We start from the raw sequence: 54,938 nt of genomic DNA, 5'->3' as shown, positions 1-54,938 counted from the left end.
GGTGGTGGAGCGCAGCGAAACCCCAGCGATGCGCGAAAGCGCTGGGGTTCGGCCTGTCGGCGCTCACCGCCAGCCTACGGCGGGCCGCCTGGCGGGCCGCCTTGCGGGCGGCGCGCGGCGCCGCGCTGCGGGTCGTAGCCCCAGAGCGCCAGCGCGAAGAAGACGACGGTGCAGCCGGCCACGACGGCCAGGCTCGTCCCCAGCGCCTGCCCGTACAGCGCGAACCGCATCGCCTCCACCGCATGCGTGAAGGGATTGAACTGCGCGATGCCGTGCACGATCCAGGCGCCGGACTCCTGCAGCTTCCACAGCGGATAGAGCGCGGTGCTGAGGAAGAACATCGGGAAGATGACGAAATTCATCGTGCCGGCGAAGTTCTCGAGCTGGCGCACGTACACCGACAGGACCAGGCCCAGCGCGCCGAGCATCAGCGCGGCCAGCAGGAACACCGGCAACGCGAGCGGCACGTAGCGCCATTCGAGGTCGATGCGGAACACCCATGCGGCCAGCAGGAAGGCGAGCATCTGCGCCATCGTCAAGGTGGCGCCTCCCAGCAGCTTGCAGGCCAGGATCCACCAGCGTGGCAGCGGCGCGGTGAGCAGCAGGCGCATCACGCCCATCTCGCGGTCGTACACCATCGCCAGCGAACTCTGCATGCCGTTGAACAGCGCCACCATCCCGAGCAGGCCCGGCGCCAGGTACACCCGGTACTCGATGTAGGTCTCGTAGGGCGGTGCGATGGCCACGCCGAACACGTTCTGGAAGCCGGCGGCGAACACCAGCAGCCACAGCAGCGGCCGCACCAGTGCCGACATCAGCCGGCCCGGCTGCCGCGCGAAGCTTTGCAGCTCGCGCCCGGCGACGGCGCGCAAGGCCCTGGCCGCGTGGACGGCGTTCATGAAGCCTTGCACCCGGTCTCGGGCGCGTCGTAGCCGAGCGTGTCGAGCGTGATGCGCGGATGCAGGAAGCCCTCCAGCGGCGCGACGTCGGCCACGCCGCCGCCGTACGCCAGCAGCAGCGGCTGCCGCAGCTGCCCGTCCCACGCGCGGAAGGTCAGGCGCTGGCCCTTGTAGCCGTCCACCGCCACGGCCCCCTGGCGCAGCGCCTGCACCTGCTGCGCGATGCCGGCCTTGATGTAGGCGCCCGCGACTTCGGCGGCACAACGTGCCGCCATCCACGTCGCCCAGTCGTAGCTGGTCATCCAGCGGTTGGCGCGGCGCAGGAAGCGGCGCGTGAGCTGCGGCCCGCCGTTGCGCTCGTGGAAGGGACTCCAGGCCTGCGCCACCAGGCCGTTGCTCCCCAGCACGGGCCGCGGCAGCACAGTGCGGTACGGGACGCCCTGGGCGAACTCGCCTTGCGCATCGAGCACCACCACGGCGTCGTAGTCGCGTTCGGAGGTGAGCAGGCGCACGTTGCCCAGCTCGCGCTCGCGCGGATCGTTGGAGAGCTTGAAGGAGCGCTCGGCGACGGGCCGCACGGCGAAGCGCTTTGCACTGCGCTGCCAGGCCGCCTGCAGCAGGCGGTCTCCGGGGGTCGGGCCGACCAGCACCAGGGGCTTGCTCCACTTGCGCGCGACCAGCAACTGCGCGATGGCATCCATCTGCATGGCGTGGCTCGGCAGGGTGTGCAGCAGGTTGGTCGCACACTGCGCGGCCCGCAGCGCGTCCTCGGGCGCGGCGGCGTTGAACAGCATCACGTCCTTGCCCCGCGCGGCGGCGGCGACGGCGGCGACACCGGGCGCGGGCAGCTCCAGCACGACATGCTGCACGCGTTGCTGCAGCAGTTGCTGCAGCGTCGCCGGCAGGTCCGCGGCGGCCGGCGCCTCCAGTGCCACGAGCTCCGCGCCGTTGCGCCCGGCCATCTGCAGGGTGACCAGGCTGTCGTTCAGCGCGATCTGCGCGGCCGGCTCCGAGCGGCCGCCCGGCGCATCGGGAAAGCCACGCAGCAATGTCTGCGGCGAGTAGCGTTCGTCGTCGCCCTGCGTCAGCAGCCCGAGCCGGAACGGCTGCTGCGGCTGCGCGCGCAAAGGCAGGGCGGCGGCAGCGCCGGCGAGCAGCAGCGCCCGCCGCGAGGCTTGGAAGGCGCGCCGCCCCTCAGTCATCGATCACCACGCCGTACGGCACCCGGCCGACCTTCAGCGTCTTGATCCCCTTCATCGCCTCCGTGTCGACGATGGTGAGATCGTCCGACAGGCCGTTGGCCACGTACATCCGCTTGCCGTCGCGCGACACGGCCAGCCCCCAGGCGCGCTTGCCGACCAGGACGTAGCCCTTGACCTTGCGCGTGGGGACGTCGACCACCGCGACGTGGTTGGCGCGGCCCAGCCCCACGTAGGCCGTCTTGCCGTCGGGCGAAAGCGCCATGCCGACCGGCGTGACGTCCTCGCGCCGCATGCCCTGGGGCAGGAACTCGATCTTCCCCTGCACGGTGTGGTCGCTGGTGCGGATCACGCTGACGCTGCCATCGAGCTCGCTGCTCACCCACAGTTCGCCGGCGGGCGTGAGCAGGAAGCGCCGCGGCCGCTTGCCCACCGGCACGTTCTTCACCACCTTGCGCGCGGCCGTGTCGACCACGTGCACGACGTTGGCGACCTCGGAGGTGACGTACACCAGCTTGCCATCCGCGCTGACCTTGACGCCCTCCGGTTCGCCGCCGACCTTCACCTCGAAGGTTTTCTTGCGGGTCGCGAGGTCGAAACCGGTGAGCGCCGAATCCTCCTCGTTGGAGACGTACATCATCTTGCCGTCGGGACTGAGGTCGAAGGCTTCCGGGTCCTCGCCGACGTCGAGTTTCGCGACCGCCTTGTTGCCGGCGATGTCCCAGACCACCACGCGGTGCTCGTCGCTGCAGGCGATGTACAGCTGCGTGCGATCCGGCGTGAGCTGCATGTGCCGCGGCCGCTTGCAGACCGCCGGCGAAGCGACGATCTCGCCCTTGGCCGCATCGATGATGGCGATGGCGTTGTCCTTCTCGGACGACACGAAGATGCGGTTGGTGTCCTTGGCGTGGGCGGCGGTTGCCCCGATGGCCGCGAGACAGGACAGCCGAACGCAGAAGCCGCAAAAGTTTCGCAGAAGCCGCAGAAGGACCTCCTTGCGGGATTTTTTTGCGGCTTCTGCGTACCTTTTGCGGCTTCTGCGTTCCGGCTGTTCGAAGACGACCCGTTCAGGCCACGACTTTCTCATTCTTCTCTCCTCCGGTCAGTTGCAGAAAGGCCGACTGCAGCGTCGGCGCGGCTTGGGATTCGCACAGGGCGGCGGCGGCGCCGTCGAAGCGCACCTTGCCCTTGTGCAGCACGATCACGCGCTGGGCGCGTTCGGCTTCGTCCACCAGGTGGGTGGCCCACAGCACGCCCAGGCCGTGTTCGGCGCGGGCCTGCAGGACTTCCTCGACCAGCTGCGCGCGCGACGCCGGGTCGAGCCCCACGGTGGCTTCGTCCATCAGCAGCAGGCGGGGTTCGTGCAGCAGCGCCCGCACCAGTTCCACCTTGCGCCGGTTGCCGCCCGAGAGTTCGCGGGCGGGCTTGGCGGCCACGGGCGTGAGGCCGAAGCGCTCCAGCAGGGCTTCGATGCGCGGCCGCGACTGCGCGCGCGGCAGGCCGTGCAGGTCGGCGTGGAAGCGCAGGCTCGCGCCCACGGAGAGGTTCAGGTCCAGCGCCGGCTGCTGGAACACGACGCCGAGCCGCGCCAGGGCGCGCACCGGGTCGCGCCGCATGTCCGCGCCCAGCACCTCCACGCTGCCGCTGTCGGCCACGAACAGGCCCGTGAGCAGCTGGAACAGCGTCGTCTTGCCGGCGCCGTTGGGCCCCAGCAGCGCCACCATCTCGCCGGCGCGCACCTGCAGCGAGACGGCGTCCAGCGCCTGCGTGCGGCCGTAGCGCTTGGAGACTTCGCGGCAGGCGAGGACGGGGGCGCCGGCGTCCACGTCACTCCGCATGCAAGGCGATGCCCAGGCGGGCGAGCAGCTCGCGCTCGTGCGCGGTCACCTGCTGCACGTAGCGCCCGTAATCCTCGGTGTTCAGGTACTCCGGCTCCTGGTCGTACTTCGCGATTTCCTGCAGGTGCACCGGATCGAACAGCGCGGCGCGGAAGGCATCGTGCAGCTTGCGGATGATGGCGCGGTCCACCGCCGCGGGCGCTCCGATGCCGTAGGGCGAGGTGTACACGGCCTGCGGATGGCCCAGCTCGCGCAAGGTCGGCACCTGCGGCCAGCGCTTGCTGCGCTGCGCGTTGAAGGTGGCCAGCAGGCGCAGCTTGCCGGTTTCCACGTACGGGGCGAAGCCGGTGGAGTTCACGCCTACCATCAGCGTCTTGGTCGCCACCGCCAGCATCTGGTCGGCGGTGCCCTTGTACGGCACGTGGATGTAGGTCACGCCTTCGCGCGAGAGCACGTCCTCCATCGCCAGGTGCGCCGTGCTGCCGATGCCGGTGGAGCCCACCGTGAGGCTGCCCGGATGCTCGCGCGCCCAGTGCACCATGTCGCCGAAGGTCTGGAAGCCGCTGTCCGCCGGCACCACGATGCCGAAAGTGACGCCCGAGATCTGGATCACCGGCGTGATGTCGCGCAGCGGATCCCAGGCCACCTTGCGCTGCAGCGGCGCGCGGTACAGCGTGAGCGGCAGCTGCCCGATCACGTAGCCGTCCGGCGCCGCGGCCCGCAGCGCGGGGCCCACCAGCGTGCCGGCGGCGCCCGGCTTGTTGTCGACGACGATGCTCTGTCCGAGCTGCCGGCTCGCCAAGTCCGCCAGGATCCGCATCGTGATGTCGGTCTGGCCACCCGCTGGCCAGGGAACGATCAGCGTGATCGGGCGGGCCGGCCAGGCCGCCGCTTGCGCCAGCGCCAGGGCCGGACAGGCGACGAGGCTGGCACAGGCGCCCAGCAGGCTGCGGCGACGCAGTGCATCGCGGCGGTGCGCATCGTCCATGATTCGCTCCCCTTCTCAGCGCGCCAGCAGCAGCAGTGCGACGAGCACCACTGCGCCGAACGCGATCCACACCCACATCGGCATGCGCCGGTCGCTGGCCGCCTCGCCGACCGGGGAGACCGGCAGCGGCGTGGCAGCGGGCTCGGCATACGCCTCCGGATAGCGGCGCTTCATCTCCTCGTCGAAGCGGCGGAAGAAATCGTCGGCCATGGAGCGGGCGACGCCGTCCACCAGCCTCTGGCCGACCTGGGCGATCCGGCCGCCGACCTGCGCCTGCGCGGTGTAGGCCAGCTCGCAGCCGGCGCCCTCGGCCGGCGGTGCCAGCTTCACCTGCGCGCTGCCCTTGCCGAAGCCGGCCGCGCCGCCGTTGCCCTCGAAAGCGAGGGTATAGCTGTTGGGCGCCATCACGTCCTGCAGCTGGATCTTGCCGTTGAAACGCGCGGACACGGGACCGACCTTCACGCCCATGCCGATCGCGTACTGGTTCTCGCCGGTGGGCTCCACCTTGTCGCAGCCGGGGATGCAGGCCTTGAGCACCTCCGGGTCGTTGAGCGCATCCCAGGCCTGCTGCTGCGTGACGGCGAGGTGGCGCGTGCCTTGCATTTCCATCGTTGTCGTTCTTCCTAGCGATCGAGCAGGCCGGCGAGGCTCGCGGCGAGCTCCTCCAGCTTGCTGAGGTTGTGGACCGCGAGCATGGCGTGCGCGTGCCGGTGCAGCACCGCCGCGCCGCGGGCGAGCGGAGCATAGCCCTCGAAGCGCAGCAGAGGGTTGAGCCAAAGGAGCCGGCGACAGCGGTGCGTCAGCCAATCGAGTTCGCGCGCCAGGTCTTCGGGCTCGCCGGTGTCGAGGCCGTCGCTGATGATCAGGACCAGGCTGCGGCGGCCGACCAGCCGGCGCGCGTGGCGCTGGCGCAGGGTGGCCAGCGATTCGCCCAGGCGGGTGCCGCCGGCGAAATCGTCGATGGCGGCGCTGGCGGCCGCGAGCATGGCGTCGGTGTCGGCGAGGCGAAAGGCCGGCGTGAGATCCGTGAGGTGCGTGCCGAAGGCGAACACGTCGCGCCGGCGATGCGCGCGCGTGGCCGCATGCAGGAACGCGAGCAGCAGCCGCGCGTAGCGCTCCATCGACCCGGAGATGTCCACCAAGACCAGCAGCGGCAGCGGTTCGCGGCTGCGCTGCATGCGCCGCAACACCATCAGCTCGCCGCCGGTGTGGGCGGCATGGCGCAGGGTGCGGGCCCAGTTCAATTGCTTGCCGCGCATGCCGGGGCGCATGCGGCGCATCTCGACCTCCGGCACCGGCAGCGCCACGTCGCGGGCGAGCCGCTCGACCAGGTGGAACTCGCTCGCCGACAGGGCGTTGAAGTCGGCGTGCTTCAGGCGCGCCAGGGTGCTGGCCGTCATCGCGGCATCGAATTCCACCTCCTGGTCCGGCTTGCGCTCGGCGCCGCCGAAGCGCTTCTGCGGCGCCAGGGCCTCGGCCACGCGCGGCCGCCGCTGCGGCTTGGGCGCGCTCTTCTGCGACGGCAGCATCTGCGCGAGCAGGCGGTGCGCAAGTTCTGGGTCGCGGAAGAAGGCGTCGAACAGCTCGCGGAACACGGCACGCTCCTGCTCGCGGCTGACCAGCACCGCCTCCATGGCCGCGCCGAGGTCGCCCTTGTCGTCCACGCCGACCAGTTGCGCGGCCTGCTGCGCCAGCGCAATGCGCGAACTGTCCACGCGCAGGCCGGCACGGCGCAGCGCGCGGCCGAAGCCCGCGATGTTGTCCGCGAGCTTGCCGGTGCGGGCGTCGCCGAGGGTGGTCATGGACGCAGGCCGGGCCTTCAGGCGGGCTCGGCCTCGGGCTTGAGCAGCTCCGTCGCGAGCTCGTGGGTGAGCGCCGCGACGTCCTCGCGCTGCTTGAACAGGATGCCGGCCGTGTCCGTCACCACTTCCGGGTCGAGCGTGAGCGTGTCCAGCGCCACCAGCGCCTTGGCCCATTCCACGCTTTCCGCGATGCCGGGCGCGCGCTGGAACGCGTTGGCGAACGGCTGGCTGCGCAGGCGGCCGACGAAGTGCGCCACCTGCCGCGACAGCGCATCGCTGGCTTCGGGCACGCGCGCGCGCACGATCGCCAGTTCGCGTTCGCGCTCGGGGTATTCCAGCCAGTGGTAGAGGCAGCGCCGCTTGACGGCGTCGTTCAGCTCGCGGGTGCGATTGCTGGTGAGGATCGTGACCGGCGTCGCGCGGGCGCGGATGGTGCCGATCTCGGGGATGCTGACCTGGTACTCGCCCAGGTATTCCAGCAGGAAGGCTTCGAAGGGTTCGTCCGCGCGGTCGACCTCGTCGATCAGCAGCACGGCGCCGGGCTCGGGCGCCTGCAGCGCCTGCAGCAGCGGCCGGCGGATCAGGTAGCGGTCCTGGTAGACCTCGCGCTCGATCTGTTCGGCGCTTTCGCGGCCTTCGGCGGCCCGCATGTGCAGCAGCTGCGCCGCGTAGTTCCACTCGTAGAGCGCCTCGCGCAGTTCCAGCCCGTCGTAGCACTGCAGGCGCAGCAGCGTGCGCTGCAGGGCCACGGCCAGCGACTTGGCCAGCTCGGTCTTGCCCACGCCCGGCTCGCCTTCGAGCAGCAGCGGCCGCTGCAGCCGCAGCGCGAGGAAGACGGCCGTGGCCAGACGCCGCTCGGCGTAGTAGCCGGCGGATTGGAGGGCGGCCTGGAGGGCGGGGATGGAGGGGAAGGGGGAATTCATGCCTCGTCGTCGCAAGGTTGTGGCTCCCTCTCCCGCTTGCGGGAGAGGGCTGGGGTGAGGGTCTGCGCCGGGCTCCCCTCACCCCAACCCTCTCCCCAAGGGGAGAGGGAGGAAAGCCCGAGGATCCGGCAACTAGCCGCCCATCTGCGCCACGGCCCGCTGCGCCAGCACCGACACCAGGTTCGCCCGGTACGCCGCGCTGCCATGCAGGTCGCTCGAGAGCGCGCCGGCATCGATCTTCACCGCCGCCGCCGCGGCCTGCGTGAAGCTCTTGCCCAGCGCCTGCTCCAGCCCCTGGTGGCGGAACACGCCGCTGCCGCCGCCCGTGACCGCGACGCGCACGCCGCTGTCGGTCTGCGCGACAAGCACGCCGACCAGCGCGAAGCGCGACGCCGGCTGGCGGAACTTCTCGTAGGCCGCGCGCTTCGGGATCGGGAAGCTCACCGAAGTGATCAGCTCGCCCTCGTTCAGCGCCGTGGTGAACAGGCCCTGGAAGAAGTCGTCGGCCGCGATCGTGCGCTGCGTCGTCTGCACCGTGGCGTCCAGGCCGAGCACCGCCGCCGGGTAGTCCGCCGCCGGGTCGTTGTTGGCCACCGAGCCGCCGAGGGTGCCCATCGCGCGCACCTGGCGGTCGCCGATCGTGCCGGCGAGCTCCGCCAGCGCGGGGATCGCCGACTTCACGTCGGCGCTGGCGGCGACGTCCGCGTGGCGCGTCATCGCGCCGATCACGAGCTTGTTGCCCTCGCGCCGGATGCCGGCGAGTTCGGCGATGCCGCCCAGGTCGACCAGTTGCTCGGGGCTCGCGAGCCGCAGCTTCATGGAAGCCAGCAGGGTCTGGCCGCCGGCCAGGACCTTGACGTTGCCGCCCTGCGCCGCGCGCTGGGCATCGGCCAGGGAGCTGGGGCGTTCGAAGGTGAATGCGTACATGTGAATGTCTCCTTCGTGTCGTTCAGGACTTGGCGGCCTGGATCGCTTCCCACACGCGGCTGGGCGTGGCGGGCATGTCGAGGTCCTTCACGCCGAGGTCGCGCAGCGCGTCGAGCACCGCGTTGATCACCGCCGGCGGCGAGCCGATCGCGCCCGCTTCGCCGCAGCCCTTGGTGCCCAGCGGGTTGTGCGTGCAAGGCGTGCAGACCGTGTCGAGCGTGAAGGCCGGGAAATCGTCCGCGCGCGGCATGGTGTAGTCCATGAACGAGCCGGTCATCAGCTGGCCGGTGTCCTTGTCGTACACGCACTGCTCCAGCAGCGCCTGGCCGATGCCCTGCACCAGCCCGCCGTGCACCTGGCCCTGGACGATCATGGGGTTGATGATGGTGCCGAAATCGTCGACCGCGGTGAAGCGGTCGACGCGCACCTTGCCGGTGGCCGGGTCGACCTCGACCTCGCAGATGTACGTGCCGGCCGGGAAGGTGAAGTTGGTCGGATCGTAGAACGCGGTCTCGTTGAGTCCCGGCTCCAGCTTGTCCAGCGGGTAGTTGTGCGGCACGTAGGCCGTCAGCGCCACCTGGCCGAAGGTGACCTTCTTGTCCGTGCCCTTGACGACGAACTCGCCGTTGCTGAATTCGACGTCGCCGTCGCCCGTCTCCATCAGGTGCGCCGCGATCTTCTTGGCCTTGGCCTCGATCTTGTCCAGCGCCTTCATGATGGCGGCGCCGCCCACCGAGATGGAGCGCGAGCCGTAGGTACCCATGCCGAACGGGACCCGCCCCGTGTCGCCGTGCACCACGTCGACGTTCTCGACCGGGATGCCCAGCCGCGCCGCGACGACCTGCGCGAAGGTGGTCTCGTGGCCCTGGCCGTGGCTGTGAGAGCCGGTGAACACGGTGACGCTGCCGGTCGGGTGGACGCGGATCTCGCCGCACTCGAACAGGCCGGCCCGGGCGCCGAGCGCCCCGGCGATGTTCGAAGGCGCGATGCCGCAGGCCTCGATGTAGCTGCTGTAGCCCAGGCCGCGGCGAAGACCCTTGGCCTCGCTTTCCTTGCGGCGCTGCTCGAAGCCCTTCACGTCGGCCAGCGCGTTGGCCTTGAACAGCGCGCCGTGGTAGTCGCCCACGTCGTACTGCAGCGCGACCGGCGTCTGGTACGGGAACTGGCTGATGAAGTTGCGCTCGCGGATCTCGTCCTGCGGCAGGCCCAGTTCCCAGGCCGCGCGCGTGGCCAGCCGCTCCAGCACGTAGGTGGCCTCGGGACGACCGGCGCCGCGGTAGGCATCGACCGGGGTGGTGTTGGTGAACCAGGCGTCCACCTCGACGTAGATCTGCGGCGTGGTGTACTGGCCGGCCAGCAGCGTCGCGTACAGGATGGTCGGCACCGCGCTGGCGAAGGTGGAGAGGTAGGCGCCCAGGTTGGCGTCGGTCTTCACGCGCAGCGCCAGGAACTTGCCCTGGCTGTCCAGCGCCAGTTCGGCGTGCGTGACGTGGTCGCGGCCGTGGGCGTCCGCCAGGAAGGCTTCGCTGCGGTCGCAGGTCCACTTGATCGCGCAATTGAGCTGCTTCGAAGCCCAGGTCAGCGCGACGTCCTCCGCGTACAGGTAGATCTTGGAGCCGAAGCCGCCACCGACGTCCGGCGCGATCACGCGCACCTTGTGTTCCGGCAGGCCCAGCACGAAGGCCGTCATCAGCAGCCGTTCGACGTGCGGGTTCTGGTTGGCGACGTACAAGGTGTATTCGTCGCTGGCGCGGTTGAACGCCGCCACCACGGCGCGCGGCTCCATCGGGTTGGCCACCAGCCGGTTGTTCGTCAGGTCGAGTTTGGTGACGTGCGCCGCCTTGGCGAACACCGCGTCGACCGCGTTCTTGTCGCCAATCGCCCATTTGTAGCAGCGGTTGTCGGGCGCGATGTCGTGCAGCGCCGTGGCCTGGGCGGCGTCACGCACGTCCACCACGGCGGGCAGCACTTCGTAATCGACCTCGATCGCCTCGGCGGCATTGCGGGCCTGCTCCGGCGTGTCGGCCACGACCATGGCGACGTGGTCGCCGACGTAGCGCACCCGGCCCTGCGCGAGCACGGGGTGCGGCGGCTCCTTCATGGGCGTGCCGTCGGTGCTGGTGATCAGCCACCCGCAGGGCAGCCCGTTCATCTTGCCGGCAATGTCCTGGCCGGTGAAGATCTTCGCGACGCCGGGCATCGTGGCGGCGCGCGAGCTGTCGATGCCCCGGATGTTGGCATGCGCATGCGGCGAACGCACGAACACGGCGTGGCGCTGGTTCGGCAGGTTGATGTCGTCGGTGTACTGGCCGTTGCCGCTCAGGAAGCGGTAGTCCTCCTTGCGGCGGACGGCCTCGCCGATGTGCGGCAGCTTGGCGAAATCGGATGCACCCATGTCGGTTCTCCGTTGAGGGTTGAGCGTTGAGCGAGAAAGGCCGTTGAACGCGGAACGCTCAACGCTGAACCGGCGTGGCCGCCGTGGCGGCCATGCCCTGCTGGACCGCCTTGACGATGTTCTGGTAGCCCGTGCAGCGGCACAGGTTGCCGTCGAGCTGCTCGCGGATCTGCTGTTCGCTGGCGTTCGGCGTGCGCTGGCACAGGTCCACCGCGCTCATCACCATGCCGGGCGTGCAGAAGCCGCACTGCAGGCCGTGGCACTCCTTGAAGGCCGCCTGCATCGGGTGCATGGTGCCGTCGGCCTGGGCCAGGCCCTCGATGGTGGTGATCTCGGCGCCGGGATGCTGCACCGCCAGCGTGTTGCACGACTTGATCGCGCGGCCGTCCACGAGGACGGTGCAGGCGCCGCACTGGGCCGTGTCGCAGCCAACGTGGGTGCCCGTCAGCCGCAGGTGTTCTCGGATCGCGGTGACCAGGAGGGTATTCGGCGCGACGTCGAGCGACGCGGCCTTCCCGTTGACCTTGAGTGATAACAGCATGTCGTATGTCTCCTGAGGAAGAACTCCGGGGAAGGGCATTGTTGAATTGACCATGGGGCCACTGGCTAGGCGAAACCCTAGGTTGGATGGACACTGCACCGAAATTCTCAAAATGGAACAGGTCGGACAGGCCGCCGTCAGGATGGGCCGGAACACTCTGTTCCAGGAGACAAGGAGCGGCCCCCATGAACGTTCCAGGAATGGCTGCGGCCCACGACCGGCTGCAGCAGATCGAGCGCGCGCGCCAGGCGGTGCTGGCCGAAGGCCGCTCGATGGCCGAGGTGCTCGTCCATGCGTGGTACGACAGCGCCTGGATCGAGCGGTCCTGGCGGCGCTGCCTGGACAACGGCCGACGCCCGGAGGAGCGCGTCGGCTTCGACATCGTCCGGCCCCAGCACGCGCGCCGGGTGGAGGAAGAGAACCACACGCTGGCGGCGGCGGCGCGTCCGGTGCTCGAGCAGCTCGGCCGTGCGATCGCCAGCACGCGCTATTTCGCGATCCTGACCAACAAGCACGGCGTGGTGGTGGACGCCCACGGGCCGATCGACGACAGCGACCCGCGGGCGCAGGCGATCGCGCGCATCGGCGTCGACCTGTCCGAAAGCGCCGTCGGCACCACCGCCATCGCCGCGGCGCTGACGGAACTGCAGCCGGTGTGGCTGCACCGGGGCGAGCACTTCTTCCACGACACCAGCTGCTACAGCTGCGCCGGCGCGCCCCTGTTCGGCCCCGACGGCCGCTGCGTGGGCATGCTGGACCTGACCGGGATCGACACCGCGGAGCGACCCGAGCTGAAGCACCTGGTGGCGCAATCGGCCCGCAGCATCGAGAACGCGCTGGCCCTGTCGCGCCCGCACAAGCTGGTGCTGCGGCTGAACTGGCCGGGCCGGTTGCTCGGCGACGACGACGACGGCATCGTCTGCCTCGACCGCGACGGCTGGGTCACGGGCAGCAACGGCGCGGCGCGGCAGATGCTGTCCGGGCTCGCCCACGTCGCACATGGCCCGGTCCATTGCAGCGAGCTGTTCGCCCAGCCCTGGGAGCCGCTGTACGACATCGCCAGGGCGAGCGAACACACGCCCATCGAAGTGCCGCTGTGGTCCGGCCTGCGACTGTGCTGCCTGGCGCAGCCCGCGGGCGATGCGCGGGCCGCCGGCAAGTCGCGGCTGCCGCTGCGCGACGTCGAGATCGCGCTGATCCGCAAGGCCGTGAACGACGCCCGCGGCAACGTGATGGAAGCGGCGCGCGCGCTCGGCATCAGCCGGGCGACGGTGTACCGCAAGCTGTCGCAAAAACCTGGCCGCGCCTAACCCAGGAGCCCGCGCCCGGATGTGGGGGAATGCGCGCGGTCGGGAAAGCGTTCATGGTCCCTATACTCACCGATCAGCTGGTCCATGTCACACCTCCACCGAGCCATCGCTTTCACCGCCACCCTGCTGGCGGCCGGCCTGCTCCAGGCGGGCCAGGTGCGCGTCGCGGTGGCCGCCAACATGGCCATCCCGATGCAGAGGATCGCGGTGGAGTTCGAGCGCGCCACGGGGCACGAGCTGATCCCCGCCCTCGGTTCCACGGGCCGCTTCTATTCGCAATTGCGCGGCGGCGCCCCGTTCGAGGTGCTGCTGGCCGCCGACGACGAGATCCCGGCGCGGCTCGAGCGCGAGGGCCTGGCGGTGCCGGGCAGCCGCTTCACCTACGCCGTCGGCCGGCTCGTGCTGTGGAGCCTCGATCCCCACGGGGTCGACCCGCAGGGCAACGTCCTCAAGCAGTTGCCGCGCGGCCGCCTGGCCATCGCCGATCCCCGCCTCTCGCCCTACGGCGCCGCCGCGATCAAGACCCTCGGCGGGCTCGGCGTGCTCGCGGCCTGGCAGCCGGCGTTCCTGCAAGGCGAAAGCGTTTCGCAGGCGTTCCAGTTCGTCGCCAGCGGCAACGCCTCCTACGGCTTCCTGGCCCTGTCGCAGGTGATGCGGGACGGCCGCATCCCCAGGGGCTCGGGCTGGATCGTCCCGTCGCAGTACCACCCGCCCCTGAACCAGGACGTGGTGCTGCTCAATGGCGGCCGCTCGAGCGCCGCCGCCCTCGCCTTCCTCGACTACCTGAAGAGCGAGCCGGCCCGGGCGACGCTGCGCGGCTTCGGCTACGAGGTCGTGAAGCACTGAGAACATCGCCGGATGCCGATCGCGCGCGAGGACCTGCAGGCGATCTGGCTGACGCTGAAGCTGGCGGCATCCACCACCGTGCTGCTGCTGCTGCTGGCCGCCCCGCTCGCGTGGTGGCTGGCCCGCACCGGCTCGCGCCTGCGCGCGCCGGTCGCGGCGCTGGTCGCCTTGCCGCTGGTGCTGCCACCCACCGTGCTCGGTTTCTACCTGCTGGTCGCCCTGGGCCCGCGCGGCTGGGGCGGGCAGTTCACGCAGGCGCTCGGCCTCGGGCTGCTCCCCTTCACCTTCGGCGGGCTGCTGCTCGGGTCCATCCTGTATTCGCTGCCCTTCGCCGTGCAGCCGCTGCAGGGCGCCTTCGAGGCGGTGGGGCGCCGGCCGCTGGAAGTCGCGGCGACGCTGCGCGCGCCGCCGCTGGACACCTTCCTGCACGTGGTGCTGCCGCTGGCGCGCGCCGGCGTCGTGCAGGCGGCCGTGCTCACCTTCGCGCACACCGTCGGTGAGTTCGGCGTCGTGCTGATGATCGGCGGCAACATCCCGCAGCAGACGCGCGTGGTCTCGACCCAGATCTACGGCCACGTCGAGGCCCTGGAATACGCGCAGGCGCACTGGCTTTCCGCGGGCATGGTGCTGTTCTCGTTCGCCGTGCTGCTGGCGCTGGCGCGGATGAACCGGCGCAGCACGCGGGTTGTTGGATGATCGAACCGATCGTCATCCGCACCGTGCTGGCACGGCGGGAGTTCACCCTCGATGTGGACCTCGCCCTGCCCCCGCGCGGCATCACGGCGGTGTACGGCCCCTCCGGCTCCGGCAAGACGACCCTCTTGCGCTGCCTGGCCGGCCTCGAGCGGCCGGCGCAGGCGCGCATCGTGGTGCAGGGGCAGCCCTGGCACGACAGCGCTCGCGGCATCTTCCTGCCGCCCTGGCAGCGGCCCCTGGGCTACGTGTTCCAGGAAGCGAGCCTGTTCGACCACCTGGACGTGCGCGGCAACCTGGCGTTCGCGCTGAAGCGCCGCGGCAGCGACGGCGGCTTCGACCTGGCGGCCCTGGCGGAGATGCTGGACATCGGCCACCTGCTGGCGCGCAGTCCGCACCAGCTTTCGGGCGGGGAGCGCCAGCGCGTCGCCATCGCCCGCGCGCTGGCCACGCAGCCGCGCGTCCTGCTGCTGGACGAGCCGCTGGCGGCGGTCGACGTGGCGCGGCGCCAGGAGATCCTGCCCTGGCTGGAGCGCCTGCGCGACGAGCTGCACGTGCCCATGCTGTACGTGACGCACGCTGCCGACGAGGTCGCGCGGCTGGCCAGCCACCTGGTGCTGATGGAGTCCGGCCGCTGCATCGCCAGCGGGCCGCTCGCCGAGACGCTGGCCCGCGTCGACCTGCCGCTGCTGGCCGGCGACGAGGCCGCCGCCCTGCTGGAAGGCGAGGTCGAGGAAGTCGATGCGCACTGGCACCTGGCGCAGGTCGTGTTTTCCGGCGGCCGCCTGTGGATCGCCGATTCGGGCCTGAGTGCCGGGCGCGCGGTGCGGGTGCGCGTGCTGGCGCGCGACGTGAGCATCGTGCGCGAGCCGCCGCACGGCAGCAGCATCCAGAACGTGCTGCCCTGCCGGGTGCGCGCCATCGCGGCGGCGGGGCATCCGTCGCAGGTGACGGTGCAGCTGGCCTGCGGTGCCTCGCTGCTGCTGGCGCGGGTCACCGCCCGGGCGGTCCACCAGCTGAAGATCGCCGTCGGCGACCCGGTGTGGGCGCAGGTGAAGTCGGCGGCCCTGGTCGGCTGATCAGGTTTCCCAACCGCCCGGATCGTCGCCGGCATCGTCCCAGCCGGGGTCGCCGAAGTCGGCCAGATCCCGCGGGTCGGAGGCCGGATCCAGCGCGCCGATGCCGGCGTCCCTGGCGAGTTGCGAATGGCTCTGGTCGATGTGCGGCGCGGGCGTCTCCGGCGGATGGCCCGGCTGCCCGTCGTGGCCCTGCTCGAAGGCACGGCGCCCGAATTCCTGCGCGAGTGCGGCGCCGGCCCCGACCGCCAGGCCGGTGGCCACGCCGCGCGCGATCGACCCGCCCAGGCCTTCCTGCGGGGGCGGCATGCCGGCGCCCCAGGCCGGGTCCGGCCGGCCGAAGGCGTCGTCGCGCGCATAGGGCGAAGGCGGCACGGGGTGGTGCTCCGGCCGCGGGCGGCGCAGCCACAGCACGGCGGCGATCACCAGCAGCAGCAGGATCAGGAGCGGGGCCATTCAGGAGCTTTCAGGAGGTGGATGCTGCGCATTGTGGGACCGGCCGGCCCAAGTTCAAGAGGCTGCGCTTCACGGGCGTTGCCTTTGCGCCGATACTGCGGCGACTTTCATGGCCGCCGCCCGCCTGCTCTCCGCGTTCCTGCTCGCCCTGGCGGGCCTCGTCGCATCGGCCCACGCGGCCGATCCCGTGGTGGTCGGCTCCAAGCGCTTCACCGAAAGCTACATCCTCGGCGAGATCGTGCGGCAGACGCTCGTGGCCGGCGGCGTGCCGGCGACGCACAAGCAGGGCCTGGGCAATACGGCGGTGATGGAGCAGGCGCTGGCCACGCGCGGGATCGACCTCTACCCCGAGTACACCGGCACCATCGTGCGCGAGCTGCTCAAGCAGGAGGGCTCGCCCTCGCTCGCGCAGTTGAATGCGGCGCTCGCGCCGCGGGGCCTGAAGGTCGGCGTGCCGCTCGGGTTCAACAACAGCTACGCGCTGGCGATGCGCGAGGACGAGGCACAGCGCCTGGGCATCGCCTCGATCTCGGACCTGGCCCGCGTGCAGGCGCCGCTGCGCCTGGGGCTGTCGCACGAATTCCTGCAGCGCGCCGACGGCTGGAGCGCGCTGCAGCGCGCCTACGGCCTGCCCCAGGTCCCCGGCAGCGGCCTCGACCACGGCCTGGCCTACCAGGCGCTCGCGGCCAGGCAGGTCGACGTGGTCGACGCGTACACCACCGATGCACAGATCGCGCGCCTGCAGCTGCGCGTGCTGCGCGACGACCGCAACTTCTTCCCGCGCTACGACGCGGTGCTGCTGATGCGCGCCTCGCTCGACGAGCGCCCGCTCGCCGCGCTGGCCGGCCGCATCAACGACGAAGCCATGCGCGCCATGAACGGCGCGGTCGAGATCGACGGCAAGTCGTTCGAGGCCGCGGCACGCGAATTCCTGGCCGGCGGCCATGTTGACGCCGATGCGCCGGCGTCGGCGCCGCGCGGCCAGGGCTTCCTGCAGCGCCTGTTCGCGCCCGACCTGCCGCGCCTGCTGCGCGAACACCTGGTGCTGGTGTTCGCCTCGCTGGCGGTGGCCGTCGCCGTCGGCGTGCCGCTGGGGGTGCTGGCGCATCGCCATCCGCGCTGGTCCGGCGCGGTGATGGGCCTGGTCGGCGTGGTGCAGACCGTGCCTTCGCTGGCGCTGCTGGCGTTCCTGATCGCGATCGTGGGCACCATCGGCTTCGTGCCCGCGCTGCTGGCGCTGTTCGTCTATGCGCTGCTGCCGATCGTGCGCAACACGCACGCGGGCCTCGCCTCGGTGCCGACGGGCATGCGGCAGGCGGCACTGGGGCTCGGGCTGCGCGACGCGCAGGTGCTGCGCAGCATCGAGCTGCCGCTCGCAGCGCCGACGATCTTCGCCGGCATCAAGACCGCGGCAGTGCTGAACGTCGGCCTGGCGACGGTGGCCACCTTCATCGGCGCCGGCGGACTGGGGGAGCGCATCGTGGCCGGCCTGGCCGTGAACGACACGATGTTCATGCTCGCCGGCGCGGTGCCCGCTGCGGTGCTGGCGCTGTTGACGCAGCTGGTGTTCGACCTGCTGGAGCGGTGGCTGCGGCGGGCGCGCGTGGGGCGGGCGTAGCATGGGGCCTTCCGCCCGGAGGCCCCATGCCGGACACGCTCCAACCCCTGATCGACGACCTGCTGGAATGGGTCGCGAAACCGCGTCCCTATGCCGAGGTGATGGACGCCTGGCGCACCTCCTGCCCGCGCCTGCCCGTGTGGGAGGAAGCGAACCGGCTGGCACTGGTGCAGTGCCGCCGTGACGCCGCGGGCGTCGAGCAGGTTGCGCTGACCGAGCGCGGCCGCCAGCGGCTGGAGGCGCGCCGCGAAGTCTCGTAGGCTGGCGGTGAGCTGCGCGAACCCCAGCGCTGGGGTTCGCGCAGCTCACCGCCAGCCTACAGGGAACGCTTCCAGTAGGCATAGCCCCACGCCGTCGCGAAGCCGCGGCCGGCATAGAGCGAGCGCGCCGGCGCATTGCCCTCTTCCACCTGCAGGAAGCAGCGCTGCACCCCGCCTTCGCGGGCCCGCCGTGCCAGCGCCGAGAGCACCGCACCGGCCAGGCCGCGGCCACGGTACGCGGGCCGCGTGCGCATGCCGTGCACGCCGCACCAGCCCTCGTGCAGGCACGCCGCCCCGACGGCGACCGTGCGGCCCTGCGCGCGCACGCTGGCGAAGACGGAATCCGTGCCCCGGCGCAGGATCGCCAGCCGGCTCGCGCCATCCACCGGATCGAAGCCCTCGCCCAGGAACACCTGCTCCCACTCGGGCGCCGCCGTGGCCGCGAGTTCCACGTCGACCGGGTGCCCCGCGCTGCCGGCCAGGTCGCCCACGCGGCCGGTCTGCACCAGTGTCGGCTTGGAACGCAGGTAGCCGGCCGAAAGAAGCTGCGCGCGCAGCGCATCGAAGGCAGCCAGTTCCGGCACGCGCAGGACGGTTGCGAGGCCGTGGGCGGCATAGCGCTGCGCGATCGCCGCCAGCGCATCGGCGGCCGGCGCTTCATGGCGCAAGGGCGCGGCGCTGTGGCAGCGGCCCACCGTGCCTTCGTCGAAGGCGAGCAGCCAGCCGCCCCAGCTCTCCTGCGCGCGCGGCGGCACCGCGGCCAGGGTCGCGCGTTCGATGGCTTCGATCTCGTCCATGCGCCGCATTGTCGCGCCACGTGGATTCAGGCCGGCCGCCGCAGTCCGTACTCCAGCGCGCTGCGATGCCAGCGCCCGCAATCCGCCGCGGCCTCGTAGGTCGACTGCAGGAAGGCAAGCAGCGCCGCATCGGGGTCCGGCGCCTCGCGCACCACGTCGTAGGGCAGGATGAATTCGCGGATGGCCTCGCTGTAGAACGCGCCCGCCGGCTGCACGGGCGCCTGTGCGAAGCCTCCCGGCTCCGGATAGGCGTAGGAATAGAAGGCCGGGTAGCCCAGGCCGGTGCCGGCCCAGAAGCCGCAGCTGCTCACCTCGTGCGAGTAGGCGTCGCGCATCACCCAGTCGGCGACGTGCGGCGCGCCGCCCGGATGCGCCGGCGCCGTGCGGCCGGAAAAGCGCGTGACGGCCAGGTCCATGGCACCCCAGAAGAAATGCACCGGGCTGCACTTGCCGCGAAAGCGCGCCCGGAAGATGCGCAGCACGCGATCGGACTGCAGCAGGATGCGCCACCAGCGCCGCGCCGCCTCGCCGTCATACGGGCGCGGCTGCACGTCCTCGTCGAAGGGCAGCGCGCCGGCGATCTCGCAGGGCTGGGTGCGGATGTCGCAGGGAATCGCCAGCGACTGCAGCGCCTCGCACACGCGGGCATGGAACTGCGCCGTCGACTGGGCCTCCAGCGGCACGGCGGCCGACGCGCCATCGCTCACGCAGATCGCCAGCCGCTGCGCGAGGAAATCGAAGTCGGCCTGCCAGAAACGCTCGCCGCAGGGCAGCGGCCCGCTCGCGATGCCGCGCGCCGTGAGGCGCAGCGTGACGTGCCAGGAATGGTTGGTCCAGGGCATGCCGGCGAGCTGCAGCTTGCCGATGATCTGCAGCCAGCGGTGCAGCGCGGCATGGGTCTCCTCCCATTCGCCCAGGGGCAGCGGCGGCCAGGCCGGGTTCGAAGCGGTCATGCGAGTCTCCGTGCAATCAGTCGGTCCGTGGCAGCAGCACGTCGACGGCGAGCCCCGGCTGCACGTTGCGCAGCACGAGACGGCCGCCGTGGGCCTGCGCCACCAGCTTGCAAAGATACAGCCCCAGCCCCACTCCGCCCGTGGTGCGCTCGCGCGCCGCGTCGGGTCGGAAGAAGGGCTCGGCCAGGTGGGGCAGCACGCCCTCGTCGACGCCCGGCCCGAAGTCGCGCACCGTGAGGACCACGCCGCCCTCGTGCGCCGCCAGCCGCACTTGCGGCCGCTGCCCGGCCGCCCCGTGCCGCAGCGCGTTCTCGACGAGGTTGCGCGCGAGCAGGCGCATGCGCGCGCGGTCCAGCGGCAGCAGGGGCAGCGCCGGATCCGCCTCGAGATCGACGCCCGTGCCCAGCAGCACGTCGCGCAGCAAGGCAGCGAGGTCCGTCGGCTCGCGCTGCAGGGCCGAATGGCCCTGGCCGAGCCGTTCGCTTTCCAGCAGGTCGGTCACGAGCTCCGCCATCTCGTGCAGTTCGCGCAGCAGCGCCACGCGCCGGACGCCCGCCTCGCCCTGCTCCGGCAGCAGCTCGGTGTGCAGGCGCGCGCGCGTGAGCGGACTGCGCAGCTCGTGGCTGATGGCCAGCAGCAGCGCGCGCTTGGCCTCCAGCATCGCGTGGATGCTGGAGGCCATGGTGTTCACGTCGGCCGCCAGGTCGCCGAGCTCGTCGTGCCGCCGGATGGCGATCGGCTGGGCGAAGTCGCCGTGGCCAAAGCGTTGCGCGCCGGCGCGGATGTCCTCCAGCGGCCGCAGCAGCGCACGCACGGCGCGGTACGCGATCGCCGTCAGAACAAGCACAGCCGCCAGCGTGAACCAGCCGATGCGGCGCGGCCGCTCCTGCCAGGGCTGCAGGCTCAGGCCGAAGGTGATGCGGTGACCGTCGGCCGTGGTGCGCGCCAGCAGGCTGTCCTCGCGCTCGGCCCAGCCGGCATGCCGGGTCGCCCCGGGATGGCTGCGCCACTGGACGGAAGGGCCCTCGATGGCGATGGTCAGCGGCAGCCGCGCGGCCAGCGCCTGCGCCCGCTCCACGCTCGGCGGCGAGCCGATCTCCGCCGCCAGCCGGTCGACGTAGTCGCCCAGCAGCGGCCGCACGGCGCCGCGCCAGCCGGTGCCCAGCGCCGATTGCATGCCCAGGAGGAAAGCCGCGGTGATGCCGAGCGCCAGCAGCAGGAACAGCAGCACCAGCCGCGCCCGCAGCGAATGGCGCAGGCGCCGGTGCGCGCGGCGATGCCAGCCGCGTGCGGGCAGCGCCGGCAGCACGGCCGCCTCAGGCATGCGGGCTTGCCTCCGAGGGACGCAGTGCCAGCGCGTAACCCGCGTTGCGCAAGGTGCGGATCGGATCGAGCGGCTCCAGCTTGCGCCGCAGCCGGCTCACCAGGATGTCCACCGCGCGGGTGTAGAGATCGGCCTCGTGGCCGCGCAGCAGGTTGAGGATCTCGTCGCGGCCGAACACGCGTCCGGGTTGCCGCGCCAGCAGCAGGAGCAGCTCGAACTCCGTGCTGGTCAGCTCCACGCGCTCGTGCTGGCGGTCGACGGTGCGCGTCACCGGATCGATCACCATGCCCTCGAAACGCAGGCGGCCGTCGCCGGCGCGCGGGCCGCGCCGCCGCAACACCGTCTGCAGGCGGGCGACCAGTTCGCGCGGCTCGAAGGGCTTGGGCAGGTAGTCGTCGGCCCCGAGTTCCAGGCCGACGACGCGGTCCATCACCTCGCCACGCGCGGTGAGCATCACCATGGGGATGTCGCTTTCCGCCCGGATCGCGCGGCACAGCGCGAAGCCGTCCTGCTCGGGCAGCATCACGTCGAGGATCGCCGCGTCGAAGCGCTCCTGCCGCAGCAGCGCCAAGCCCGCGCTGGGACGCAGGGCCTGGACCAGCGCGAAGCCGAAGCGCTCGACGTAGGCGGCCAGCGGCTCGCCGAGCGCCTGGTCGTCGTCGATCAGCAGGATGCGCGGCATCGGTCCATTGTGCGCGGGCCTCAGCCCCGGCGCCACCAGCCGCGCCGGTGCTGCAGGAATTCGCGCACCCGCGCCTGCTGGCGCGCGTCGAGGCTGTCGTAGAAGTCGCCCAGGGCGGCGATCACTTCCGGGCTGCGCGTCTCGAGTGCGCTCGCCGCCTTCTGCAGCAGCGCCTGGGCACCGGCGCGGTCGAACTTGTCGCCGGCGACCAGGGCCTGGAACTGCGCGCGCGGGTCGGGCTGGCCGGCCAGGGCGGTGCGCTGCGCCTGCAGCTTTTCCACCAGCACCGCAAGCTTGTCCTTCTGCGCCTCGTCCAGTTCGAGGCGCGCGGCGACGCGGTCCACCACGTGGGCGCGGTGCCGCGCCTGGTCCTCCGCGCTGGCGCCCCAGGCGGCGTGATCGCGGTGGTGGCCGCAGCCGGCCAGCGCACCGAGGGTGAGGACGGCGAACAGGCCGGCGAGGCTCCGGCGGATCCAGGGTTTCATGCTTGCTCCTTTGCAGCGATGGGGACAGGGACCTGCACGATGCCTGCCGCGCGCACGCCGGTCATCGCCGGGCGGTCTCGTTTCTTTTCGTTTTGTTTCGTCCCGGTCCAGCGCGGCTGGCGCGCGTGCCGTCGACCGCGTGCCCGGTTCGTAAAATGGACTGGCCACCAAGGAAAGGCATGACGATGCTGCGCCCCCTGACCCTCACGTGCGCCCTCGGCCTGGCGCTGGCCGGCTGCGGGCGCAAGGAAGCGGAACCAGCGCCCTCCGCCGCGGCGCCGGCCAGCCCCGCAGCGTCCGCCACCGCTGGTGCCGTCCCGGGCGGCGCCGCCCAGGTCGTGCGCATCGGCCACGTCGGGCCGCTCTCCGGCCCGCAGGCGCACTACGGCAAGGACAACGAGAACGGCGTGCGCATGGCGATCGACGAACTCAATGCGCAGGGGCTCAGCATCGGCGGCAAGCCGGTGCGCTTCGCGCTGGTCGCCGAAGACGATGCGGGCGATCCGCGCCAGGGCACGGCCGCCGCGCAGAAGCTGTGCGACGAGAAGGTCGCGGGCGTGGTCGGCCACCTGAACTCGGGCACCAGCATCCCGGCCTCCCGCGTCTACAACGATTGCGGCATCCCGCACATCACGGCCTCGGCTTCGAACCCCGCGCTGACGCAGCCCGGCTACAAGACCACCTTCCGCCTGATCGCCAACGACAACGCGCTCGGCGCCGCGGTGGCCGGCTATGCGGCCGACACCCTCAAGCTGAAGAAGGTGGCCATCGTCGACGACCGCACGGCCTACGGGCAGGGCGTGGCGGAGGTGTTCCGCAAGACGGCCGAAGCGCGCGGCATGCAGGTGGTGGACCGGCAGTTCACCAACGACAAGGCGACCGACTTCAGCGCGATCCTCACCTCGATCAAATCGAAGAACCCGGACGCGATCTTCTACGGCGGGCTCGATCCGCAGGCCGGCCCGATGCTGCGGCAGATGGAGCAACTGGGCCTCGACAAGGTGCGCTTCCTAGGCGGCGACGGCATCTGCACCAGCGAGATCGCGAAGCTCTCGGGCAATGCGAAGACGCTGGACAACCTGGTCTGCGCCACCGGCGGCGCGTCGATCGAGCGCATGCCGGGCGGCAAGGCCTGGAAGCAGAAGTACGACCAGCGCTTCCCCGGCCAGTTCCAGGTCTACAGCCCTTACACCTACGACGCGACCTTCGTGCTGGTCGACGCGATGAAGCGCGCCAATTCCACCGACCCCAAGGTCTACACCCCGATGATCGCCAGCACCGACTACCAGGGCGTGACGGCGCACATCCAGTTCGAGCCGAACGGGGAGCTGAAGAACCCGGCGACCACCTTGTTCACGTACAAGGGCGGGCAGAAGGCGCCGCTGGATTAGGCTGCGCTAATTGTCCGTGCCTGAATTCGGGAAGAACAGCTGCTCGCCGTTGATGCGGTAGCTCGCGATCACCTGCTGCCCGGCCGGCGAGGTCACCCAGTCGATGAATTTCTGCGCTTGCGCCGCCTTCACGTGCGGGAATTTCTGCGGGCTCACGGTCATCACGCCGTACTGGTTGAACAGTCGCTTGTCACCCTCGACCAGGACCGCGAGGTCGCCGCGGTTCCCGAAACTGAGCCAGGTGCCGCGGTCGGCCAGCACGTAGGCGTTGCTGGAAGCGCCGATGTTCAGCGCCGGCCCCATGCCGCAGCCGCACTCCTTGTAGCCGCTGCCGCGGTTCGTGAGGCCCGCCTGCGCCCAGTAGCGTTTCTCGGCCGCGTCGGTGCCGCTCTTGTCGCCGCGCGAAACGAAGGGCGCGTTGGCCGCGGCGACCTTCTTCAGCGCCTGCGCGATGTCCTTGCCCCTCACGCCCGCGGGATCGGTCTTCGGGCCGACCAGGACGAAGTCGTTGTACATGACCGGGTAGCGGCGCGGCGCGAAGCCCTCGGCCACGTACTTCTCCTCGGCCGCGCGGTCGTGCACGAACAGCACGTCGGCGTCGCCGCGCCTGGCCATGTCGATCGCCTGCCCCGTGCCCACGGCCACCACCTTCACGGTGATGCCGGTCGCCTTGCTGAACTCCGGCAGCAGGTGCTTGAACAGGCCGGACTGCTCGGTCGACGTGGTCGACGCCATCACCATGGTGGACTGGGCATGCGCGAACCCGCAGGTGAAGGACAGAAGCACGACCGCGAAGGCACGGCGGGAAACCGGGATGGTGTTCATGGAGCGCATGCTAGCCCGCGGGACAGGGTGCGCGGACGGGGCCAATCACCTATGAATGCACCTGCATACGCGCTGGCGCGGGCGCCATGCACGCGCATCCGCAGGGCGAACGGCTTGCTGCTAGGCTGGCAGCATGAATCTGCTTTTCCAGGCAGCCGCGGCGATCCTGACAGCGTCGGCCACGGCGGCCGGCGCCGCGCAGGTGCAGGTCGCCGTTGCCGCGAACATGGCCGCGCCCATGCAGAAGATCGCAGCCGATTTCGCGCGCGCGAGCGGGCACGAAGCCGTGGTGGTGCTCGGTTCCACCGGCAAGTTCTACGCGCAGGTGCGCTCGGGCGCGCCCTTCGAAGTCCTGCTCGCGGCCGACGACGAGACACCGGCGCGCCTGGAGCGCGAAGGTTTCGGAGTCGGCGGCACACGCTTCACCTACGCCACGGGACGCCTGGTGCTGTGGAGCGCGGACGCCGCGCGGGTCGACCCCCAGGGGCAAGTGCTGCTGCGGCCGCCCGCGGGCAAGCTGGCCATCGCCGACGCCAAGCTGGCGCCCTATGGCGCCGCGGCGGTCCAGGCCCTGCAGAAGCTGGGGGTGCTCGCCGCCTGGCAGCCGCACCTCGTGCAGGGCGAGAACATCGGGCAGGCCTACCAGTTCGCGGCGACGGGTGCCGCGCCGCTGGCTTTCGTGGCGCTGGCGCAGGTGATGGCCGAAGGCAGGATCCCCAAGGGCTCGACGTGGCTCGTTCCCGCCAGGCTGCACGACCCGCTGAAGCAGGATGCTCTCGTGCTCACGCGCGGGCGTTCCAATCCCGCTGCGGCCGCTTTCCTGGCCTACCTGAAGAGCGATGCGGCCCGCGCCACGCTGCGCGGCTACGGCTACGAATTCTGAGAGTCGACCTCGCCCGCGCGGCGCGATGAGAGCGCGGCGGCCAGCAGGCGCTCCAGGCCGGGATAGGCCTGCGCCGTGATCGTGACCTTGCGCGCGGCATCGCCCCATTTCTCCCCCGCAGCGACCCGCGCGAGGAAAGCGTCGGCATCCGTCACCCAGGCGGTGCCCACTGCGCTCACGCCGGCAGCGAACAGCGCGTCCGGCGGGCAGCCGGCCGAAGGGCCGACGATCGCCACCGCCTCGGCATGGCGCCACGCGCCAGCCACCTCTTCGAAGGTGTCGTTCAGCAGCACCGTGCTGGTCGACACGATCTTGTTGCAGCCGGCCAGCCGGCCCGGATCGAGCGTCACGACGAGCCCCGGCTCTTCGCGCACGAGCTCCGGTTTGAGTTCCACGACGACCACCGGGATCCCGAGCGCCCGCGCCTGGCGGATCAGGGGCGAGAAGTGGCCCACCATGCCCAGGCGGTCGCCGGCCGCCAGCGCCAGCGAGCCGAAGGAATCGACGGAGTCGCCCGCTTCGAAGCCGGCGAGGCGGCAGAGGCGCCGCGTCAATGCGTTGATCGCGGCCAGCCCGAGGGCGCGGGCGGCGCCATCGTCGCTGGCGTAGCCCGCGACCAGCTCCGCCGCGGGCATGCCGGCCGCCAGCGCGCTGCGCGCGTGCAATGTGCGCAGCGTCCCATCCAGCAGCGTGAAGGACAGCCCCACGCTGCCGTCGTCCAGCTGCAAGGCGCAGAACTCGCCCTCCTTGCCGGGACGGTCCAGCAGCGGCGGCAGCACCAGCCGCTGCACGCGCGAGGAGCCCAGTGCGTCGTCGATGCGCCGCGCCGCATCGAGCAGCCAGCCGCGGGCGGAGCCGAACGTCATCCCAGTTCTCCCTTGACGAACAGTTCCGCTTCGCGCGAGGTCTGTCCCAGCGGGCCGTTGAAGAAGGTGTGCACCGGCAGGTCCGCCAGCACGCGGCCCTGCTCCATGTACACCACGCGGGTCGCGAGCCGCTTGACCTGGCCCAGGTTGTGGCTGGCGAAGACGAGCGTCATGCCCGAGGCCGCGAAGTCCGCCATCAGCGCCTCGACCTCGCGCTTGGCATGCGGGTCGAGGCTGGCGGTGGGCTCGTCGAGCAGCAGCACGTCGGGCCTGAGGCTCCAGGCACGCGCGAACACCAGGCGCTGCAGTTGCCCGCCCGAGAGCGTGCGCGCGTTGCGCAAGGCCAGCCCGCCGAGCCCGACGCGTCCCAGCGCGAGGCGGGCCTTCTCGCGGGCCTCGCGCCAGCGCGTGCCGCGCAGCCAGCTCGCCAGCGCCACGTTGAACAGCACCGAGGCACGCAGCGCGAACGGACGCTGGAACACCATGGCCTGGCGCAGGCGCACGTCGCGCACGATGGAGCCTGCCGATGGGCGCAGGATGCCTTCCAGCACGCGCAGCAGCGTGCTCTTGCCGCAGCCGTTGGCACCGATCAGGGCCACCCGCTCGCCCGGCGCGATGCGCAGGTCGACGCCGCGCAGGGCCTGCACGGCGCCGTAGTTCAGGTCGACGGCCTTGAGCTGTATCCACGCCGACATCAGGACGCCCCTGCCAGCACCACGCCTTCGGCGTGGGCGCCGCGCCAGCGGGTGACGAGCGCGATCGCGGCGTTCAGACCCAGCACCACCGCGAGCAGGATCAGGCCCAGGGCGAGCGCCAGCGGCAGGTCGCCCTTGCTCGTCTCCAGTGCGATCGCGGTGGTCATCACGCGGGTGAAGCCCTCGATGTTGCCGCCGACGATCATCACCGCGCCCACTTCGGAGATCGCGCGGCCGAAGCAGGCGAGCAGCACCGTGAGCAGCGCATAGCGTTCGTCGAAGGCGAGCAGCAGGCTGCGCAAGCCGACGCCGGCGCCGAGCGACTGCAACTGCTCGCCGTTGGCGCGCTCGGCATCCTCCACCACCTGGCGCGTCAGCGCCACGCACACCGGCAGCACCAGCAGCACCTGCGCCAGCACCATGGCCTTGAATGAGAACAGCCAGCCGAGGAAGCCGAACGGGCCGCTGCGCGAAAGCAGCAGGTAGACCACGAGCCCGACGACGACTGAAGGAACCGCGAGGAAGGTGTTGAGGACGGTGACGACCGCAGCGCGGGCCGGAAAGCGCGACACCGCGAGCCAGCCACCCAGCACCAGCCCGAAGACGCAGGCGAGCAGGCAGGCGAGGCCGCTGACGGCCAGGGAGCGTGTGACGATCGCGAACAGCGCCGCGTCGCCCCCCGCGACGAGCTGGAGGGCCCGCGCGAGGCTCTCCTGGAATGTGTTCATGGGCGGGGATCGTAAGGCCACGATGGCGCCGCCGCGCTTCGGTCTTGCGAGCTATGAAGGCGCGTGCATAGGACGCTCGTACATACTCGCGGCATGGACAAGGTGCAACTGCGCTACGACTTCGCCGCGCGGCGGCAGGACGCGTGGGTGCGCAATGCGCTGATGGACCTGCTGCATGCAGTGCAGGAACAGGGCTCCATCTCCGGCGCGGCCCGCGTGCTGGACCTCTCGTACCGCCACGTGTGGGGCGAGCTGCGGCGCTGGGAGGCGCAGCTCGCGCATCCGCTGATCGTGTGGGAGAAGGGCCAGCGGGCGCGGCTGGCGCCCTTCGGCCAGAAGCTGCTGTGGGCCGAGCGGCAGGCGCAGGCGCGGCTCGCGCCGCAGATCGAGGCCCTGCACGCGGAACTGGAGCGGGTCTTCGCCGTGGCCTTCGACGACGCGGCGCAGGTCCTGACGCTGTTCGCCAGCCATGACGACGGCCTGTCGCTGCTGCGCGGGTTCGCCGTGGAGCACGCGCGGCTGCACCTGGACGTGCGCTTTGGCGGCAGCGTCGACGCCATCACCGCGCTCAACGCGGGGCGCTGCACGCTGGCCGGCTTCCACAGCTCGCAGCAGCCGGGGCTGGGCAGCGTCACGCAGCGCAGCTACCAGCCGCTGCTGCAGACCGGCCTGCACAAGCTGATCGGGTTTGCCGAGCGCAGCCAGGGGCTGATGGTGGCGGCGGGCAATCCGCTGCACCTCTCATCGCTGGTCGACGTCGCACGGCAGCGCGCTCGCTTCGTCAACCGCGCCCTGGGCAGCGGCACGCGGCTGCTGTGCGAGGAGCTGCTCGCGCGCGACCAGCTGGCGCCATCGGAGCTTTGCGGCTTCGGGCGGGAGGAACCCTCGCACGCCGCGGTGGCGCAGGCCATCGCCTCCGGCAGCGCCGATGCGGGGCTGGGCATCGAGGCGACGGCCCGCGCGCGCGGGCTCGACTTCGTGCCGCTGCTGCAGGAGCGCTACTACCTGGTGTGCCTGAAGGATGCATTGGAGGAGCCGCCGATCGCGAGCCTGCGGCGCCTGCTGCAGACCGCGGAGTGGCAGCGCCAGCTGGGCGCGCTGCCAGGCTATGCGCCGTGGCGCAGCGGTGAGGTGCTGAGCCTGAGGGCGCAGTTGCCGTGGTGGGATCTGCCGCCGAAGAGGCGGGTGGTGGATCGCGCGGGGTCGTAGGCTGGCGGTGAGCCGCGAAGCGCGCAAACCCCAGCGTTCGGGCGTGCCCCCACCCCAACCCTCCCCCAGAGGGGGAGGGAGAAATTCGATTCAGAGCGCGCAGGTCCGGAAGCCCACGAACCCCTCGTCCCGCTCCGGCAACGCCCACCACCTGGCGCGCGGATGCTTCATGCGCGCCCGCGACGCGAACGACGCGCCGCGCTGCACCCGCGCGATGCCGAACACCGGCGGCGCATCCAGTTCCGCCGTGGCCGACCAAGGCGCGGGCGTGAAGCCGGCCCAGGGCCGAAGCGTTCCCGCCGTCCATTCGCGCACCTCGCCCCAGCGCAGGCCGCGCCGCGACGCCTGCAGCACCGCGATCTCCCATTCGGCCTCGGTCGGCAGGCGGCGCCCGGCCCAGCGCGCATACGCATCCGCTTCCCACCAGCTCACGTGCATCGCGACCTGGCTGCCGCCCATGCGGGTCGCCTTGCCGAACAGCGCCTGCAGCACCGCACCGCTGGCCACGCCGATCTGCTCCACGTAGCGCGGGCCGCGGCGGCCCTCGTCCTGCGCTTCCCGCTGCAGCCACTCCCAGCCGGGGGGCAGCCACAGCTCCTGCCGGTCGTAGCCGCCGTCGGCGATGAACTCCACGTACTGCGCCCAGGTGACGGGTTGCGCGTCGATCTCGAACTCGGGCACCAGCACGACTTCGTGCCCCTGCTCCACGTCGAGCGTGAAGCTCGCGTCGGACCAGCCGAGCGTCCAGCGCGTCGCCGGCAGCGCGATCGGCGGCCGCGTCACCGCGCCTTCGGGGAGCGCCAGCCCGAGCGGCACGCCCGCGGCCTGCGCCAGCACCGCCAGTTCCTCGCCGCACAGGTCCTCGTGGAACAGCGCCATGCGGAAGAAGTACAGCGCCTCGTCCTGGTCGGGCGTGTGCTCCAGGAGTTCGAGCGTGGTCTCCAGCGTATCGAGCAGGTAGGCGCGGGTGGCCTCGGGCCCGGGCAGTTCCAGCGACCAGCGCCCGGCGCGCGGCGCCAGCGCGGGATCGAACCAGCCATCGGCCTGCGGCTCCACGCTTGCCAGCCGCACGCCATCCGTCGGGCAGCGCGGCCCCAGGTTGCGCTGCGGATTGCGCCCGATCCAGTATTCGGCCAGCCACGCCGCATGCCCCGCGATCCACAGCGGCGGCGCGCCCTGGGGCAGCGGCCGCAGGCGCATCGTGGGCCCGAGGGCCTGCTCGAAGTGTGCCAGCAGCTGCAGGGTGTGGTTGCGCGCGTCCATCAGGGCGAGCGACAGGCGATCGCGGCCGGCACGCCGCATGTCGGGCGTGTCGATCAGGGCCAGGGCGCTGTCCATGGGTCGGGTATGGGCTGGCGTGCGCCGGCCGTCCAGCCCGTGCAAACACGGATGTCTGTATCCGTTTGCGTCACGAAGCTGTCAGGTTGGCCGAAGCCGCCTTCCTAGAATTTCCTTCTTACTCGACGACTCTACCTGACAATCCGGGGTTGGTTCGACCTGCGGAAACAACGACGGAGACAGCATGCGCGGACTCTTGAAACTCTCGGGGGCGATCGACTGGCTGAACGCCCAGGTCGGCAAGTGGGTGATCTGGCTGATCCTCGGCTCGACGCTGATCAGCGCCGTCAACGCGATGGTGCGCAAGGCCTTCAACGTCAGCTCCAACGCCTACCTCGAAGTGCAGTGGTACCTGTTCGCCGGCGCCTTCCTGCTCGCGTCCGGCTACACGCTGCTGCATGGCGAGCACGTGAAGATCGACGTGGTGTCCAGCCGGCTGTCCAAGCGCCAGCAGATCTGGATCGACGTGATCGGATTCGCGTTCTTCCTCACGCCGATGTGCCTCGCGGTGCTGTGGTTCGGCATCCCCTTCTTCCTCCAGGGCTTCCGCTCCGGTGAGGTCTCGTCCAATGCGGGCGGCCTGATCCGCTGGCCGGTGTACCTCCTGATGCCTACCGGCTTCGCGCTGCTGCTGCTGCAGGGGATCTCCGAATTCATCAAGCGCATCGCCTTCCTGCGCGGGCTGATCCCCGATCCGACGGAGAAGAAGGTCGCCAAGACAGCCGAAGAGGAACTGGCGGAGGAACTGCGCCGCCAGGCCGAAGCCCAGGGTCGCCTGTAAGCGGCCCGAACGAGGAGCACAACGACAATGACGCAGTTCATCGCACAGAACCTGGCCCCGATCATGTTCATGGGGCTGATCGTCTTCCTGCTGTTCGGATTCCCGGTGGCCTTCAGCCTCGGGGCCTGCGGCCTCTTCTTCGGCCTGGTGGGCATCGAGTTGGGCGTGCTGCCCGAGTCGCTGATGCAGGCCCTGCCCCTGCGCATCTTCGGCATCATGCAGAACGACACGCTGCTGGCCATCCCGTTCTTCACGCTCATGGGCCTGATCCTCGAGCGCAGCGGCATGGCCGAAGATCTGCTGGACACGATCGGCCAGCTGTTCGGCCCGGTGCGCGGCGGCCTGGCGCTGGCCGTGATCTTCGTGGGCGCACTGCTGGCGGCGACCACCGGCGTCGTCGCCGCCTCGGTGATCTCCATGGGCCTGATCTCGCTGCCCATCATGCTGCGCTACGGCTACGACCGCCGGCTCGCCACCGGCGTCATCGCCGCCTCCGGCACGCTGGCGCAGATCATCCCGCCCTCGCTGGTGCTGATCGTGCTGGCCGACCAGCTCGGTCGCAGCGTGGGGGACATGTACAAGGGCGCCTTCATCCCCGGCTTCCTGCTTACCGGCATCTACGCTTCGTACGTGATCGGCGCCGCGCTGTTCAAGCCCAAGTGGGCGCCCGCGCTGCCGCTGGAGGCCCGCTCGATCCGGGAGGACAACGGCGATGCCGGCCTGCCTTCGCTGCTGGTGCTGACGCTGATCTCCGCCGGCGTGGCGATCTACCTGGGCGAGAACTGGGCCCGCGTGGTCGGCTGGTGGACCGACGGCCGCGTGACCACGGCACCGACCGACGAGACCATCGTGGTCTCGCTGTGCGCCGGCGTGCTGCTCGCCTTCGTGATCGCGGTGATCAACAAGATCCTGCGCATCGGCCTGCTCTCGCGCATGGCCGAACGCGTGACCTTCGTGCTGATCCCGCCGCTGCTGCTGATCTTCCTGGTGCTGGGCACCATCTTCCTGGGCATCGCCACCCCGACCGAAGGCGGCGCCATGGGTGCGCTGGGCGCCTTCATCATGGCGGTCGCCCGTGGCCGCCTGTCCTTCTCGCTCCTGAAGCAGGCCCTCAACACCACGACCAAGCTGGCTTCCTTCGTCGTCTTCATCCTGATCGGCTCCACCTTCTTCAGCCTGGTGTTCCAGGGCGTGGACGGCCCGCGCTGGGTCGAGCACCTGCTCACCGGCCTGCCCGGCGGCCAGGTCGGCTTCCTGATCGTGGTGAACCTGCTGATCTTCTTCCTGGCCTTCTTCCTCGACTTCTTCGAGCTGTCGTTCATCGTGGTGCCGCTGATCGGCCCGGTGGCCGAGAAGCTGGGCATCGACCTGGTCTGGTTCGGCGTGCTGCTGGCCGTGAACATGCAGACTTCGTTCATGCACCCGCCGTTCGGCTTCGCGCTGTTCTACCTGCGCAGCGTGGCCCCGAACAAGGAGTACATGGACAAGCTCACGCGCAAGCCGATCGCCCCGGTCACCACCATGCAGATCTACTGGGGCGCGGTGCCCTTCGTGCTGATCCAGGTGCTGATGGTCGGCCTGATCATCGCGTTCCCCGGCATCGTCTCGCGCGACAAGCAGGAAACCATCGACCTGGACAAGGTGAAGATCGAGATGCCGACCGACGCGCCGGGCACCGATCCTTTCGCCCCTCCGCCGGATCTGGGCGCCGTGGCCCCCGGCGCGGCGGCCAGCGATCCGCTGGCGCCGCCGCCGCTCACCACCGGCGAGCAGCAGGACAAGGACATGCAGGACCTGTTCGGCGGCAAGAAGTAGGCGCCAGCGGCGCTACCATCCGGGGCCCGAAAGGGCCCCTTTTTCCTGGAGCCACCCAAGCTTGACTGCCATCGACGCCGTCGCCGCCTGCCTGTTCGCGGCCGCCCTGGTGCACACCTTCGCGGCGCACCAGTTCGAGCGCCTCGCGCACCGCTTTCCGCGCCACGAAGGGCTGTTCCACCTGCTCGGCGAAGTGGAGGTCGTGTTCGGCTTCTGGGCCCTCGTGCTGGTGCTCGCGATGGCCGCGCTCGCGGGCTGGAACGATGCCTTCGCGTACGTCGAGTCGCGCCAGTACACGGAGCCGCTGTTCGTGTTCGTGGTCATGGTCATCGCTGCGTCGCATCCGGTGATGGCGGCGCTGCAGGCCACGGTGCAGCGCGGCGCGCGTCTGCTGCCGGTGGAGACCGGCCTGGCCACCGTGTGGCTGTGCCTTGCGATCCTGCCCCTGCTCGGATCGCTGGTCACCGAACCGGCCGCGATGACGCTCGCCGCCTTGCTGCTGCGGCCCGGCGTGTTCCGCGCCGCCGTGCCGGAGCGCTGGAAGTACCTCGCGCTGGGCGTGCTGTTCGTCAACGTGTCGATCGGCGGCACGCTGACCTCCTACGCCGCGCCGCCGGTGCTGATGGTCGCCTCGGCCTGGGACTGGGATTCCGCCTTCATGGCCCGAACCTTCGGCTGGAAGGCGGCGCTCGCCGTGCTGGTGAATGCGACGGCCGCGTGCTGGCTGCTGCGACGGCACCTCGGCGCGGCGCCAGCGCAGGACGCTGCGTCGCAAGGGGGCGACGTGCCGGTGAGCGTGCGGCTGGTCCATCTCGCCTTCCTGGCCGGCGTGGTCGTCACGGCACACCACCCGGTGGTGTTCTTCGGCCTGTTCCTGTTCTTCCTCGGCTTCACCACGGCCTATGCGCGCTACCAGGAGCCGCTGCTGATCCGCGAGGCGCTGCTGGTGGCCTTCTTCCTGGCCGGCCTCGTGGTCCTCGGCGGAGTGCAGCAGTGGTGGCTGCAGCCGCTGGTCTCCTCGATGGACGCCACCACCCTCTTCTTCGGCGCGCTGGGGCTGACGGCCGTGACCGACAACGCCGCCCTCACCTATCTCGGCTCGCTGATCGAGGGCCTCTCGCCCGCGGCGCGCTATGCGCTGGTCGCGGGCGCGGTCGCCGGCGGTGGGCTCACCGTGATCGCGAACGCGCCGAATCCCGCCGGCGTGGCCCTGCTGCGCGATGGCTTCGAGGATCAGAGCATCGGCGCGCTGGGGCTGCTGCTCGGCGCGGCCGGGCCGACGCTGGTCGCGGCACTCGCGTTCCTGCTGCTCTAGGAGCCCTCCTGCAAGGGCATTCGGGCGCCGGTGCCAAGCTGCCCGGCATGAGGCGCATCCGGCAGTTGCTGCTCGGCCGAAGGCTCGCCAACCAGGGAGCCGCCGGAGGAAGCCTCCGCACCGCAGCGCGAACAGACGGCGTAGGCTGGCGGTGACCCGCGCAGCGCGGGAACCCCAGCGGTCAGCGAGCGCCGCGTAGCTGGGGTTCCCGGCGCGCGTTGCGCGCGGTCACCGCCAGCCTGCAAGGCCGCATTCACAGCGGCTGCATCGCGCCGAAATCCGGCGAGGCGCCGCTCGCGAAGCCGGTGCACGCCAGCGAGCCGATCGCGATCTCGCCGCCGCGGATGCGCAGCCGCACCGCCCCGTGGCTGTCCTCGTACAGGTCGGGGTGCGCCCGCAGGAAAGCCTCCTGCTCGGCGCGCGGCAGCGCCTTCATGCCGTCCACGTAGTGATGCCCGTTGCGCTCCACGTGCCGGATCCCCAGCAGGTTCACCAGCGCCAGGTCCTGCTGCACGGCCAGCCCGGCCTGGGTCGTCAGGTCCTCGGCGGACATGAAGTAGCGAGGCGCGCCCTCCTCCCGGTTCCATGCAACGCAGCGCGCCGCATTGAGCAGCGACTTGTAGAAGCCCTTGCAGGTCTTGGACGACACGCCGGCATAGCCGTGCGCCCGGGCCTGCACGAAGCTGTCGATCTCGCCGTCGGACTCGTCGATGATCACCGGCTTGCCCAGGTCCGTCGCGCGCAGGTCCACCTGCAGCGCCAGCTTGCGGGCGATCGGCTGCTCGATGAACAGGACGGATTGCCACAGGCGCTGCAGCTTCGCGTCGGCCTGCACCGCGCGCACCAGTTCCAGCACGCCCTCGGCGCTCTCGTACTGCTCGTTGCCGTCGAGGGAGGCGTAGTAGGGCCCGGTCGCGCGATCGAGCACCGCCGCGATCGCCTGCAGCCGATCGAGGTCGGCTTGCACGTTGCCGCCGACCTTCAGCTTGAAGTAGCGATGGCCGTAGGCCTGCACCACTTCCTCCAGCGTCTCCGGCAGGCCGTCGCCCACCCGCTCCTTCTGGTCGGCCCGCGTGATCGCGTCCACCAGGCCCACCGTGTGGCGGGCGTGGATCGTCGCCGCGGGCGCGAGGCCGCGCAGGAAGGCGTCGAAGGCGACGCCGGCGAAGGAGGGATGCGCAGCGCCCAGGCCCGGGACATTCGTGCGCATCGCTTCGTAGAACGACACGCCCAGCGCGCGGCACAGCGCATCGAGCACCGCACGGTCCACCAGCGCCGGCCCGTAGCTGGCGAGCAGCGGATTGAAGCCGGCGCCCGCGGCGGCTTGCGCATGCGCCGCGTGGTGGCGGGCGAAATGGCCGAAGGCGCTGGCCGGCGCGGCGTCGGACAGATAGGCGGACCGCGCCAGCGCCAGCACGCTGCGCAGCTGCGCGAAGTTGTCCTCGTTGGACAGCGCCAGGTTCTTGTCGAACCACTTGGGCGCCATCAGTTCGGCCGCCGCGCCCCAGGCACTGCGGCCGTCCGGCAACTCGATGCGCACCCGGGCGAAGGCCTGCGGCGATTCGGTCAGCGTGACCACGCCGAAGCGGAAGGGCATGCGCAGCTTCACGGGCCGCTCGTACAGCTCGATCGCGCGCAGCGCGAACACGGGGGCGTCACTCATGGGTCGCGATGCCTTGCAGCACGCCCTGCAGGTAGCCGATCGCGCGCGACGCGCAGCCCGGCCCGTCGGGCACGTAGTCGAAGGGCTCCACGGCCACGATGCCGGGGAAATGGCCCGCCGCTTCCATGCGCGCCAGCACGCGCAGGATGGGGCCGAAGTCCATCCCGCCCTGCCCCGGGCCGCGGCGGTTGGGGTCGTTCACCTGCACGTGGGCGATCACGCCGCGCGGCATCCACTGCGCCATGAGGCGGTCGACCGGCTCGCTTTCGGTCTGGCCGGCGGCACTGCAGTCGATCATGGTGCGCAGCCCCGGCGAGCCGATCTCGTCGACCATGCGCGCCGCCTCTTCGACGGTGTTGAACAGGTCGGTCTCGCGCCGCGACAGCGGCTCCAGGCAGTAGGTCACGCCGTGACGCGCGGCGGCCTCGCCGGCCGCTTGCAGGCATGCGCGGGCGCGCTCCCAGCCCTGCTCGCGGGTGCTGCCCTCCGGCACGCTGCGCTGCTTCGGCGAGCCGTGCACCAGGTAGCTGCCCCCCATCAGCGCGCACAGTTCGACCAGCCGCGTCATGACCTGCGTCGTGCGCTGCCGCAGGCCGGCATCGGCGCTGACGATCGACAGCCCGGCCGGCGCGACCAGCAGCCAGTGCAGGCCGAAGATGTGCAACCCGTGGTCCTGCGCGATGCCGGCGAACTCGCGCGCCTGCGCATCGGTGATCGCCATCGGATCCTCGGCCAGCGTGAACGGGGCGACCTCCAGCCCGTCGTAGCCGAGCGCCGCGGCGAGCCGGCACTGCTCGCCGAAAGGCAATGGCTGCAGCACCTCGTTGCAGAGAGCGAATCGCATCGCGGCTTCCTCAGGCGCGGCGCGCGAACATGCCGCGCAGCGCATCCACGAGCGCCGTGCGCACGCCCACCACGGCCCGCTTGAACGGCGGCACGTACAGCAGGATGGTGAAGATCGTGACGGCGGCGAAGGCCATCGCGATCGGGCGGGTGAAGAAGGGGCCGATGCTGCCGTCCGACAGCACCAGGCCGCGGCGCAGGCTCTTGTCCAGGAGCGGGCCGAGCACGAGGCCCAGCACCAGCGGCGCCATCTCGTAGCCGCGGCGGCGCAGGAAGTAGGCACCGACGCCGATGAACAGCATGGCGTAGATGTCGAACAGGCGCGAGGCCGTGGCGAAGGCGCCCACCGTGCAGAGCAGGAACACGATCGGCATCAGGATGCCGCGCCGCACCTTCAGGATGTGCAGCAGCGGCCGCACGCCGAACAGGCCGAACAGCAGGATCGTGATCGAGGCCAGCGTGGTCATCGCGACCACGTGGTAGATGAACTGCGGATGCTGGATCATCAGCATGGGGCCGGGCTGCACGCCGTGGATGATCATCGCCGCCATCAGCACCGCCGAAGGCGCCGAGCCGGGGATGCCCAGCGCCAGGCAGGGAATGATGTGGCCCGGGATCGACGACATGTCGCCCGTCTCGGCGGCCATCAGGCCGTCGATGGAGCCCTTGCCGAACTGCTCCTTCTCCTTGCTCACGGCCTTCGCCGCCGCATACGACATCCAGGCGCCGGCGTCCTCGCCGACGCCGGGCAGCAGCCCGGTCATCACGCCGATCACGCCCGAGCGCAGCACCGTCCACTTGTACTTGATGACCTCGCGCCAGCGCGGAAGCACCGAGTCCTTCAGGTCGACGATCTTGCGCTCGATGGGATCGGCCAGCGTGGTCAGCACCTCGGCGAGGCCGAAGGCGCCCACCAGCGCCGGGATCAGCGCGATGCCGCCGGAGAGTTCATCCCAGCCGAAGGTGAAGCGGTCGAAGGCATACAGGCTCTCCTGCCCCACCTGCGCCAGGAACAGGCCCAGCAGGCCCATCAGCCAGCCCTTGAGCGCGTCGCCACCGACGATGCTGCCGGAGATCGTGACGCCGAACAGCGCCAGCCAGAAGAACTCGAAGGCGCCGAACTGCAGCGCGACTTCCGACAGCGCCGGCGTGAACAGCGCCAGGCACAGCACCCCGATCAGCGTGCTGACGAAGGCGCCGGAAGTGGCGATGCCGATCGCGCGGCCGGCCTGTCCCTGCAGCGCCAGCGCGTGGCCGTCGGCACAGGAGGCGGCGTTGGCCGCGGTGCCGGGAATGTTCAGCAGGATGGCCGTGCGCGAGCCGCCATAGAGTGCGCCGACGTAGGAGCAGATCAGGACCAGGATCGCGTCGTTGGCCTGGAGCTTGATCGTGAGCGTGGTGAGCAGGGCGATGGCCAGCGTGGCCGACAGCCCCGGCAGGATGCCCATGACGATGCCCACGAAAGCCCCGCCCAGCCCATAGAGGAGCGTGAGCGGGTTCATGAAACTCAGGTAGGCGGACCCGAGGTCCTGCAGTCCTTGCAGCATGGAAGGCGTGGGCGAAAGGCGGAAAGCGTCAGGGAAGGCGGACCAGGAACACGCGCTCGAACACCAGCCAGGTGATCACCGAGGCGACGACGGCGATCACGAAGGCCTTGGCCCAGGCGCGCGCGGTCAGCCGGCGTTCGGCGGGGTCTTCCGCCATGCGCTGGAAGATCAGGATCGAGGCCGTCACGTACAGGGTGGAGGCGAGCCAGAACGGGATGCCGTGGCCCACCAGCACGATGCCGTAGCCGCAGCACAGCGCCACCGCGATGGCGACGCGCTTGCGCTCCTCGCGCTGGTGCGCCGTGGCCGGCGGCAGCCGCGTGGCGAGCGCGCCGCGGCGCCAGCTGCGCACGGCCATGATCGCGCCCAGCAGGATCATCGCGATGCCCAGCAGGCCGGGCAGCAGCCCCGGCACGGTGACCGGGTTGATGTTCTGCTGCTCCAGCCGGTCCATCGTGAGGGAGCCGACCAGCACCGCGAGGCCGAACACGATCCAGCCGACCGCGTCCTTCAGGTCGGAACGCGGCGACGCGGCCTCTTCATCGGTCCCCCTCGCGACGGAGTGCTCGGGAACCAGCGCGGGATCGGTCATCGCGGCGGATTACGGCTTGGGGATGCCCACGGTGTCGGGCGCCACCTTGGTCTTGCCGCTGGCATGCAGGTTCCAGACGTTGGTCTGCACGGCCGGGAACACGGCCTTCTGCGCGGCCTCGCCGGACAGCGGGTTGAACAGCGCGCCGCGGCTGACGGCGTACTTCTTCATCGCTTCGCTCTTGGCGATGTTCTGGGTCCAGATGCGCTCGACGGTCTTCACGACTTCGTCCGGCACGCCGTGCGGGATGAAGATGCCGAAGTAGTTGGCCGGCGCGGTGAAGCCGGGCACCGTCGCCGACAGCGGCGGGATGGTGCCGTAGCCTTCCAGCTCCAGCGGCTTGTCGCTCACGGCGGCCAGCGGGCGCAGGCGCTTGCCGCGGATCATGTCGGCCTGCTCCACCGCCAGCTGCGTGGTCAGGTCGGCCTCGCCGGCGACGGTGGCCACGACGGCGGGGTTGCCGCCGTCATAGGACACTTCCTTGTACTTCACGCCGGTGGCCTTGACGATCTGGTCCATGGCGTTGTGCGCGGCGGAGGTCACGCCGGCGGTGGCCACGCTGATCTGGCCCGGGCGCTTCTTCATGTCGTCCAGCAGTTCCTTGGCGGTCTTCCAGGGGCGCGACGGGTTGACGCCGATCACCTGGATGTTGGCCACGCTCAGGAACAGGTGCCAGTCCTTGATGCTGGTGTTGACGGAGCCCAGGGCCTGGTAGGCGCCCAGGTCCTGCGCGGCGCCGGCCGTCCAGGTGTAGCCGTCCTTGGCCGCATCGAGCGCGCTCTTGGTGCCGATGGCGCCGGACGCGCCGGGCTGGTTGACGATGACGATCGTCTGGCCCAGCGCCTTCTCCATTTCGGCGGCGGCGACGCGGGTGACCTGGTCGGTCGAGCCGCCGGCCGCCCACGGCACGATCAGGTTGATCGGGCGGGTGGGCTTCCAGTTCTGGGCGGCCGCGGGAAAGGCGGCGACTAGCACCGCCGTGGCAGCAACGGCCTGGAGGAAGAAGCGCTTCTGCATGGTCTGGGTCTCCGGATTAATTCTCTAAACGGTTAATTAAGCACTTTAAGGCGCTGGTGGGATGCTGTCAACGCGGCTTGCGCGGCTTGCGTAGGCTGGCGGTGACGCGCGCAAGCGCCGGAACCCCAGCGCTGCTGCATCGCTGGGGTTCGCGCGCTGGCGCGGCTCACCGCCAGCCTACGAAAGCGGCCCCGCCTTGCTCCGGACCGATTCACCAACCGGTGAATTGCGCCCGCAACCTCATGCATGGCACCTCTCCAGCACGTGGCGCGTCATCGCGCGGGCGAGTTCGTGCTCGCCGACGAAGACGCTGCCGGTGAGTTCCTGCTCCAGCCGCCGCGCCTCCTCCTCGTTGTGCGAACGCACGGCCAGCTCGATCGGCGGATTCAGCAGGCGCGCATGGGTCGCCATCTGGCGCACGCCCAGCGTGTCGGGCGTGGCGATCACCAGCATGCGGGCGCGCGCCACGTGGGCCTGGACCAGCACCTCCGGCAGCGCGGCGTCGCCGAACACGGCCGGCACGCCGCTGGCCCGCAGTTCCTCCACGAGCGCGCGGTTCTGCTCCACCACCACGAAGGGGACGTGGTGCGCCAGCAGCGCCTCGGCCAGCTTGCGGCCCACGCGCCCGTAGCCCACCAGCACGACCTGCTGCGACAGGTACTTGGGGTCCGTGCTCATGGGCAGCTCCGCCAGCGGGTCGTCGCGGGCCGCCAGGTCGCGGGCCAGTTGCGAGCGCGCCAGCAGCCAGCGCTGCACCGGCTCGATGGCGCGGAACACCAGCGGGTTCAGCGCGATGGAGATCAGCGCGCCGGCCACCACCAGGCTCTGCGCCTGCGCCGGCACGACGCCGAGGGTGCCGCCCAGGCCGATCAGGATGAACGAGAACTCGCCGATCTGCGCCAGGCTCGCCGAGACCGTCAGCGCGGTATGCAGCGGGTAGCGCAGCAGCAGCACCAGCAGGGCCGCCGCGATCGACTTGCCCAGCACGATCACGCCGACCACGGCCAGCACGCGGAAGGGCGCGTCGAGCAGGATGCGCGGGTCGAACAGCATGCCCACGGAGACGAAGAACAGCACCGCGAAGGCGTCGCGCAGCGGCAGCGTCTCCTCCGCCGCCCGGTGGCTGAACTGCGATTCGCGCAGCACCATGCCGGCGAAGAACGCGCCCAGCGCGAAGGACACGCCGAACAGCTTGGTGGCGCCATAGGCGATGCTCACCGCAGCCGCCACGACGCACAGCGTGAACAGCTCGCGCGAGCCGAGCTTCTGCACCTGCCACAGCAGCCAGGGGAACACGCGCCGTCCCACCACCAGCATCAGCGCGACGAAGAACGCGACCTGCAGCAGCGTCCAGCCGATGTCGCGCGCCACGTCCTGCGGCGTCGACGTTGCCGAGCCCGCGAGCGCCGCGGCGACCGGGGGCAGCAGCACCAGCACGACCACCATGGCGAGGTCCTCGACCACCAGCCAGCCGACGGCGATGCGGCCATTGAAGGTATCGAGCTGGCCCAGGCTTTCCAGTGCCCGCAGCAGCACCACGGTGCTCGCCACCGACAGCGCGATGCCGAACACCACGGCCGCCGCCAGGCCCCAGCCCCACAGGCTGGCCACGGCGACGCCCATCGCGGTGGCGGCTGCGATCTGCACGATCGCGCCCGGCACCGCGATGCGCCGCACGGCCAGCAGGTCGCCGAGGGAGAAATGCAGGCCGACGCCGAACATCAGCAGCATCACGCCGATCTCGGCCAGCTCCGAGGCGAGCTTCGTGTCGGCCACGAAACCCGGCGTGAAGGGCCCGAGCACCACACCGGCCAGCAGGTAGCCGACCAGCGCCGGCAGCCGCAGGCGCGCGGCCACGAAGCCGAGCACCAGCGCGAGCCCGAGGCCGGCGGCGATGGTGGTGATGAGGGGAAGGTTGTGGTCCATGGCTACATGATGCCGGATGAGCGGATGACGAAATGACGAAGGCCCGCTCGCGCGGGCCTTCCTGAGCTCGCTGCGCATCGATGACCTGTCATTGCAGTCATCGCGGTGCGCAGCGCGCGGTCATCCGGTCATCAGACCTTGACCGAGGTCATGTACGTGTCGAAGCGGTACTCCGAGAAGCGGGTCCACAGGATCTGGTCGCGCTGGAAGGCGCGCATGTCCTGGTGGATCTTCTTGAACTCGGGCGACTTCGCCTCGTGTTCCGCGAACACCTGCATCGAGGCCTTCCAGCCCGCGTCCATGATGTCCTTGGAGAAGGGCATCAGCTTGGTCTTGGCGGCGACCAGGCGCTTGAGCGCGGTCGGGTTCACGGCGTCGTACTTGGCCGTCATGTCGCGCGCGGCGACGGCGCAGGCCGCCTCCAGGATCGCCTTGTTCTCGGGCGACAGCGCGGCAAGGGCCTTGGTGTTGACGAAGAACTCGAGCTCCGCGCCGCCTTCCCACCAGCCGGGGTAGTAGTAGAAGGGCGCGACCTTGTTGAAGCCCAGCTTCTCGTCGTCGTACGGGCCGACGAACTCGGTGGCGTCCAGCGTGCCCTTCTCGAGCGCCTGGTACACCTCGCCGGCCGGCATGTTCTGCGCCACCACGCCCAGCTTGGCCATCGCCTCGCCGAACAGGCCGCCGCCCATGCGCATCTTCAGGCCCTTGAGGTCGGCGACGGTCTTGATCTCCTTGCGGTACCAGCCGCCCATCTGGGTGCCGGTGTTGCCCGCGCTGAAGCTCTTGATGTTGTACTTGGCGTAGAAGGCGTCCATCAGCTTGCGGCCGTTGCCGTGCTCCATCCAGGAGTCCATCTGGCGGGCATTCAGGCCGAAGGGCACGGCGCAGCCGAACGCGAAGATCGGGTCCTTGCCGGTGAAGTAGTAGGGCGCGGTCTGCGCCATCTCGATCGTGCCGTTCTGCAGGGCATCGACCACGCCGAAGGGCGGCATCAGCTCGCCACCGGCATGCACGGAGATTTCGAACTTGCCGCCGGACAGCTCCTTGACCGTCTTCGACATGACTTCGGCGCTGCCGAAGATGGTGTCGAGCGACTTGGGGAAGCTGGAGGCGAGGCGCCAGCGCACGGCGGCCTGTGCATGCACCGCGGGCGCGATGCCGGATGCGAGCACGCCGGCGATGCCGGCGCGCTTGATGAGGGAACGACGGTCCATGGAAAAGGAGGAAGAGAGAGTGGTTGGAATGGGAAGGCGCGCGCATGATGCGCCGCGGTGCCCCGCAAAGCTGTCAGTAGCCTTGCACCGGTTTCAGCCACGGCTGACTTGACAGCCGATTCTGTAAAGCAAAAAGCCGCACAGCGTGCGGCTTTTTGCATGAGCTGATGACGGAATGACCTCGGCGCTGCGCGCCGCCAGTCATCAGAGCTTCTGCGACTGCATGAAGCGGTCGAAGGTCGCCTCGGTGAAGCGGAACCAGAGGTTCTGGTCCGAGCGGAACTTGGCGTAATCCTCGTACACCTTCTTCCAGCTCGGATTCTTCGCCGACAGCTCGTCGTACACCTGCATCGAGATCTTGAAGGCCTGGGTCATCAGGTCGTTCGGGAAGGCCCGCAGCTTGGCGCCGTTGCCCACCAGCTGCTTGAGCGCCACCGGGTTGCGGGCGTCGTACTTGGCCTGCATGTCCACGTGCGCGTGGCTGGAGGCGGCCTCGACGATCGCCTTGTATTCCGCGGGCAGCGCGTTGTAGGCCTTCTGGTTGATGAACAGGTCCACCTGCGGACCGCCTTCCCACCAGCCGGGGTAGTAGTAGAACGGGGCGACCTTGTTGAAGCCCAGCTTCTGGTCGTCGTACGGGCCGACCCATTCGGCGGCGTCGATGGTGCCCTTCTCCAGCGCCTGGTAGATCTCGCCGCCGGGGATGTTCTGCGGCACGCCGCCCATGCGCTCGACGATCCGGCCGGCGAAGCCGCCGATGCGGAACTTCAGTCCCTTGACGTCGGCGGCCGTCTTCAGCTCCTTGCGGAACCAGCCGCCCATCTGGGCGCCCGTGTTGCCGCCCGGGAAGTTGATGATGTTGTACTTGCCGTAGAACTCGCGCATCAGCTTCAGGCCGTTGCCTTCGTACATCCACGCCGTCATCTGCCGGCTGTTCAGGCCGAAGGGGATGGCGGCGCCGATCGCGAAGGTCTCGTCCTTGCCGAAGAAGTAGTACGGGACGGTGTGGCAGGCTTCGACAGTGCCCTTCTCGACGCCGTCGACGACGCCGAACGCGGGCATCAGCTCGCCGGCGGCATGCACGGAGATCTCGAACTTGCCCCCAGACATCGCCTTGACCTGGTTGGCGAACACCTCGGCGGCGCCGTAGATCGTGTCGAGCGACTTCGGGAAGCTGGAAGCGAGGCGCCAGCGGATGGCGGCCTGCGCATGCACGGCGGGCGCGACGCCCGCGGCGAGCACGCCGGCGATGCCGGCGTTCTTCAGGATGGAACGGCGATCCATGTTCGAACGATCTCCTTCGTTGTTGGGCGAGAGCCGCCGCATGATCGATGCCTGGGTATTCGGCAGGCTGTCAGCGGGCTGTCACGGCGGCCCTGGCGGAGGGAAAGAGAGCGTTCGTTGATCTGGAACAAGAAGGGCCCCTGTCGGGGGGCCCTTTTCACCGTCATCCCCGCGCAGGCGGGGATCCAGAGCACGCGCGCAGCGCGTGTCCTGGGCCCCCGCCTCCGCGGGGGTGACGGGGGAGGCGGGGGGTGACGGGGGAGGCGGAGCCGACGGTTTACAGCTTCTGCGCCTGCATGAACCGGTCGAACGTCGCTTCGGTGAAGCGGAACCAGAGGTTCTGGTCCGAGCGGAACTTCGCGTAGTCGCCGTACACCTTGTTCCACGCCGGGTTCTTGGCATTCAGCTCCTGGTACAGGGCCATCGACTGCTTGAAGGCGTCGGCCATCACGTCGGCCGGGAAGGGGCGCAGCTTGGCGCCCTGCGCGACCAGCTGCTTCAGGGCGGCCGGATTGCGCGCGTCGTACTTGGCCTGCATGTCCACGTGGGCGTAGGCGGAAGCGGCTTCGACCATCGCCTTGTTCTCCGCGCTGAGGGCGTCGTACGCCTTCTGGTTCACGTACAGGTCCAGCTGCAGGCCGCCTTCCCACCAGCCCGGGTAGTAGTAGTAGGGCGCGACCTTGTGGAACCCGAGCTTCAGGTCGTCATAGGGGCCGATCCATTCGGCGGCGTCGATGGTGCCCTTCTCCAGGGCCTGGTAGATCTCGCCGCCGGGGATGTTCTGCGGCACGCCGCCCATGCGCTCCACCACGCGGCCGGCGAAGCCGCCGACGCGGAACTTCAGGCCCTTGATGTCGGCGGCGGACTTGATCTCCTTGCGGTACCAGCCGCCCATCTGCGCGCCGGTGTTGCCGCAGGGGAAGCTGATCATGTTGTACTTGGCGTAGAACTCGCGCATCAGCTTCAGGCCATTGCCCTCGAAGCTCCACGCGCTCATCTGGCGGCTGTTCAGGCCGAAGGGGATCGCGCCGCCGATGGCGAAGGTCTCGTCCTTGCCGAAGAAGTAGTAGGGCGCCGTGTGGGCGGCCTCCACGGTGCCCTGCTGGACGCCGTCGACCACGTTGAAGGCGGGCATCAGCTCGCCGGCGGCATGCACCGAGACCTCGAACTTGCCGCCCGAGAGCTGCCTGACCTTCTGGGCGAAGACTTCGGCGCCGCCGTAGATCGTGTCGAGGGACTTCGGGAAGCTGGAGGCGATGCGCCAGCGGATGGCGGCCTGCGCGTGGACGGCGGGGGCGACGGCGGAAGCGAGGACGCCCGCGATGCCTGCGTGCTTGAGAACGGAACGACGGTCCATGAACTGCCCTGGAGTAGAAGATGTACCGCCGATGATGGTTCTGCCGCGGGCGGGCAAGCTTTCAGGGGGCTGGCACGCGGTGCTAGGGATTTCCCGCGGTATGTGGCGACTGGATGGCCCGTGTGCAGGCTGGCCCACCGATGCAAAAGGGGCCCGTAGGCCCCCTTTTGCATTCGATATCGCTCGCCCTCAGAGCCGCTTGGCCTTCACCTGCGCCTGCAGGAAGTTGTCCAGGCTCGCCTCCGTGAACTGGAACCAGAGGTTTTCCTCCTGGCGGAACTTGGAGTAGTCCGCGTAGATCTTCTTCCAGTCCGCGTTCTTGGTGCCGATCTCGTCGTACAGCGCCATCGACTGCTTGAACGCGGTGTTCATCACGTCCGCCGGGAAGGGCCGCAGCTTCGTGCCCTGGGCCACCAGCGTCTTGAGCGCATCGGGGTTGCGGGCGTCGTAGCGGGCCTGCACGTGGTGGTGCGCTTCGGCGGCGGCGGCCTGCACGATGGCCTTGTTCTCGGCCGACAGGGCTTCGAAGGCCTTGGTGTTGATCAGCACGTCGAGTTCGGGGCCCACTTCCCACCAGCCGGGGTAGTAGTAGAACTGGGCCACCTTGTGGAAACCGAGCTTGAGGTCGTCGTACGGCCCCACCCATTCCGCGGCGTCGATGGTGCCCTTCTCCAGCGCCTGGTAGATCTCGCCGCCGGGGATGTTCTGCGGCACGCCGCCCATGCGCTCGACCACGCGGCCGGCGAAGCCGCCGACGCGGAACTTCAGGCCCTTGATGTCGGCGATCGACTTGATCTCCTTGCGGTACCAGCCGCCCATCTGCGCGCCCGTGTTGCCGGCCGGGAAGTTGATGATGTTGTACTTGGCGTAGAACTCGCGCATCAGCTTCAGGCCGTTGCCCTCGTGCATCCACGCCGTCATCTGCCGGCTGTTCAGGCCGAAGGGAATGGCGCAGCCGAGCGCGAAGACCTCGCTCTTGCCGAAGAAATAGTAGGGCGCGGTATGCGCGCATTCCACGGTGCCCTGCTGCACGCCGTCGACCACGCCGAAGGCGGGCATCAGCTCGCCGGCCGCGTGGGTGGAGATCTCGAACTTGCCGCCCGTCATGGCCTTGACGCGATCGGCGAAGACCTCTGCGCCGCCGTAGAGCGTGTCGAGCGACTTCGGGAAACTGGAAGCGAGACGCCAGCGGATGGCGGCCTGTGCATGCACGGCCGGCGCGATGCCGGACGCAAGCACACCCGCGATGCCTGCATTCTTGATGAGCGATCGACGATCCATGGTGTCTCCTGGAATGAGTGGATGTTCCGCACCTTCGGTAGCGGCTCACAGGGACGCTCATTCTCGGAAATGACAGGGTTCTGTCAGCCCGTGTTTTCCCTTGCGGAACAGTCGGAATAGCAGGCGAGACCGTCGCGGGACGAAGTAGGCTGGGGTGACGCAGGAACCCCAGCGATCAGCGTCGCGCAGCAAGCTGGGGTTCGCGCGCTTCGCGGCTCACCGCCAGCCTACGGATTCCAGCCAGGCCAGACCCGGTTCAGGAAACCACCTTCAGGTTCGGCGCGGCGCGATCGAACATGCCGCCGAAGCGCGCGCGGATCGAGGCCTCGATGCCGGCGGCATCCAGGCCCTGCATCGCCAGCAGCCGGGCCGGGTCGCCGTGCGGCACGTACGTGTCGCGCAGGCCGAGTTGCAGCACCGGCTTGGCGATGCCGGCCGCCTGCAGCGCCTCGCTCACGGCGCTGCCCGCCCCGCCCATGATCGCGCCCTCTTCCACCGTCACCAGCGCGTCGTGGCTGGCGGCCAGCTGCAGCAGCAGCTCGGTATCGAGCGGCTTGACCCAGCGCATGTTCGCCACGGTGAGGTCCAGCCGCTCCGCCGCCTGCAGCGCCGGGTACAGCAGCGTGCCGAAGGCCAGCACGGCCACGCGCTGGCCCTGCCGCCGCAGTTCGCCCTTGCCGAAGGGCAGCGGCTGCAGGTTCGCCTCGACCGCGGCACCGATGCCGGCGCCGCGCGGATAGCGCACGGCCACCGGATGCTCCTGCTGGTACGCGGTGGTCAGCAGCTTGCGCGTCTCGTTCTCGTCGGCCGGGCAGGCGATGCTCACGTTCGGGATGCAGCGCAGGTAGGCGATGTCGTAGGCGCCGGCATGCGTGGGGCCGTCGGCACCCACCAGGCCGGCGCGGTCCAGCGCGAACACCACCGGCAGGTTCTGCAGCGCCACGTCGTGGATCAACTGGTCGTAGCCGCGCTGCAGGAAGGTGGAATAGATCGCCACCACCGGCTTCAGGCCTTCGCAGGCGAGGCCCGCGGCGAAGGTCACCGCGTGCTGTTCGGCGATGCCGACGTCGTGGTAGCGGTCGGGAAAGCGCTGCTGGAACTCCACCATGCCGGAGCCTTCGCGCATCGCCGGCGTGATGCCGACCAGCCGGTGGTCCTGCGCCGCCATGTCGCACAGCCACTGCCCGAACACCTGCGTGAAGGTCGGCTTGGGCGGCGTCGCCGGCTTGACCAGGCCCACGGCCGGATCGAACTTGCCAGGGCCGTGGTAGGCCACCGGATCGGCCTCGGCCAGCTTGTAGCCCTGGCCCTTGCGCGTGACCACGTGCAGGAACTGCGGGCCGCGCAGCTGCTTGATGTTCTGCAGCGTCGGGATCAGCGAATCGAGGTCGTGGCCGTCAATGGGGCCGACATAGTTGAAGCCGAATTTCTCGAACAGCGTGGCGGGGACCACCATGCCCTTGGCGTGTTCCTCGAAGCGCTTGGCCAGCTCGAACAGCGGCGGCGCCACGTGCAGCACCTTCTTGCCGATGTCCTTGGCCGCCGCGTAGAAGCGGCCGCTCATGAGCTGGGCGAAGTAGCGGTTCAGCGCGCCCACCGGGGGGCTGATCGACATGTCGTTGTCGTTCAGGATCACCAGCAGGTCGGTCTCGGCCACGCCGGCGTTGTTCAGGGCCTCGAAGGCCATGCCCGCTGTCATGGCGCCGTCGCCGATCACGGCGATGCAGTGGCGCTGCTCGCCCTTCAGGCGCGAGGCGACGGCCATACCCAGGGCGGCGGAGATGCTGGTGGACGAATGCGCGGTGCCGAAGGTGTCGTATTCGCTCTCGGCCCGCTGCGGGAAGCCCGCGAGGCCCCCGAGCTGGCGCAGGCTGGCCATGCGATCGCGCCGGCCGGTGAGGATCTTGTGCGGATAGGTCTGGTGCCCGACGTCCCACACGATGCGGTCGTGCGGCGTGTTGAACACGTAGTGCAGCGCGATGGTGAGTTCGACCGTGCCCAGGTTGGAGCTCAGGTGCCCGCCGGTGCGCGCCACCGATTCCAGCACGTAGGCGCGCAGTTCGTCGGCGAGCGGCCCGAGCTGCGGCCGCGGCAGCCGGCGCAGGTCGGCCGGATCGTTGATGGTTTGCAGCAGCGTTGCCATGGGGCTCTTCGTGTTGTCAGTTGTCCCGGTGTACCACCATCTCGGCGAGCGCGAGCAGGGCACGGGTATCGGCGAGACCGGTGGTCTGCAGCGCGGCGCGGGCCTGCTCCAGCAGTTCCCCGGCGTAGCTGCGGGCGCGCTGCAGCCCGAGCAGCGAGACGTAGGTGGGCTTGTCCTGCGCCGCGTCCTTGCCGGCGGTCTTGCCCAGCGTGGCGGAATCGGCGGTGACGTCCAGGATGTCGTCGACCACCTGGAAGGCCAGGCCGACGGCCGCGCCGTACTGCAGCAGGCCGGCCAGCGCCCGGGCGTCCGGCTCGCCGCAGGCCGCACCCATCATCACGCTGGCCTGCAGCAGCGCGCCGGTCTTCAGGCGGTGCATCTGGCGCAGTTCGGCCTCGCTGAGGGCCTTGCCCACGGCCGCGAGGTCGATCGCCTGGCCCCCGGCCATGCCGGCGTGGCCGGCGGCCTGCGCCAGCAAGCGGCACAGGCGCGCCTGGGTCCGATCGGAGATACCCGCGTCCGGCGGCGCCAGCAGCTCGAAGGCAAGCGCCTGCAAAGCGTCGCCGGCCAGCAGCGCGGTGGCCTCGCCGAACTGCACGTGCACGGTCGGTTTGCCCCGCCGCAGCACGTCGTTGTCCATGCAGGGCATGTCGTCGTGCACCAGCGAGTAGGCGTGGATCAGTTCGACCGCGCAGCCCGCGCGCAAAGCCGCGTCCTGGTTGCCGCCGACCGCCTCGCACGCGCCCAGCACCAGCAGCGGCCGCAGCCGCTTGCCCCCATCCAGCACGGCATAGCGCATGGCTTCGCCGAGCCGGGCCGGCGCGGCGACCGGAACCCAGGCGGACAAGGCATCTTCGGTGCGTTGCAGTCGTTCGGCCGACCAGTCCTTGAGATCAAAAATCAAAAGCCTCCCCCGGCCTCGTCCACCCCACGGCCGGTGGCCATGCGGCGCCCCTCATTCATTCGCCCACGGCTTGAGCACGCCGGCGTCCAGCACCTTGATCTGCTCCTCCACGGCCTGCAGCTTGTCGCGGCAGAACTTCAGCAGGTCGGCTCCGCGTTCGTAGCCGGCCAGGAGTTGCTCCAGCGGCAGCTGCCCGGACTCGATGCGGGCGGTGAGCTGTTCCAGCTCCTCCATGGCCGCTTCATAGCTGGCGGGCGGTTCGAACGGCGGCTTGGACATGAATTCTTCAGGGCGAAAGGCTGGATTTTAGTTGGACCGGCCCAAACTCGACCCGGAGGGTAGAATCCCCTCCCTTCCTGTCGCGCTCCTACGCGCGGCCCTGCCCCTTCATAGGGGGAGTCTCTAGGTCAGGTGAAATGTCTGATTTAAGTCTTCAGTTACAGCAGGCCGCAAGCCAACTCCCTGTACAAAGTTATTTCGACGAGGCGCTGTTCCGGCGCGAGTTGGAGCTCATCTGGCAGCGCGGGCCCCGTTACCTGGGGCATGAACTCGCGGTTCCCGAAATGGGCGACTACCACACCCTTGCCCACGAGGGCGAGGGTCGCGCGCTGCTGCGCACGCCGCGCGGCATCGAAGTGATCTCCAACGTCTGCCGGCACCGGCAGGCGGTGATGCTGCACGGCCGCGGCTCGGTGCACGAGAAGCCTTCCACGGGAGGGAACATCGTGTGCCCGTTACATCGATGGACCTACAGCGCCGGCCAGCACTGCCAGGCCGGCACGCTGATGGGCGCGCCGCACTTCGCCACCGATCCCTGCCTCAACCTGAAGAACTACGGCGTGCAGGTGTGGAACGGGCTGGTCTTCGAGAACAACGGCTTCGATGTCGACAAGGTGCTGGGCAAGCTCGGGCCGAAGGCTGACCTGGATTTCTCGGGCTTCGTCTATGACCGCACCGAGCTGCACGAGGTGGACTACAACTGGAAGACCTTCATCGAGGTCTACCTGGAGGACTACCACGTCGGGCCGTTCCACCCGGGCCTGGGCAACTTCGTCACCTGCGAGGACCTGCGCTGGGAATTCGGCCGCGAGTACTCGGTGCAGACGGTGGGCGTGGCCGGCAAGCTGGGCAAGCCCGGCTCGGACGTGTACCGCAAGTGGCACGACGAAGTGCTGCGCTTCCAGCAGGGCCGCGTGCCCAAGCACGGCGCGGTCTGGCTCACGCTCTACCCGAACGTGATGGTCGAGTGGTACCCGAACGTGCTGGTGGTCTCCACGCTGTATCCCAAGGGCCCGCGCAAGACGCTCAACGTGGTGGAATTCTTCTACCCCGAGGAGATCGCGGCCTTCGAACGCGAGTTCGTCGAAGCCCAGCAGGCCGCCTACATGGAGACCTGCGTGGAAGACGACGAGATCGCGCTGCGCATGGACGCCGGCCGCAAGGCGCTGCTGGAACGGGGCGACAACGAGGTCGGCCCCTACCAGAGCCCGATGGAAGACGGCATGCAGCACTTCCACGAGTGGTACCGCGAGACGATGGGGCTGTACGCCGGGGGCTGATGCAGGCCCTGTGGATGCTGGCCGCGTCGCTGTTCTTCGCGACGATGGCGGTGTGCGTGAAGATTGCCGCGGTGGCCTTCAATGCGTCCGAGCTGGTGTTCTGGCGCGGCCTCATCGGCATGGGCGTGATGGCCTTGTGGGCGCGCTCGCGCGGCACCTCCCTGGCCACCCACCACCCCGGCATGCACGCCTGGCGCAGCCTGGTGGGCGTGCTGTCGCTCGGCGCCTGGTTCTACGCCATCGCCGGCCTGCCTCTCGCCACGGCCATGACGCTCAACTACATGAGCGGCGTCTGGGTCGCCGCCTTCCTGGTGGGCGGCGCGCTGATCGCCTGGAACCCGCGCTCGGGCGCGCCGCTGCCGGGGCGCCAGGGCGTGCTCGCGCTGACGGTGCTGGCCGGCTTCGCCGGCGTGCTGCTGATGCTGCGGCCGACGATGGAGCAGCACCAGGTGTTCGCGGGCCTGGTCGGCCTGCTCTCGGGCCTGCTCTCGGCCTTCGCGTACCTGCAGGTGATGGCGCTGGGCAAGATCGGCGAGCCGGAGGTGCGCACGGTGTTCTATTTCGCGCTCGGCTCCGCGCTCGCCGGCGCCGTCGGCATGCTGGCCGGCGGCGTCTCGCCCTGGAGCTGGGGCAGCGCCGCCTGGCTGGTGCCGATCGGGCTGTTCGCGTCGCTGGGCCAGTGGTGCATGACGCGGGCCTACAGCCAGGGCGCGACGCTGGTGGTCGCCAACCTGCAGTATTCGGGCATCGTCTTCGGTGCGCTGTACGGCGTGCTGCTGTTCGGCGAGCGCGTGCCGCTCGCCGGCTGGGCCGGCATGGCGCTGATCGTGGCCAGCGGCATCGCGGCCACCATCCTGCGCGCGCGGGCCGCGCCGGACGCACCGGCGGAGGAACACTGACGCAGAATAGCCGCATGTACACCACGCTCATCTCCGCCGAGCAGCTCAAGGACCTGCTGGCCGCCAAGGCGCGCCTGATGGTGTTCGACTGCACCTTCGACCTGACGGACCCCGCCTCCGGCGAGAAGCAGTACCTGCAGGCCCACCTTCCCGGCGCGGTGTACGCGCACCTCGAACACGCGCTGTCCGATCCGCCGCAGCCCGACGCCGAGGGCAAGCTCCACCCGCCGCCGGATGCTGCCTCCGGTGGCCGCCATCCGCTGCCCAGCCGCGAAAAATTCGCCACCTGGCTGTCGGGCGTGGGATTCGCCAACGACATGCAGGCCGTCGTCTACGACCGCAACGGCAACAACTACTGCGGCCGGCTGTGGTGGATGCTCAAGTGGGTCGGCCACGACGCGGCGGCGGTGCTCGATGGCGGGCTGCAGGCCTGGCAGGCCTCGGGCGGCGAGCTGCGCTCCGGCGCCGAGCCCTCGCACTTCCAGTCGAATTTCGAGCCGGGACCGCCCCTGCGCAACCTGGTGAGCACGCAGCAGGTGGCGCAAGGGCTGGGCCAGCCGGCGCCGACCCTGATCGATGCGCGCGCCGTGCCGCGCTACCGCGGCGAGGTGGAGCCGCTCGACCCGGTGGCGGGGCACATCCCCGGTGCACTGAACCGGCCCTTCGCCAGCAACCTGGGCCCGGACGGCCGCTTCAAGCCGCCGCAGCAACTGCGCGCCGAATTCGAGCAACTGCTGCAGGGCCGCGACCCGCGCAGCGTGGTGCACCACTGCGGCAGCGGCGTGAGCGCCGTGCCCAACCTGCTCGCCATGGAGATCGCGGGCTTCGCGCCCACGGGCCTGTACGCGGGCAGCTGGAGCGAGTGGTGCCGCACGCCGGGCCTGCCGGTGGAAAAGGGCTGAGCGCGGCAAGAAAGAAAAACGCCAGTCCCCGGACTGGCGTAGCAGGGTGGCCGCCGCGGATCAGCGGTTGCCGACCGAACTTTTCGTCGTGGTGTTGGGGCTGCCATCGAGCGCGGTGTTGCCGCCGGCGCCCATGGCCGCGCCGCTGCCGGCCGCCGCCCCGTTATCGGCATTCAGGCCGCCGTTGAGGCCCTGGCCCGGCATCGCGTTCTGGCTCGCGCCCGCGGTACCGCTGCCGCTCGCACCGACCGGGGCGTCGCCGCCGGAGGATCCGGTGTGGGGCGCCGATCCGGCGATGCCCGATGGTCCGCCCGGCGGTCCGTCAGGTGCTGCCGGTCGGACGACCGCCGCTTCGTTGCCCGTGCCCGGATTGCCCGGGGCCACCGGATTGGTGTCCGCCTGCTTGCTGCAGGCACCCAGCGTCAGCGCGCAGGCAGCCGCCAGGATCGCGAAGGCGCTGGAACTGCTTGCCATGTCAGCGGGTCGTCGTGGTGTTGCTCGGCATGCTCGACGAGCTGCTCATGTCGGTGCTGGAGCCCGGGGTGGTCGTCGTGCTGCTGGCAGTGCCGGAGCTGCTCATGTCGGAGCTGGTGCCCGGGGTGGTGGTGCTGCCGGCGCCCATGGAGGTGCCGCTGCCGGTCGTGGTGTCGGTGCTGCCAGTCGTGCCCGTCGTGCCGGAGGTGCTGGCCGTGCTGCTGGAGGTGTCGCTCGGCGTCGTGGTGGTCGACGGCGTCGTGCTGGACGTGGTGGACGAGGTGCTCGAGGCATCGTCATGCTTGGAGCAGGCGCTCAGGGACAGGGCAGCCATCAGGGCCAGGGCAGCGCATTGCGCGATCGGAGACTTGATCATCAGGGAACTCCTTGAGGGGTTTATCGAGTGGATCGAGAGAGGCGACAGCGTTCCCGCTGCCTGCGGCTCACTTTAGTGGGGGGTGCAGGCCGGAATGTCGTCTGGCACTGTCGAAGGCTGTAGGACGAGGCACGGCAGCGCGTGGGGTTTGTCACAGCCTTTTCAAGGCCGGGCAAACCCGAGCGCATCGTCACGCAATGCATCAGGTTCCGCACGCAATTCGTCACGCCGGGCCGTGATCGAACGGCCGAGCGACTGCAGGTCGAGCCACGCTGCCCGCGCCCGGTTGAAGACCAGCTCCCGCTGGCTGAGCACGTGCTGCTCGAAGCACTCGGCAAGCTGCCTCATGCGGACTTCGTGCAGCGCATCCTCGGCCGCGGTGCACAGGACCTGGGCGATGCATTCGCGCTGGCGCGCATGCAGCGCGTCGGCCGCTTCGGCGAGCTGCGGATCGCGCAAGGCCTCCTGCATCGCGGGATGGAACAGTTCCTCCTGGAGCTTGGCGTGGATCGCCAGCTCCAGGCAGATCTCCTCGGCCAGCGAGCGCCGCTGCAGCGGCGTGGCAGACGTGCGCAGCAGCTCGCGCCAGGAAAGCAGCAGCGCATGGACGGCGAGATGGTCGCCATCCAGCAGGTCGATGGCATCAAGGTTTCGTTTGCGCACGGTGCGGCCGTCAGGGCTTGCCGCTGCTTTCGGCCTTGGTCTTGGCGAACTGCTTCATCACGGAGGCCGCGGGCGAGCCCCGGTTGGCGCCGGTGGCCGGCGGCTGCAGGTCGCGGGCGCGCCGGGTCGCGGCATCGCCGCTCTTGTCGGTGCTGCTGCGGCCGGAGCCGGGTTTTCGAGGCGTGGTCATGGGCATCTCCCTTCGTCGTAACTGTAGGCAGGGACCGCGCCCGGAGCTGTAGTCGGCTGCGGCTCGACGCTGTAGGAAAGCCGTCGAATGCCACCGTGTCCCCGTCACCCCCGCGAAGGCGGAGGGCGGTCTCAACCGGTCAATGCAACATGATTCATGTTGTGAAAGGCCGGAATGACATCGAGAAAAGATCGAGGGCTGGAGCCCGAGCAGAACGCCGAGATGTGGCGTCGCTGGAAGAACGGG

Annotated in this window: 54 protein-coding genes; 16 read left to right on the top strand and 38 right to left on the bottom strand. The window is 70.2% G+C overall.

What is annotated here, in order from left to right; genetic code table 11:
* Positions 1-74: 74 nt before the first annotated feature.
* The 11 genes from JI746_RS11570 to JI746_RS11520 all read right to left on the bottom strand — a co-directional run bounded on the left by JI746_RS11570 (position 75) and on the right by JI746_RS11520 (position 11,512).
* Positions 75-899 (bottom strand): ABC transporter permease, encoded by an 825-nt coding sequence (locus tag JI746_RS11570; RefSeq protein WP_201689615.1) that lies wholly within the window; start codon positions 897-899, stop codon positions 75-77.
* Positions 896-2,101: a type 1 periplasmic-binding domain-containing protein gene (locus tag JI746_RS11565; RefSeq protein ID WP_201689614.1), complete on the bottom strand. Its 1,206-nt coding sequence runs from the start codon at positions 2,099-2,101 to the stop codon at positions 896-898. Before JI746_RS11565 ends, JI746_RS11570 begins: the two co-directional genes overlap by 4 nt.
* Positions 2,094-2,981, bottom strand: coding sequence for a PQQ-dependent catabolism-associated beta-propeller protein (locus JI746_RS11560; protein ID WP_330892990.1), 888 nt, complete (start codon positions 2,979-2,981; stop codon positions 2,094-2,096). The genes JI746_RS11565 and JI746_RS11560 overlap by 8 nt, the downstream gene beginning before the upstream one ends.
* A gap of 184 nt (positions 2,982-3,165) precedes the next feature.
* Positions 3,166-3,936, bottom strand: coding sequence for an ABC transporter ATP-binding protein (locus tag JI746_RS11555; RefSeq protein WP_201689612.1), 771 nt, complete (start codon positions 3,934-3,936; stop codon positions 3,166-3,168).
* A complete protein-coding gene (locus JI746_RS11550; RefSeq protein ID WP_201689610.1) occupies positions 3,926-4,924 on the bottom strand; it encodes a tripartite tricarboxylate transporter substrate binding protein in 999 nt (332 codons plus the stop codon). The genes JI746_RS11555 and JI746_RS11550 overlap by 11 nt, the downstream gene beginning before the upstream one ends.
* Before the next feature lie 15 nt (positions 4,925-4,939).
* The gene (locus JI746_RS11545) at positions 4,940-5,533 is read right to left on the bottom strand and encodes a CoxG family protein (protein ID WP_201689609.1); all 594 of its coding nucleotides are present in this window, start codon (positions 5,531-5,533) and stop codon (positions 4,940-4,942) included.
* 14 nt (positions 5,534-5,547) lie between these two features.
* Positions 5,548-6,726 (bottom strand): vWA domain-containing protein, encoded by a 1,179-nt coding sequence (locus tag JI746_RS11540; RefSeq protein ID WP_201689608.1) that lies wholly within the window; start codon positions 6,724-6,726, stop codon positions 5,548-5,550.
* Positions 6,727-6,743: 17 nt separating this feature from the next.
* A complete protein-coding gene (locus tag JI746_RS11535; RefSeq protein WP_201689607.1) occupies positions 6,744-7,649 on the bottom strand; it encodes an AAA family ATPase in 906 nt (301 codons plus the stop codon).
* A gap of 132 nt (positions 7,650-7,781) precedes the next feature.
* Positions 7,782-8,576, bottom strand: coding sequence for an FAD binding domain-containing protein (locus JI746_RS11530; protein ID WP_201689606.1), 795 nt, complete (start codon positions 8,574-8,576; stop codon positions 7,782-7,784).
* Positions 8,577-8,598: 22 nt separating this feature from the next.
* The gene (locus JI746_RS11525) at positions 8,599-10,971 is read right to left on the bottom strand and encodes a xanthine dehydrogenase family protein molybdopterin-binding subunit (protein ID WP_201689605.1); all 2,373 of its coding nucleotides are present in this window, start codon (positions 10,969-10,971) and stop codon (positions 8,599-8,601) included.
* 58 nt (positions 10,972-11,029) lie between these two features.
* Positions 11,030-11,512 (bottom strand): (2Fe-2S)-binding protein, encoded by a 483-nt coding sequence (locus JI746_RS11520; RefSeq protein ID WP_201689604.1) that lies wholly within the window; start codon positions 11,510-11,512, stop codon positions 11,030-11,032.
* Between the two features lie 185 nt (positions 11,513-11,697).
* Here JI746_RS11520 and JI746_RS11515 point away from each other — a divergent pair, with 185 nt between their 5' ends.
* From JI746_RS11515 to modC, 4 genes are all read left to right on the top strand, one after another.
* Complete coding sequence (locus JI746_RS11515) at positions 11,698-12,822, top strand: helix-turn-helix domain-containing protein (protein WP_201689603.1); 1,125 nt, start codon at positions 11,698-11,700, stop codon at positions 12,820-12,822.
* An 84-nt stretch (positions 12,823-12,906) separates the two neighbouring features.
* Positions 12,907-13,668 (top strand): molybdate ABC transporter substrate-binding protein, encoded by a 762-nt coding sequence (gene modA, locus JI746_RS11510; protein WP_201689602.1) that lies wholly within the window; start codon positions 12,907-12,909, stop codon positions 13,666-13,668.
* A gap of 12 nt (positions 13,669-13,680) precedes the next feature.
* Positions 13,681-14,364, top strand: a complete 684-nt coding sequence (gene modB / locus JI746_RS11505) for a molybdate ABC transporter permease subunit (RefSeq protein ID WP_201689601.1) — start codon at positions 13,681-13,683, stop codon at positions 14,362-14,364.
* Positions 14,361-15,440: a molybdenum ABC transporter ATP-binding protein gene (gene modC / locus JI746_RS11500; protein WP_201689600.1), complete on the top strand. Its 1,080-nt coding sequence runs from the start codon at positions 14,361-14,363 to the stop codon at positions 15,438-15,440. Before modB ends, modC begins: the two co-directional genes overlap by 4 nt.
* Here modC and JI746_RS11495 read toward each other — a convergent pair whose 3' ends face one another.
* Entirely contained in the window at positions 15,441-15,893 is a 453-nt protein-coding gene (locus JI746_RS11495; RefSeq protein ID WP_201689599.1) for a hypothetical protein, read from the bottom strand.
* 109 nt (positions 15,894-16,002) lie between these two features.
* Here JI746_RS11495 and JI746_RS11490 point away from each other — a divergent pair, with 109 nt between their 5' ends.
* Positions 16,003-17,511 (top strand): ABC transporter permease/substrate-binding protein, encoded by a 1,509-nt coding sequence (locus tag JI746_RS11490; protein WP_201689597.1) that lies wholly within the window; start codon positions 16,003-16,005, stop codon positions 17,509-17,511.
* Between the two features lie 26 nt (positions 17,512-17,537).
* Complete coding sequence (locus JI746_RS11485) at positions 17,538-17,771, top strand: hypothetical protein (protein WP_201689596.1); 234 nt, start codon at positions 17,538-17,540, stop codon at positions 17,769-17,771.
* 56 nt (positions 17,772-17,827) lie between these two features.
* Here the strand turns inward: JI746_RS11485 and JI746_RS11480 are convergent, their stop codons facing one another.
* Genes JI746_RS11480 through JI746_RS11460 form a run of 5 tightly spaced genes read right to left on the bottom strand, consistent with a single transcriptional unit; the run spans position 17,828 to position 22,012 of the window.
* Positions 17,828-18,568: a GNAT family N-acetyltransferase gene (locus JI746_RS11480; protein ID WP_201689595.1), complete on the bottom strand. Its 741-nt coding sequence runs from the start codon at positions 18,566-18,568 to the stop codon at positions 17,828-17,830.
* A 26-nt stretch (positions 18,569-18,594) separates the two neighbouring features.
* Complete coding sequence (locus JI746_RS11475; RefSeq protein ID WP_201689594.1) at positions 18,595-19,521, bottom strand: DUF5996 family protein; 927 nt, start codon at positions 19,519-19,521, stop codon at positions 18,595-18,597.
* A gap of 16 nt (positions 19,522-19,537) precedes the next feature.
* Positions 19,538-20,845 carry a sensor histidine kinase gene (locus tag JI746_RS11470; RefSeq protein WP_201689593.1) on the bottom strand — a complete coding sequence of 436 codons (1,308 nt, stop codon included), beginning with the start codon at positions 20,843-20,845 and terminating at the stop codon, positions 19,538-19,540.
* On the bottom strand, positions 20,838-21,527 hold the full coding sequence (locus JI746_RS11465; protein ID WP_201689592.1) for a response regulator transcription factor: 690 nt from the start codon (positions 21,525-21,527) through the stop codon (positions 20,838-20,840). Before JI746_RS11465 ends, JI746_RS11470 begins: the two co-directional genes overlap by 8 nt.
* Positions 21,528-21,547: 20 nt before the next feature.
* Positions 21,548-22,012, bottom strand: coding sequence for a Spy/CpxP family protein refolding chaperone (locus JI746_RS11460; RefSeq protein WP_201689591.1), 465 nt, complete (start codon positions 22,010-22,012; stop codon positions 21,548-21,550).
* Positions 22,013-22,191: 179 nt separating this feature from the next.
* Between JI746_RS11460 and JI746_RS11455 the strand changes: the two genes are divergently transcribed.
* Positions 22,192-23,403 carry a branched-chain amino acid ABC transporter substrate-binding protein gene (locus tag JI746_RS11455; protein WP_236599774.1) on the top strand — a complete coding sequence of 404 codons (1,212 nt, stop codon included), beginning with the start codon at positions 22,192-22,194 and terminating at the stop codon, positions 23,401-23,403.
* 6 nt (positions 23,404-23,409) lie between these two features.
* Here the strand turns inward: JI746_RS11455 and JI746_RS11450 are convergent, their stop codons facing one another.
* Positions 23,410-24,228 (bottom strand): substrate-binding domain-containing protein, encoded by an 819-nt coding sequence (locus tag JI746_RS11450; protein ID WP_236599773.1) that lies wholly within the window; start codon positions 24,226-24,228, stop codon positions 23,410-23,412.
* A gap of 133 nt (positions 24,229-24,361) precedes the next feature.
* On the opposite strand from JI746_RS11450, the gene modA (JI746_RS11445) reads away from it, so the two are divergent.
* A complete protein-coding gene (gene modA, locus JI746_RS11445; RefSeq protein ID WP_201689584.1) occupies positions 24,362-25,111 on the top strand; it encodes a molybdate ABC transporter substrate-binding protein in 750 nt (249 codons plus the stop codon).
* Here modA (JI746_RS11445) and JI746_RS11440 read toward each other — a convergent pair.
* The 3 genes from JI746_RS11440 to JI746_RS11430 are packed head-to-tail and all read right to left on the bottom strand — an operon-like array spanning position 25,099 to position 27,400.
* On the bottom strand, positions 25,099-25,977 hold the full coding sequence (locus JI746_RS11440) for a Rossmann-like domain-containing protein (protein WP_201689583.1): 879 nt from the start codon (positions 25,975-25,977) through the stop codon (positions 25,099-25,101). The genes modA (JI746_RS11445) and JI746_RS11440 overlap by 13 nt on opposite strands.
* Positions 25,974-26,672, bottom strand: coding sequence for an ABC transporter ATP-binding protein (locus tag JI746_RS11435; protein WP_201689581.1), 699 nt, complete (start codon positions 26,670-26,672; stop codon positions 25,974-25,976). Before JI746_RS11435 ends, JI746_RS11440 begins: the two co-directional genes overlap by 4 nt.
* A complete protein-coding gene (locus JI746_RS11430) occupies positions 26,672-27,400 on the bottom strand; it encodes an ABC transporter permease (protein WP_201689579.1) in 729 nt (242 codons plus the stop codon). The genes JI746_RS11435 and JI746_RS11430 overlap by 1 nt, the downstream gene beginning before the upstream one ends.
* 93 nt (positions 27,401-27,493) lie before the next feature.
* Between JI746_RS11430 and JI746_RS11425 the strand changes: the two genes are divergently transcribed.
* Positions 27,494-28,609 carry a substrate-binding domain-containing protein gene (locus tag JI746_RS11425; RefSeq protein ID WP_201689578.1) on the top strand — a complete coding sequence of 372 codons (1,116 nt, stop codon included), beginning with the start codon at positions 27,494-27,496 and terminating at the stop codon, positions 28,607-28,609.
* A gap of 90 nt (positions 28,610-28,699) precedes the next feature.
* Here JI746_RS11425 and JI746_RS11420 read toward each other — a convergent pair whose 3' ends face one another.
* A complete protein-coding gene (locus JI746_RS11420; RefSeq protein WP_236599772.1) occupies positions 28,700-29,947 on the bottom strand; it encodes an SUMF1/EgtB/PvdO family nonheme iron enzyme in 1,248 nt (415 codons plus the stop codon).
* 184 nt (positions 29,948-30,131) lie between these two features.
* Here JI746_RS11420 and JI746_RS11415 point away from each other — a divergent pair, with 184 nt between their 5' ends.
* The 3 genes from JI746_RS11415 to JI746_RS11405 all read left to right on the top strand — a co-directional run bounded on the left by JI746_RS11415 (position 30,132) and on the right by JI746_RS11405 (position 33,858).
* Positions 30,132-30,728: a TRAP transporter small permease subunit gene (locus JI746_RS11415; protein WP_201689577.1), complete on the top strand. Its 597-nt coding sequence runs from the start codon at positions 30,132-30,134 to the stop codon at positions 30,726-30,728.
* 27 nt (positions 30,729-30,755) lie between these two features.
* The gene (locus tag JI746_RS11410) at positions 30,756-32,543 is read left to right on the top strand and encodes a TRAP transporter large permease (protein ID WP_201689576.1); all 1,788 of its coding nucleotides are present in this window, start codon (positions 30,756-30,758) and stop codon (positions 32,541-32,543) included.
* Positions 32,544-32,604: 61 nt separating this feature from the next.
* Positions 32,605-33,858 carry a putative Na+/H+ antiporter gene (locus tag JI746_RS11405; protein WP_201689575.1) on the top strand — a complete coding sequence of 418 codons (1,254 nt, stop codon included), beginning with the start codon at positions 32,605-32,607 and terminating at the stop codon, positions 33,856-33,858.
* 253 nt (positions 33,859-34,111) lie between these two features.
* Here JI746_RS11405 and JI746_RS11400 read toward each other — a convergent pair whose 3' ends face one another.
* From JI746_RS11400 to JI746_RS11340, 13 genes are all read right to left on the bottom strand, one after another.
* A complete protein-coding gene (locus JI746_RS11400; RefSeq protein ID WP_201689574.1) occupies positions 34,112-35,521 on the bottom strand; it encodes an enolase C-terminal domain-like protein in 1,410 nt (469 codons plus the stop codon).
* A complete protein-coding gene (locus JI746_RS11395; protein WP_201689573.1) occupies positions 35,514-36,365 on the bottom strand; it encodes a sugar phosphate isomerase/epimerase family protein in 852 nt (283 codons plus the stop codon). Before JI746_RS11395 ends, JI746_RS11400 begins: the two co-directional genes overlap by 8 nt.
* A gap of 10 nt (positions 36,366-36,375) precedes the next feature.
* On the bottom strand, positions 36,376-37,911 hold the full coding sequence (locus tag JI746_RS11390; protein WP_201689571.1) for a tripartite tricarboxylate transporter permease: 1,536 nt from the start codon (positions 37,909-37,911) through the stop codon (positions 36,376-36,378).
* A gap of 28 nt (positions 37,912-37,939) precedes the next feature.
* A complete protein-coding gene (locus JI746_RS11385) occupies positions 37,940-38,503 on the bottom strand; it encodes a tripartite tricarboxylate transporter TctB family protein (protein WP_201689569.1) in 564 nt (187 codons plus the stop codon).
* Between the two features lie 9 nt (positions 38,504-38,512).
* Positions 38,513-39,520 (bottom strand): Bug family tripartite tricarboxylate transporter substrate binding protein, encoded by a 1,008-nt coding sequence (locus tag JI746_RS11380; protein ID WP_201689567.1) that lies wholly within the window; start codon positions 39,518-39,520, stop codon positions 38,513-38,515.
* Positions 39,521-39,760: 240 nt separating this feature from the next.
* A complete protein-coding gene (gene ybaL / locus JI746_RS11375) occupies positions 39,761-41,446 on the bottom strand; it encodes a YbaL family putative K(+) efflux transporter (RefSeq protein ID WP_201689566.1) in 1,686 nt (561 codons plus the stop codon).
* Between the two features lie 131 nt (positions 41,447-41,577).
* Complete coding sequence (locus JI746_RS11370; RefSeq protein ID WP_201689565.1) at positions 41,578-42,660, bottom strand: TRAP transporter substrate-binding protein; 1,083 nt, start codon at positions 42,658-42,660, stop codon at positions 41,578-41,580.
* Between the two features lie 204 nt (positions 42,661-42,864).
* Positions 42,865-43,944 carry a TRAP transporter substrate-binding protein gene (locus JI746_RS11365; RefSeq protein WP_201689564.1) on the bottom strand — a complete coding sequence of 360 codons (1,080 nt, stop codon included), beginning with the start codon at positions 43,942-43,944 and terminating at the stop codon, positions 42,865-42,867.
* A 277-nt stretch (positions 43,945-44,221) separates the two neighbouring features.
* A complete protein-coding gene (locus JI746_RS11360) occupies positions 44,222-45,301 on the bottom strand; it encodes a TRAP transporter substrate-binding protein (RefSeq protein WP_201689563.1) in 1,080 nt (359 codons plus the stop codon).
* Between the two features lie 189 nt (positions 45,302-45,490).
* Positions 45,491-46,582 (bottom strand): TRAP transporter substrate-binding protein, encoded by a 1,092-nt coding sequence (locus JI746_RS11355; RefSeq protein WP_201689562.1) that lies wholly within the window; start codon positions 46,580-46,582, stop codon positions 45,491-45,493.
* A gap of 256 nt (positions 46,583-46,838) precedes the next feature.
* Positions 46,839-48,725 carry a 1-deoxy-D-xylulose-5-phosphate synthase gene (dxs, locus tag JI746_RS11350; RefSeq protein WP_201689561.1) on the bottom strand — a complete coding sequence of 629 codons (1,887 nt, stop codon included), beginning with the start codon at positions 48,723-48,725 and terminating at the stop codon, positions 46,839-46,841.
* A gap of 16 nt (positions 48,726-48,741) precedes the next feature.
* Positions 48,742-49,626 (bottom strand): polyprenyl synthetase family protein, encoded by an 885-nt coding sequence (locus tag JI746_RS11345; RefSeq protein ID WP_408004096.1) that lies wholly within the window; start codon positions 49,624-49,626, stop codon positions 48,742-48,744.
* Between the two features lie 54 nt (positions 49,627-49,680).
* Positions 49,681-49,908, bottom strand: a complete 228-nt coding sequence (locus tag JI746_RS11340; RefSeq protein WP_201689559.1) for an exodeoxyribonuclease VII small subunit — start codon at positions 49,906-49,908, stop codon at positions 49,681-49,683.
* A 137-nt stretch (positions 49,909-50,045) separates the two neighbouring features.
* Between JI746_RS11340 and JI746_RS11335 the strand changes: the two genes are divergently transcribed.
* Genes JI746_RS11335 through JI746_RS11325 form a run of 3 tightly spaced genes read left to right on the top strand, consistent with a single transcriptional unit; the run spans position 50,046 to position 52,989 of the window.
* Entirely contained in the window at positions 50,046-51,188 is a 1,143-nt protein-coding gene (locus JI746_RS11335) for an aromatic ring-hydroxylating oxygenase subunit alpha (RefSeq protein WP_201689557.1), read from the top strand.
* Positions 51,188-52,087 carry a DMT family transporter gene (locus JI746_RS11330; protein ID WP_201689556.1) on the top strand — a complete coding sequence of 300 codons (900 nt, stop codon included), beginning with the start codon at positions 51,188-51,190 and terminating at the stop codon, positions 52,085-52,087. The genes JI746_RS11335 and JI746_RS11330 overlap by 1 nt, the downstream gene beginning before the upstream one ends.
* A gap of 14 nt (positions 52,088-52,101) precedes the next feature.
* Positions 52,102-52,989 (top strand): sulfurtransferase, encoded by an 888-nt coding sequence (locus JI746_RS11325; RefSeq protein WP_201689555.1) that lies wholly within the window; start codon positions 52,102-52,104, stop codon positions 52,987-52,989.
* Between the two features lie 60 nt (positions 52,990-53,049).
* On the opposite strand, the gene JI746_RS11320 is transcribed toward JI746_RS11325, so the two are convergent.
* Positions 53,050-53,463 (bottom strand): hypothetical protein, encoded by a 414-nt coding sequence (locus JI746_RS11320; RefSeq protein ID WP_201689554.1) that lies wholly within the window; start codon positions 53,461-53,463, stop codon positions 53,050-53,052.
* A 29-nt stretch (positions 53,464-53,492) separates the two neighbouring features.
* Here JI746_RS11320 and JI746_RS11315 point away from each other — a divergent pair, with 29 nt between their 5' ends.
* Positions 53,493-53,915: a hypothetical protein gene (locus tag JI746_RS11315; RefSeq protein ID WP_201689553.1), complete on the top strand. Its 423-nt coding sequence runs from the start codon at positions 53,493-53,495 to the stop codon at positions 53,913-53,915.
* Positions 53,916-54,001: 86 nt separating this feature from the next.
* Here the strand turns inward: JI746_RS11315 and JI746_RS11310 are convergent, their stop codons facing one another.
* Positions 54,002-54,502, bottom strand: a complete 501-nt coding sequence (locus JI746_RS11310) for a hemerythrin domain-containing protein (protein WP_201689552.1) — start codon at positions 54,500-54,502, stop codon at positions 54,002-54,004.
* Positions 54,503-54,512: 10 nt separating this feature from the next.
* Positions 54,513-54,692, bottom strand: coding sequence for a hypothetical protein (locus JI746_RS11305; protein WP_201689551.1), 180 nt, complete (start codon positions 54,690-54,692; stop codon positions 54,513-54,515).
* Positions 54,693-54,938: the final 246 nt, after the last annotated feature.

The sequence above is a fragment of the Ramlibacter alkalitolerans genome (genome assembly GCF_016722765.1).
In the GTDB taxonomy this organism is placed as follows: Bacteria; Pseudomonadota; Gammaproteobacteria; order Burkholderiales; family Burkholderiaceae_C; genus Ramlibacter; species Ramlibacter alkalitolerans.
Note: the sequence above shows the minus strand (reverse complement) of the source record. Positions and strands in the feature narration are given on the sequence as shown.

Coding starts and splice junctions, on each gene's coding strand:
- JI746_RS11395 (WP_201689573.1), bottom strand. CDS start 36,365: ATGCGATTCGCTCTCTGCAACGAGGTGCTGCAGCCATTGCCTTTCGGC.
- JI746_RS11520 (WP_201689604.1), bottom strand. CDS start 11,512: ATGCTGTTATCACTCAAGGTCAACGGGAAGGCCGCGTCGCTCGACGTC.
- JI746_RS11360 (WP_201689563.1), bottom strand. CDS start 45,301: ATGGACCGTCGTTCCGTTCTCAAGCACGCAGGCATCGCGGGCGTCCTC.
- JI746_RS11565 (WP_201689614.1), bottom strand. CDS start 2,101: ATGACTGAGGGGCGGCGCGCCTTCCAAGCCTCGCGGCGGGCGCTGCTG.
- JI746_RS11320 (WP_201689554.1), bottom strand. CDS start 53,463: ATGGCAAGCAGTTCCAGCGCCTTCGCGATCCTGGCGGCTGCCTGCGCG.
- JI746_RS11425 (WP_201689578.1), top strand. CDS start 27,494: ATGGACAAGGTGCAACTGCGCTACGACTTCGCCGCGCGGCGGCAGGAC.
- JI746_RS11470 (WP_201689593.1), bottom strand. CDS start 20,845: ATGCCTGAGGCGGCCGTGCTGCCGGCGCTGCCCGCACGCGGCTGGCAT.
- JI746_RS11525 (WP_201689605.1), bottom strand. CDS start 10,971: ATGGGTGCATCCGATTTCGCCAAGCTGCCGCACATCGGCGAGGCCGTC.
- JI746_RS11305 (WP_201689551.1), bottom strand. CDS start 54,692: ATGACCACGCCTCGAAAACCCGGCTCCGGCCGCAGCAGCACCGACAAG.
- JI746_RS11490 (WP_201689597.1), top strand. CDS start 16,003: ATGGCCGCCGCCCGCCTGCTCTCCGCGTTCCTGCTCGCCCTGGCGGGC.
- JI746_RS11315 (WP_201689553.1), top strand. CDS start 53,493: ATGCTCGACGAGCTGCTCATGTCGGTGCTGGAGCCCGGGGTGGTCGTC.
- JI746_RS11555 (WP_201689612.1), bottom strand. CDS start 3,936: ATGCGGAGTGACGTGGACGCCGGCGCCCCCGTCCTCGCCTGCCGCGAA.
- JI746_RS11530 (WP_201689606.1), bottom strand. CDS start 8,576: ATGTACGCATTCACCTTCGAACGCCCCAGCTCCCTGGCCGATGCCCAG.
- JI746_RS11355 (WP_201689562.1), bottom strand. CDS start 46,582: ATGGATCGTCGATCGCTCATCAAGAATGCAGGCATCGCGGGTGTGCTT.
- JI746_RS11465 (WP_201689592.1), bottom strand. CDS start 21,527: ATGCCGCGCATCCTGCTGATCGACGACGACCAGGCGCTCGGCGAGCCG.
- JI746_RS11515 (WP_201689603.1), top strand. CDS start 11,698: ATGAACGTTCCAGGAATGGCTGCGGCCCACGACCGGCTGCAGCAGATC.
- dxs (WP_201689561.1), bottom strand. CDS start 48,725: ATGGCAACGCTGCTGCAAACCATCAACGATCCGGCCGACCTGCGCCGG.
- JI746_RS11385 (WP_201689569.1), bottom strand. CDS start 38,503: ATGACCGATCCCGCGCTGGTTCCCGAGCACTCCGTCGCGAGGGGGACC.
- JI746_RS11330 (WP_201689556.1), top strand. CDS start 51,188: ATGCAGGCCCTGTGGATGCTGGCCGCGTCGCTGTTCTTCGCGACGATG.
- JI746_RS11545 (WP_201689609.1), bottom strand. CDS start 5,533: ATGGAAATGCAAGGCACGCGCCACCTCGCCGTCACGCAGCAGCAGGCC.
- modA (WP_201689602.1), top strand. CDS start 12,907: ATGTCACACCTCCACCGAGCCATCGCTTTCACCGCCACCCTGCTGGCG.
- JI746_RS11390 (WP_201689571.1), bottom strand. CDS start 37,911: ATGCTGCAAGGACTGCAGGACCTCGGGTCCGCCTACCTGAGTTTCATG.
- JI746_RS11455 (WP_236599774.1), top strand. CDS start 22,192: ATGACGATGCTGCGCCCCCTGACCCTCACGTGCGCCCTCGGCCTGGCG.
- JI746_RS11450 (WP_236599773.1), bottom strand. CDS start 24,228: ATGAACACCATCCCGGTTTCCCGCCGTGCCTTCGCGGTCGTGCTTCTG.
- JI746_RS11550 (WP_201689610.1), bottom strand. CDS start 4,924: ATGGACGATGCGCACCGCCGCGATGCACTGCGTCGCCGCAGCCTGCTG.
- JI746_RS11420 (WP_236599772.1), bottom strand. CDS start 29,947: ATGGACAGCGCCCTGGCCCTGATCGACACGCCCGACATGCGGCGTGCC.
- JI746_RS11535 (WP_201689607.1), bottom strand. CDS start 7,649: ATGAATTCCCCCTTCCCCTCCATCCCCGCCCTCCAGGCCGCCCTCCAA.
- JI746_RS11540 (WP_201689608.1), bottom strand. CDS start 6,726: ATGACCACCCTCGGCGACGCCCGCACCGGCAAGCTCGCGGACAACATC.
- JI746_RS11365 (WP_201689564.1), bottom strand. CDS start 43,944: ATGGATCGCCGTTCCATCCTGAAGAACGCCGGCATCGCCGGCGTGCTC.
- JI746_RS11340 (WP_201689559.1), bottom strand. CDS start 49,908: ATGTCCAAGCCGCCGTTCGAACCGCCCGCCAGCTATGAAGCGGCCATG.
- ybaL (WP_201689566.1), bottom strand. CDS start 41,446: ATGGACCACAACCTTCCCCTCATCACCACCATCGCCGCCGGCCTCGGG.
- JI746_RS11475 (WP_201689594.1), bottom strand. CDS start 19,521: ATGACCGCTTCGAACCCGGCCTGGCCGCCGCTGCCCCTGGGCGAATGG.
- JI746_RS11460 (WP_201689591.1), bottom strand. CDS start 22,012: ATGAAACCCTGGATCCGCCGGAGCCTCGCCGGCCTGTTCGCCGTCCTC.
- JI746_RS11440 (WP_201689583.1), bottom strand. CDS start 25,977: ATGACGTTCGGCTCCGCCCGCGGCTGGCTGCTCGATGCGGCGCGGCGC.
- JI746_RS11400 (WP_201689574.1), bottom strand. CDS start 35,521: ATGAGTGACGCCCCCGTGTTCGCGCTGCGCGCGATCGAGCTGTACGAG.
- JI746_RS11410 (WP_201689576.1), top strand. CDS start 30,756: ATGACGCAGTTCATCGCACAGAACCTGGCCCCGATCATGTTCATGGGG.
- JI746_RS11495 (WP_201689599.1), bottom strand. CDS start 15,893: ATGGCCCCGCTCCTGATCCTGCTGCTGCTGGTGATCGCCGCCGTGCTG.
- modB (WP_201689601.1), top strand. CDS start 13,681: ATGCCGATCGCGCGCGAGGACCTGCAGGCGATCTGGCTGACGCTGAAG.
- JI746_RS11430 (WP_201689579.1), bottom strand. CDS start 27,400: ATGAACACATTCCAGGAGAGCCTCGCGCGGGCCCTCCAGCTCGTCGCG.
- JI746_RS11370 (WP_201689565.1), bottom strand. CDS start 42,660: ATGGACCGTCGTTCCCTCATCAAGCGCGCCGGCATCGCCGGCGTGCTC.
- JI746_RS11435 (WP_201689581.1), bottom strand. CDS start 26,672: ATGTCGGCGTGGATACAGCTCAAGGCCGTCGACCTGAACTACGGCGCC.
- JI746_RS11380 (WP_201689567.1), bottom strand. CDS start 39,520: ATGCAGAAGCGCTTCTTCCTCCAGGCCGTTGCTGCCACGGCGGTGCTA.
- JI746_RS11480 (WP_201689595.1), bottom strand. CDS start 18,568: ATGGACGAGATCGAAGCCATCGAACGCGCGACCCTGGCCGCGGTGCCG.
- modA (WP_201689584.1), top strand. CDS start 24,362: ATGAATCTGCTTTTCCAGGCAGCCGCGGCGATCCTGACAGCGTCGGCC.
- JI746_RS11485 (WP_201689596.1), top strand. CDS start 17,538: ATGCCGGACACGCTCCAACCCCTGATCGACGACCTGCTGGAATGGGTC.
- JI746_RS11570 (WP_201689615.1), bottom strand. CDS start 899: ATGAACGCCGTCCACGCGGCCAGGGCCTTGCGCGCCGTCGCCGGGCGC.
- JI746_RS11335 (WP_201689557.1), top strand. CDS start 50,046: ATGTCTGATTTAAGTCTTCAGTTACAGCAGGCCGCAAGCCAACTCCCT.
- JI746_RS11415 (WP_201689577.1), top strand. CDS start 30,132: ATGCGCGGACTCTTGAAACTCTCGGGGGCGATCGACTGGCTGAACGCC.
- modC (WP_201689600.1), top strand. CDS start 14,361: ATGATCGAACCGATCGTCATCCGCACCGTGCTGGCACGGCGGGAGTTC.
- JI746_RS11325 (WP_201689555.1), top strand. CDS start 52,102: ATGTACACCACGCTCATCTCCGCCGAGCAGCTCAAGGACCTGCTGGCC.